This is a genomic window from Prevotella pallens, from assembly GCF_900454935.1.
In the GTDB taxonomy this organism is placed as follows: domain Bacteria; phylum Bacteroidota; class Bacteroidia; order Bacteroidales; family Bacteroidaceae; genus Prevotella; species Prevotella pallens.
In genome coordinates, this window is record NZ_UGTP01000001.1 from 2,191,512 (window position 1) to 2,236,044 (window position 44,533).

The window sequence follows — 44,533 nt, forward strand, 5'->3', positions numbered from 1 at the left end:
AATAAATCTTTTAAAAATAGCAGTTGCAATATAAAGGCAACTGCTATTTTTTTATATCCATTTGTAAAAAACTTATTTCGTTCGCAAAAGAAATATAGTCTTGCGAAGTCAAAAAATAGCGTTTCAATCATACATTTCAATGTTCAGCCCAAATAATTCATTTGGCAATAACATCGTCATAATGTGTTAATACTATATTGGAACTTCTTTATAGCTCTCATATTTATACCAATCATATTGCTTACCATTCTCATTTGCTATAGTCTGCTACACCTCGTTATTATTTCAATCCATCTACTCAACAACAAAACAGAACTTTGTGGAATACTGGCTTAATTGTTTCTCCATTTATTACGTGTACAGCCAATTTCCAGCCAATAGAATAATATAAGTGGAGCTGATATTTGCTATTCATTTCATAACAACAAAAGAACTACAAACACTCTATTACCAAATTATTTGCAAACTCTCTATAGATGTAAAGATTGACTATTCCCTATATAGCGGATTGTTTTCTTTGATTAATATCAATTATTACTGAATTATATAACATCTTATTATTCTAATTTTTCTATTTAAATAATATTTATTAATTTTAAACCCAATCAATAAAGCAATTAATTTATATAGGGCGAAAAGAGAACTTAATATAACCCTATTATACATATATTGCATAAATAATGCGCACTTTGCTTCGATGGTTTTTAATGGAGATAATAAGAAAAGAACTTTCTGAAAAGAATTTTAGAGCAATAGCAAATTTAATAATGGACTCAAAAAATTATATACTTCCGCAAATGCAGATAATAAATACTTTTATTCATTCTGTTCGTATCACCACAATATTGTTTGTACGAACTCTTTTTGGCAACGTGTCTTTAAATTAGACTTTTTTGCTATATTTCCATATATACTAAAAAAGGTGTAAAGGAAAAGTAATATAAACATAGTAGAGCATAACAAATAAAAAAATAGATAACCAGGATATTACAACTACGTATCCATAAAAATAGATTATATGAAAGTAATAAAAAGAATGTCGTACAAAGAACCTCAGTGTAGTGTAATATGTATAAAGACAGAATCTTTATTAAACAAAGCGAGTGGTAATGCTGGCTCTATTCAGCCAGGTCAATCTGCAGGAGATGCAAAGCAAAATAACATTTGGGACGATATGGAAGAAAATTCATAAATAAATTTTTCAGAAGGTAAACAAAGGGATAACAAATAAAAAATGAATATGTCTATGAAAAGAACAGCTCTAAGTATAGTGTTACAAACAATAAGTTGCAGTTTTTTAGTTTTACTTCTTACTACCAGTTGTACGAATGACGAAACAGAACAGGTAGAAAAACAAGCAGAAAACAACATATCTACCAATGGAATTGTATTCGCTGGTTTTTCACAATCAGATACAACTACGCGTACAGCTATCTTTGATCACACCAAAAATGCAGGTGCTTCGGTGAATTGGAGTAATGATGATAAGATTTGGGTAAAGGATAATACAAACAATTGGCAACAAAGTGGACAAGTAACTTTTCCATCTACAACGAATAAATCAGAAGGAATGTTTGCACTTTCGGGGGCATATACAAAAGCATCACATAGTGTAGTTTATACCAATAAACCTATTTCAGGTACAAATATACAAGTAGAAATTAAAGCAGAACAAAAACAATCGGCACCAAATAACTTTGATCATGCAGGAGTTTCTGGCGATTGTGGTGTTGCTATCGCTCAAAAAAGTAGCAACGGTTATAGATTTACACTTAGCCATAAGGCTTCTTATCTTTGTTTTATTCCTCGTTCGCATAATTCTTACGTAAACAAAAGTAAGTTGATTAAGATAGAAATTATGTCAGATAACAATATTGCAGGAACTTACAAAATGACAGAAAATGGAAATCTAACTTTCGATTCAGATGGTTCAAAAACAATTACAGTTACCACAGAGTCTGGTTTTGACATAAATGATGCTACAGAAAATATGAATAAAAATGCTGTCTATGCTGTAGTTGCTCCTGGTATACATAGTTTTCGTATTAGATATTGGCTTCGCAATACAGAAGATTGCCCATCAGGACCAATAGAGGGGACCGTTTCTAAATATGTTACACTTAATTGTGTTGCTGGTGCAATGAATGATATTACTGCAAATCTCAATCCCACTGATTACGATGGCGACCATTATTATATGTGGGACGCAAAACAACAATATTGGTATGGCTACGAATGGACAAAGAAATTGGCAGAAGGCACTGGACAGACAACAACTTCACTACAAAATCCTGCCACTACTTTCCCTGTCAGCGGAGATCAACGCTATTATAACGAAACTTTCCCAGGCTTCCATATAAGTAATTCTGCTATTCAAGATTCCACTAAAAACCTTCCAAACGTAAACGAAATGACCTGGTATGCAATGAAAGGAGACCCTCGTTGGGATGATGATGAACTATGGTCGGCTATGGGACATTTATATAAAGGCGGTATGTGGTTCTATAAAAAAGATAATATAGCTAATTATAGTAAAACTAAAGCATACGACAACGTAAACTATTGCAATATAAGTAAAGAATGTACCAATGATAAATTGGAAACTGGTCTCCCATCAATAGCTAAAGCAAAACAATATTTCTTTCTCCCAGCTTTAGGAAATTACCTTTCTGGTAGATTAAACGCTATTGCCTATTATGGTTTTTATTGGTCTTCAAGTGGCAATCCAGAAGATAATGGCTATGGTGCTTATGCGTTGTACTTCAATTCTACAAAAGCTTTTATAAAAATTGCCAGCCGTGGTTATGGATATAGAGTACATAAGTTTGAGTAAGTTTCACTATAATAACATAAAAAAGCCCTCTTTACCTTTAGGTAGAGAGGGCTTTTTTGTTCTATTTAGCCATTAAATCTAAATCAGCCATAAAATTCGAATAGGCTGTTGCATTAGTTTCACCTAAAACAGGTAAGACATTTTATAACCAGAAAACACAATTAGCGCACAATATGTATACTTGTCAATTGTTTTCCATTTTGGTTATAGGCTATAACAATGTAATGTCCAGATGGAATGTTGTGTAACGATACTCGTTCCTGAATATTTTTATATTGTTCTACGCACCGTCCGTCTGTTGAATATAAAACTATTTTAGCTACAAATGCCGATTTATAGATAGTAGTTTCGGCACTGTTATAATATAAATAGTTGTTTACAGCATTTTGTATTTCATTAATTTTTGTAGTAGAATTTGCTATAACTTTCCACCCATTTTCAGTTGCTTTTATTGTATTTGCATTCAATGTTCCTGGATTTTCGCTAATATCAACCACACCCCATTTCAAAGAATCTTGTTCTTCGGGCGAAACTTCTGGTGCTTTGGGGAGCGAATCGAGTAAACGAGTAAGCAAATCGCCTGAAAATTTATTTCCCACAATACTTAACGAATAGAGTTTATTTAGTGTGGTCCAACTAATATCGCCTAACAAATTGTGGTCGAGCTGAAGCATTTTTAGTTTCGTATTCTTTGTAAGGTCCAAGTTTGTAAGTTTATTGTTTCTGCAATAAAGTTCTTTTAACCGCACATTGGCAGAAAGGTTCAGGGTTTCTATAGCATTGTTGCTACATGCAATACCCATTAGCATTGTGTTTGGCAATGTTTCCAATGTTTTTATTTTATTGTTTTCTATGTCTAAAATGCGTAAACCAGTGTTTTCTTTTATGTTTATTGCAGTTAGATTATTTTTAGCGCAATAAAGTTCTGCCAAAATACTATTATTTGTAACATTAAGTGTTGCCAAATTGTTCTCACTAACATCTAATGTTACAAGTTGTTTGTTAGCTTGCAAATCAATAGAATTTAAATTATTGTTTGCACATCGCAATGACGATAAGGCAGAATTTTTGGTAAGGTCTAAACTATTTAGTTGGTTGTTGCTACAATCTAAAATAGATAGTTTTTCAAGATTACTTAAATCTAAATTAGTTAATTGGTTTTGTTTACACTTCAGCTGTGTAATTTGTGGATTAGCATTTAAATTAAGCTCCGATATTTTGTTATTTCCCATTGATAAGCGTTGCAATGCACTATTATGCGAAATGTCTAAAGCAGTAAGTTCATTTTCGTAGACAAATAAAGTCTCTAATTCTGGGTTATTGCTTACATCTATTTTATTAAGCATATTGTTGTTGCAACCCAATGTTTTTAGCACTCTATTGTGCGAAACATCAAGATTTTCTATTTTGTTTTCGCCACACGATAGTTGTGTTAGTGCTGCATTGTTGCTAACATCAATTGTGTGTAGTTTGTTTTGGTGGCAAATTAAAACGTGCAATTCTGTGTTTTTACTAACATTTAGCGCAGATATAGAGTTGTTTGCACAATACAACTGTGTAAGTGCCGTGTTTGTTTCCACTTGCAAGCTCGTTAGTTTGTTGTTGTGGCAATATAGTTCTGAAAGTTGTTTCAAATTGGCTGTATTTAATGTAGCCAAATTGTTATCGTTGCATGCCAACCATTGCAGCGAATAAACAGAAGAAACATCTAAAGTAGTGAGTTTGTTGCCACGACAATCTAATTTTTTCAGTTGGTGGCAATCGGATAAATCTATTTGAACAATGCTATTTTTATAGCAAGTCATCGACTCTATGTTACCTTTTACCACAATAGTTTGCGATTTTACCGTATATCCATCTTCATCGTTTCCGTTTAGTCCCTCAATAGTAAACGCACTATTGTTTGCAGTTTCAATATCTATATTAAATTCTTCGCCAATGTTTTTGTCGGTTTTTAACCGAATAACATCAGTCGTGGTCTGCCCCACTGCATTTTCTGTTCCAATAAATAATAGAATTACAAGCAACAGGCGGCTAAATATAGCCGAACGAAATAAATTAGTAATTGTTTTCATATATTATTTGTTAAATTATTATGCGATTATCTCGCAAAGGTAAATATAATTTATTAAACACAAATGGTTATTCTGTTTCTAATTTTATTATTGGTTTGCAAACAAAGTTTTTTTTCGCTGTTCACTATTTTCTCACACACAGTTACAATATAAGGTAGTTTGCTTTATACATTGCGTTTATACTTTTTGTAGCACTTTCAACTTTCGAGTGCAAAATAGCTTTTTGTTCTTTGTTCTCTTACTTTGCAAAACTGCATATATAATGTGTAAAAATATGTACTTTTATGGCACTTGTTATTATAACCACAAAAAAAACATTATTTTTTTGCAGAAAAATTTGGTAGATAAAAAAAAACGTCGTACTTTTGCACACGCTTAAGAGGAAATAATAATTCTGCTTCAGTAGCTCAGTTGGTTAGAGCACCTGACTGTTAATCAGGGGGTCGTTGGTTCAAGCCCATCCTGGAGCGCAAAACGAGGATAGTTTTTAACTATTCTCGTTTTTTTATACCATTTATTTATAGCAGAAAGCTAAAATTTTATGTTGTAAGGAGCCACATTCAACCATTTGTAAATCAGTTTGTTGTTCTAACCAAGAAAAAAAATAATATGAAAAATATTTTTTTTAATTAGAAAATAAAAAAATATAATAATAAATCAGAGAGATATTAATAAGAAAATTAGAGATAGCCGTAATGAGCCGTGGAAGAAACAGTTAAAATAGACAAAGTTATACATCTTCATTTCGTAAAAATATAACTCTGTCCATCTTAAAACATTCTAAATTTTGACTTTAAAAGCACACTTGCATACAACCATCTATATGCTTATTTCCGTTAATTGTAATATCCGTTAGATGTTTTTTCATTTTTTTTCTTGCATAATACTTTTATTTACCTTATCTTTGCCTTCTGTAAAAAGAATATACATTCTTTCTTTCGTCTAACTATAAGCAATAATACAAGAAACAATTTAAATTATGAAAAAAACAATTCTATCATTATTAGTATTACTTACTTGTGCTATTGGCACAGTAAGCGCACAATTACCATCGGTAACACTTAAAGACATTAACGGTAAGGCTGTTCGTACAGATACTTTATCAAATAACGGCAAGCCATTTATCATAGATTTCTTTGCAACTTGGTGTAAACCTTGCAATCGCGAATTGAAAGCTATTAGCGAAGTATATAACGATTGGCGCGAAGAAACAGGAGTAAAAATATTTGCAATATCCATAGACCAAGCACAGAATGCAAACAAAGTGAAACCACTTGTTGATGAAAATGGCTGGGAATACGATGTATTGCTCGACCCAAATAGCGAATTTAAACGTGCTTTAGGTGTACAAATGATTCCATACGTTCTTATTTGCGATGGAAAAGGAAACATTGTGTACAAACATAATGGCTATACAGAAGGGGCAGAAAACGAGTTAATAGAGAAAGTTCGCGAACTTGTTAAATAAGCAGATAGTATGAAAAAAAATATTTGCTTACTATGCCTGCTTGCCCTTAGTGCAGTAAATGCAAACGCACAAGGGCAAGACGATAACAACGATAATAAAGTTTCGGTTACTGGTAGTATACAGAGCGATATTCTTGTACCACAAGAAGATTTAAAAATAGGTTCGCCCAAATATAAAGACAAGGTACTTACAAACACTTTTCTCGATTTAAACCTGATTAGTAAGAATGTTGATGCGGGAGCACGATTTGAATTTCTAAAATATCCATTACCAGGTTTCGAACCAGACTATAAAGGCTATGGCGTACCATACTTTTATTTGAAAGGCAAATTTGAAAAGCTCGAAATTACATTAGGAAACTACTACGAACAATTTGGTTCGGGCTTTATATTACGCACTTACGAAGAACGTAGCTTAGGAATAGACAATTCTTTATTAGGTGCACGCGTGGTTTACAAACCTTATAAAGGAATTGTGCTGAAAGCTGTAACAGGCGAACAGCGCAGATATTGGGCACATAACGATTCGTGGATAAATGGTGCTGATTTAGAATTAAATCTTGGCGAATGGTTTGCTGGATTGCAAAAGAGCGATACAAGAATTATGTTAGGTGGTTCGTTCGTAAATAAATACGAAGACAACAAAACAGATAATATAATGGTAGACCGTACGCACAAATTAAACCTTCCACAAAATGTAAATGCGTGGGACGCTCGTGTACAATTGCAAAAAGGTGGCTTTAATATTCTTGCCGAATATGCACAAAAAACACAAGACCCATCGTTTACAAATGGTTATATTTACCGTACAGGAAACGTAGCTATGCTTTCTGCTTCTTATTCTCAACGTGGAATGAGTGTACTTTTACAGGCAAAACGTTCTAACGATATGGCTTTTAAGAGCAACAGAAATAGCATAGGTGTGTCTTCTTATATAAACCATTTACCAGCTTTTACACAAGACCAAACTTATGCTCTTGCTGCTTTTTATCCGTATGCAACTCGTCCAGACGGAGAATGGGCATATCAAGCACAGTTAGGTTATAAGTTTAAACGCAAAACTTTTATTGGAGGTCCTTATGGTATGAATGTAAAAGTGAATTTCTCTCACGTGCATGCCATCGACAAACATATAAATCTTACAGGTTCTATTGATAATGTAACCGCAAAAGGTTCAAAAGGTTACGGTTCTGCTTTCTTTAAATGGGGCGACCAAACCTATTATCAAGACTTAAATATACAGGTTGAACGCAAAATATCTAAGGCATTCAAGCTAAATTTAATGTATATGAACCAATTCTACAACAAAACAGTGGTAGAAGGCGAAGGAGGAATGATACATTCCGACATATTTGTTGCCGATGGTAAATATACATTCTCTCCAAAGATGAACCTTCGTGGCGAGGTGCAATACCTTTCTACAAAGGGCGACCAAGGCAATTGGTGGTTTGGATTATTAGAATTAGCAGTTGTTCCTCACTGGATGTTTACTGTAAGCGATATGTATAATTCAGGCGAAACTAAGTTGCATTACTATCAAGGGTTAGTAACTTTCAATGCTGGTGCACATAGATTGCAGGTAGGTTATGGCCGTACACGTGCCGGATTTAACTGCTCTGGTGGTGTATGTCGTTATATTCCAGCAAGCAAAGGCTTTACTGTTTCGTACAATTATAATTTCTAAACAGAACATAATATGAAGAAAATATTTCCATTAATAGTAGCAAGTGTAGCAATGTTTCTTTCGTCGTGTGCAAATGTAGACGAAGGTGACAGATATATAAAGGTAGAATCTTCTGATGCTAAACGTGCAGTACTTGTAGAAGAATTTACAGGACAGAAATGTATAAATTGCCCTGAAGCGCACGAAGAATTAACAAAAATACAAAAGGAATATGGCGAAGACAATGTTATAAGTGTTTGTATACATGCTTCTGCGTTGGCTGTTGCTCCATTAAAAACAAGTGTTGGCGAAGAATATTTTAAACATTGGAATGGCGATAAACTTCCATGTGCTGTAATAAATAGAAATACTAGCGCATTGGGTGTTTCGGCGTGGGCTGGTGTTATAAATAGTGAACTTCAGAAGACCACCACAGTTAAACTCTCTATGGCTAATAGCTATAATGCAGCAAACCGACAATTGTCTATAGATGTAAATGTGTTAAGTTCAGAAAAGCTAAATGGAAAGTTACAAGTATGGATTGTTGAAGATGGTATAGTTGCCGTACAATTGCTAAAAGGCAATAAGAAAGATAACCAATATGTCCATAATCATGTATTTCGTGCAGCTGTAAATGGCACATGGGGAACCGATATTGCTTTACAAGAAAATGTAGAAGCAAAGAACAATTTCTCTATTCAGTTAGATTCAAAATGGAACGAAAAGAACATATCTATTGTTGCTTTTGTTTATAACGATTCTGGCGTTCAGCAAGTAATTAAACAGCATTTGAATAGTTAATAGATATTTTAATTAAAAAACTAGTAAACAATGAAAAAAATATTACTCGTAGCAGCCGTATTGTTCTCTATTAGTATGGGAGCAATGGCTCAAAGTGCAAAATCGGCACTCCAGTTTGTAGACGATAAGGGGAAAGTTATACCCGACGGTTCTGTATTTGAAGTTACAGAATTAGTAACACAGGAAGGAATTGAAGAAGGTAGTATAGAGTACCTTCTTAAACCAAATTTATCGGTAAAAAATCTAAAAGGAAAAAATACTGTTGGATTGAAACTTGATTTAAAAAATATGCCTTTTGGTAAATTTGGTTGTTGCTTTGGGACTTGTATTATGCCGTTCGAAAATCCAGATATTCATATGTCAGCTGTGAAAGATATGAAAGCAAATGATGTTGAAGGTTTAGAATCTGAGTGGATTCTTGAGAAAGCTGATGCTCCTGTTACCTGGGAAGCAACAATTACAGCTGGATTTTGTAAACTAGTAGAAACATCTCCAGGTGTACAAGAAACAAAAATGACCGAGGCTGGACCTTCAGTTAAAGTTAAGTTCATTTATACTCCGACAGGTATTGCCTCTGTTAAGGACGGTAATGCAACAGTAACAGAAGTAGAACGCTACAATGTTCAAGGACAGAAAATTTCAAAGCCTTGCAAAGGAATTAATATCATTAAGCTATCTAACGGCAAAACCGTTAAAAAGTTGATTCCTTAATATGCAACGAAAAGCAGAGAAATCTGTCGTTTTATAAATTAGTCTATATATAGACAGGCATTAAAAGCCATATCTTTTTTCGATTGAAAGATTAAAGATATGGCTTTTATTTTATCTATTCCCGCGAATAAAGAATCCTTAATTTATATTTTTCAGAAATACTTCCTTTTCTTACCTGAAAATAAAGATGTGCATTTAGTTTTAATTAATTGTATCTATGGAAGAAACTTATTATATCCATAGATTTACCAGTTGAGATATATTGATAGAATGGTGCATTATATAAGTAAGCTCTTTATATATATTCACTATAAGCATATTTTTAGAGAATAAAGAAGCCGAATAAACGAAAAATATGCATTGTTCTGAAAATTATAATGTATTTTCTTGCATAATGTTTTTCTTTTTTTTACTTTTGTGGCAAGAAGAAAACAATACCTTGATAAAATCTATATAAAAGAAAACTTTATAATAAACAATTTAAAAACAAATCAGAATTATGAAAAAAATTTTACGTTTACGAGTTTTGGTAGCAGTTCTTTTTACTGCTTTTGGAGTGTCTAACAGTTTTGCGCAAAGCGATATTGACGAACAACTTGTTTTTCTTGGCATAACTATGACAAAAGATAATGGAAACAGTCTTGATTCTGAGCGCAAGTGGGTTAAATCTGGCTCTGTAAAATACGATGCCGACACACGAACCATTACATTAGACAATGCCGAAATTGTTGTTACTGCCGAGAATTGTCCTCAATACCAATCAGAAAGTGGAACATGGTACCCTGTAATTGGTACATTCCGTTTTTATTGTCCAACAGATAATATTACAGTGAAGTTAATAGGTAAGAACTCTATAACAACAACTCAAACTGGTTTTGTTATGCTTACATACCAAGAAGCAGAATCTGTGAATATTGATATGATAGGTGGAGGTAGTCTTTATATTAATGCAGGCTTAAATGGTATTGACGACAGACATAACGGTACATTTACGATAAAAGATGTTGATTCATTAGATGTTAAAGCAGCTCGATGTGGTATTTCAGGTGGATATACAAGTCGTTTAATAGTAGACAATTCAAATGTTAAGTCGGAAGCTCCATACGGAGCAATATGTTCTTTCAAGAAGTTTTCTATGAAAGGTGTAAAATGTGTTTCTCCAGTTTCTGATCCAACTGCAACAGATGAAGATAAAGAAGACCCAAACAGCACAAAAACAGTATCGTTTGAAAAAGGTGGTGTAACAAATGCTTATGGAACTCCATGGGATATTGCTATTTTGCAGCGCGAGTCTACAGCAGGCATTGAATCTAAAACAACAGTAAAAGATAATGCAAAGATAGTTGCTGTTTACGATGTATCTGGTAGATTACTTAAAGATTTACAGAAAGGCATAAATATTGTTCGTTACAGCGATGGTAGCATAAAGAAAATTATTAAGTAATGCAAAAAAGAGTTGGCATTAGAAGCAACATAATTGTTTAAGAATAATGCTAATTCGTTAAGAAGATATAAGGAAACTCATAATCTTTTTATAGTGTGTGAGTTTCCTTTTCCCAAAAAAATTTATTACCAATAAAAGATATTTGCAACTTATTAAAATGGAGTTGGAAAAGGTTTGTTGGTACTAAACAATTTATCACTATACATTTATTTTATGAAGAAAATTTTGCTTTTATTTGTGCTTTTCTCATTGGGAAATATTGTGCGAGGAAATCCCATAGGTGTAGAGAAAGCACGACAAATAGCTTTAGAATATATAAAAAATAATGGTGCATACGCTCCCAGCAAGTATGCGCAAGTGGAAAAGGTAATAAAGAAAGTGCCACTTTCTACCAATGCTTACTACATATTTAATGTAGGACAGAACAATGGATTTGTAATAGTATCTGCCGATGATAATATGCAAACGGTTTTGGGACATTCTAAAAACGGAACATTCAATGAGAAGAATATCCCAGACGGAATGAAATGGTGGCTAGAATGTTGTCAGCGTTACATAAAGTTTGTTGCTAATAATAAGCAGCAAGCTGTATTGGCTACAAACGAAAAGCTGAAAGATTTGCCCGAATTAGTAGAAACAAAATGGAATCAAACAAATCCTTATAATCTTGAATGTCCAAAATTCGATGAAGGATATGCTGCAACGGGGTGTGTTGCTACTGCAGCAGCACAAATTCTGAAGTATTATGAATGGCCACAAAACGAAACTCCAGTAATTCCAGGTTACGAATCGAAAATACAAAACTACAGCCAGATACTTGAAAACCTGCAACCACGAAAGTTTAATTGGAGTGCTATGAAAAATAGCTATAAATATCAAGAAAATGCAGACGAAGTAGCTTGGCTTATGCGTTATGTTGGTCAGGCTATGAAGATGCAATATTCGCCTAAAGAATCTGGTGCAAATGTTTTGGTAAAAGCATTCAAAGATTATTTTGATTATGCTACTACAACACAAGAAATAGAACGTTCTTCGTATACAGAAGCAGAATGGCAACAAAGAATTTACGATGAAATAAAAGAAAAACGTCCAGTACTTTACACTGGTGGTAAGTTTGATGTTAATTCTGGAATTATAGGCTATCACGCTTTTGTTTGCCACGGATATAAAAACGGTAAGTTTATTATAAATTGGGGTTGGGGCGGAATGTCTGACGGTGAATACGATTTATCGGTACTTAACCCATCAATGCAAGGAACAGGTTCATTTGCTGGAGGTAGTGGTTACACTATTAAACAAGCTGTTATTGTAGGATTAAAGCCTAACAAAACAGGACAGCAGGCAGAAACTACGAATACAATATTTGTGCAAGATATAAAAGATGTACAAGATAAGTATCAGCGCACAGATAAAACAACAGACTTCGTTATAAATAAACTTACTTTGAAAGTGTTAGCTAACAATTACACACAGCAGAATATTACTTTTGGCTGGCAACTTCGCAATGCAGAAAACAAACCTGTAGAAGGTGTTGCAATTCTTGGTAAAACGAATGTTATGGATATTGAGCCAAACAATAATACATACGAATGTGTAAATAAATCGTTAGCATTTGGTAAGAATATATCTAATGGAACTTACTATCTTGTTCCTATGTTCGCTACGAATGCAGACGGCAGCAATAACTGGAATGCTTGTGCAAACTCGAGTATGTATATAAAACTTAATATTAGCGACAAAGAAATGCTTACTACAGTTTTTGCCAATAGAAGCGATATAGAATGTAAAATGCTGAAACACGAGGGACAAGCAGAAGAAAATATTGAAACTAAACTTACAGCAACAATTGCAAATAACGGCATATCTAACGCTGTAACAGTTTATATTTATGACAAAACTTCAGCGCGTAATGCAAATGCTGTTGGGGTAATGATAGATGCTAATAGAGAGAAAACTGTAGAACTACCATATACACCGCGAACAGCTGGTAAGCATTTAATAGAACTTTATGCCGACAATGCACGGAAAATAAAAATTGGGGAGATTGAAATTAACGTGAAAGGAAGCATAGAAACATCATTAACGCAAAGTGGTTTTAAAATTAAAAATGCACAAGGTAATGTTGTTATGGATAAGTTTGAATGCGAAGTTACGATAGAAAATTGGGGTAATGATACTTATCAAAATAAGATTGTTGCCATTCTCTCAGACCGTAATTCGGCAAATGTAGAAACATTAGAACAAAACGTTGAGATAAAAGACGATGAGAAGAAGACACTTACATTTGCTTTTACTAAAATGCAAGATGGTAACGAATATTGCGTGAAGCTCTATTACATTAATAAGAACTTGCAAACACGCTTGTCTTTAGCTACGCCTAAATATTACGTATTCCGTTTGAGCAATGGAATTGAGGTGATTGAGAATGGTAATTCTGATAATAGCATTGTTACTATCTATCGCATTAATGGTAGTATAGCAACACGTGTGCAACAAAACATGTTGGAACAAACTCTGAAAACAATGCCTCGTGGTGTTTATATTGTAAATGGTAATAAATATCTGAACAATTAAAAACAAAGATAGACTTTCCTATTAGTCGTGAAAGTCTATCTACAATAAAATTTAAAATAATAGACTATGAAACATATATTAATGTCGTTAATGTTTGCTTCTGCTTCTATTTCGGCAGTGGCACAAGACATACAAATACAGAATTTGCCTACTCTTTCTGAAACAGTAGCAAAGGCTAAAACACAGATAGAAACGAACCAACGTATAATAAGCGACTATCTTGAAACTGCGGGACATGGGGCAACTCCTTTTAATAATGGCGAAACAATGATAGGTTCGTTCTATTCGCAAGAAATGTTGAAACCTTTCGTTGGGTGCAGAATTAAATCAATAAGAGTGCTTTCAACAGATGCAAGTCGCATTAAAAGTATCTTTATTAGAGAAGGTAGCACTATATACGATGCAACAGAAGTAAAAACCGAAGAGCCACTTGGTAATTCTATTGACAACAATTGGTACGAAACTAAACTGAATAAGGATATAGAAATTACACCAGAAACGAAAGGATTGGCTATAGGTTATAACCTGAATAATGAAAAGCAAGGTAAAATAACAATAGGAAAGAATGGTGTAGACTCCTATAAAGGCAATATTTACACTTTCTTTGACGAAACGAACGAATGGGTAAATCGTTCTGCAAACCAACAATTCACATTGCCTGTACAATTAGTAGTTGAACCTGCTGCCGGAACTACTATGAGCGAAATTGTGGTTAGCCATATAGAAGTGCCAAACTATACTGAAGTGGGAAAACCAATAAACATTGATTACTGGATAACCAACGCAAGTGCAACGCCCATAAATAACTTTGAACTTGAAGTTAAGGTAGACAATAAGACTGTAAAGACCATAACTGTGGACCAAGAAATTAAGGTTGGCGAAACAAACAAGAAGTTCAGCATAGAAGAGATACAACCCAATATCTCTGTTGTGGGTAAACACGACCTTGCTTTGGTATTGACGAAAATAAACGGAACAGTACTTACAAACGTAAAAGGTGTAGAAAACAACCACAAAGTGCTTTATTATAAAGATGTAGTTGCACGCCAAAATACATTAGTTGAAGAATTTACTTCTGAACGTTGCTTAAATTGCTACAGAGGTGTTCGAAATATTAAAGCCTTAAAACAACGTCAGCCTGATATGGTTATGGTGGCAGTGCACTTAGACGAAACTGCATATCCCGACGATGTAGCTGCAACCGAAAGTCAGTTTCTTAAACGAATTGCAAATGTTAGCGGAATACCATCGTTTGCTTGCAACAGAGTTGCATTTAGCATAAACAAGAAAGAGACAATTGCAAATCCTAGTATTGCTGCCGAAACGTCTCCAGATGCAACTGCTATGATTGATAAGTTCTACAATTATTCAAAAGCTAACACTTGTGTATTCTCTACACTGGCTATTGCGAACAAATACGATAAGGACAACAAGAAAATTAATATAACAGTAACTGGCACTGGCGTGAACAAAGCGAAAGAACTTTTGGAAGACTATGCGCTATTTGTTCTTATTACCGAAAATAATGTAGACGGACATCAAGGCAACGAAAGTGGAATGACAGAAGAAACAAAACACCAGAATGTGTTGCGTGCATACGTCTCAGATGTAAAAGGCGATAACAACCTTATGTGGGAAGGCAATAACTTTACAAAAACTTACGACTTTGCAATACAAAACAGTTGGAAGCCTGTAGATTTAGAAGTTGTAGCATTCATTGCGCCCAAAATAAAAGAAATAGGGGCTAATCTCGAAACGTTAGCTGTGCAAAACTGCGTAAGCCAACCGCTTGTCAACGACCCTAACGCAATAGAAAACATAACTACTGTTCAGCCTATAAAGGTGGTAGAACGCTACAACATTAAGGGACAACGCATAGCTATGCCACAGAAAGGCATCAACATAGTGAAACTCTCTAATGGTAAAGTTGTGAAAGAAATAGTGAAATAATATTCTTCTACAACTGCAAATACCGTTTTGTAGAACTTCACTAACAATAAATAAAAAGTTCGCAAGCTATTTGAAAGAAGCTTGCGAACTTTTTTCTGTTTATCCGTAAACAAATTGCCTAAAGCTAGCAATCGGTCTTATCTTCTTTCTCTTTCTAAGAATGTAGACAGTGCGTGACGAATGGAGCGCAAGCCAAATTCTTCGGTGTGAATATCTTCAAGGTTTATCCACAATGCTTCTTCTGCATCATCGTCCGATTGTAGTTCTGCTTCGTTGCTAACCTTGCAAACAAAAAATGTATCGAGCGTAGGCACAATAAACCCGCTGTATTCGTATCGGTTGGGAAGAGTGGTGAAGAAATTAAACTCGCTAACTATTAATCCTGTCTCTTCTTTTACTTCGCGCATTAAAGCCTCGTTTATGTTTTCGCCAATATCCACAAAACCACCAGGCAGATCGAGTGTGCCTTTTGCAGGAGCTTTACTACGACGCAGAGTTAGCAATTGCCCTCTACTGTTAAGAATGAAAGCTGCAACAGCGGCACTCGGATTTAAATAGTATTCAAAGCCGCAACGTTTGCATCGCTTACTTTTTTCGTCTTGTTCTTCAAAACCACTACTACCACACGCTGGGCAGTATTTGAACTTATCTAATACGTGCATTGTTTCTGTTTGTTTCTAAACTTGTTAATATAAGGTCTATATTATTAAAAATAGTTTAAGCACATCTCTATTTGTATGCTGCACTTGCAAATGTACTAAAAACTCTAAAAACAAGCAGCTTTATTCCACTGTTTTTTAGTACTTTTGCGTGCAAACTTGATTTGAGCCATAGCTTGGATTGTGAACAGATTACTTTTCAGAAACAAGAATAATGAATTTTAAGAAACTCTTTTTAATAGTTGGTTTATTAGCCAATGTTGCATTTGTTGCTGCACAAAGCAGTTTTGAGGTGAAACTTTATAACAGTCGTCCGCCGTATAGCAATGGCGACGATAGAGACACTGCCAAAGTGCGTGTATATCTACCTGCCGACAGAGAGGCTACCGGCAGAGCTATTATTATTTGTCCGGGCGGTGGCTACAGTTCTCTTTCAATGACTACTGAAGGCTACGATTGGGCAGAATTCTTCCAAAACCAAGGCATTGCTGCCATTGTTTTAAAATATCGTTTGCCAAATGGTAAACCAGAAGTGCCTATTTCTGATGCCGAACAAGCTATAAAACTTACACGTATGAATGCTGCTTCGTGGAAAATAGACCGCAACAATGTGGGTATTATGGGATTTTCGGCAGGTGGACATTTAGCTGCTATGGTGGCTACAACATCGAAGGGCGATGCTAAGCCTAATTTCCAAATATTGTTCTATCCGGTTATTTCTATGATGGAAGGTTACGGACACGAAGGAAGCTTTCGCAACTTCTTAGGGAAACACCCAAGCAAAAGCGACCAGAAAAAGTATAGTGCCGATATGAACGTAACGCGTATTACGCCGCGTGCTTTTATAGCGCTTAGCGACGACGACGATACGGTGCCACCAGCTAATGGTGTAAACTACTATAGCGAACTTTATAGAAACGATATTCGTGCTTCTATCCATGTATATCCTGGTGGTGGACACGGCTGGGGCAGCAAAATTGGTTTCAGATATCACGAGGAACTAATGATGGATTTAAAAGCTTGGCTTCGTAGCTTCTAATTGCAGTTAGAAGTATAAATATAAACACTTTTTAGCAGAAATATTGTCTAAAAGTAGTATCTTTGCAGCTGTTAATAGCTTATTTCATAATAAAACCTGATGAATATGAAAAGAAAAACAATTGCATTGCTACTACTTTTGCTATGCGTACTAAATGTGAATGCACAAGACGACAATGTGCGTACAAAGAGTGTTTATGTAGAGGCGTTCGGTCCTTCGAATACTATTGGAATAACTTACGATGCTCGTTTCAACGAAAATTCTCGTTGGGGATATCGTGTTGGATTTGGTTTCGGATACACAAGCAGCACGTCTATTTTCTATGGCAAAACGTCTACACGTGGATATACTGTACCTTTAGGGCTGAACTATTTAGTGGGCGGAAAGAAGCACAACTTGGAACTTGGTGTGGGTTTGAACGCCGGATTTTACAATATTCACGACATCGCATTCGAGCCTTGGTACATAGAAAAAACTCCTGGTAATACAGAACAGATTGGTTGGACTGCTAAACCTATAAAGGAAAACAAGTTCGGAACGTTTGCTTATGGCACTGTTGGCTATCGCTACACTGCCAAAAAAGGTTTCCAGTTTCGCATAGGCATAACGCCTGCAGTGGCTTTTTCGTTTAAGGGCATTTATAGCCACAGAGTTGCGTTTGCACCATACATTAGTTTTGGTAAGGCGTTCTGATATTAGTTTTCAATTAATAGGCGTTATTCTATAACCATATTTGTAGAGTTCTTAATATTCTATTTCCATAAAACTTTTACTGTATTACATACCAAAAGCGCTTGTTCTCTATTGAGGACAGGTGCTTTTGCTTTGGCTCTTGCCACCATTCTGCAATGCTTTTTGCACGGTGTTTAAAAGGCTACACTCTGTTTAAATGGTGTTTATATGTATATTAAACAGTGTTTTTAGTAGGGTGTAACCATATTTCTACACGCATTGTGTTGTTTTATTTACACGTAAGTAGAGTTTTATTTACGTGTAAGTAAAACTTTATTTACGTGTAAGTAAAACTCTACTTACGTGTAAATAAAACTACAGAACACCTATATAAACATTGCGAAAGCATAAAGATAATGTTGCAGAAGGCTGTTGCCGATGTTGCAGAAGCCTATTTGTGCATTTCGTTTTTGGCTTAGAACACATAGCAATATACAACAAAAACCCCTTGTTCGAAGGTACGAACAAGGGGTAAAATGAAAAAAAAAAATTCAGAAATTCGGAAGTATATGGTGTAAACTCCCTATGGCTCTGCAATGCAGAGTGTGCTATTTGTCTTCTTGGAACAATGGGTCGTCTGGCATCACCATAATAGGTTGCTGCTGTTCTGCCTTTAAAATGTTTTCGGGAACATACTTTTTGTCTACCACCAGACGGAAGCTGTATTCGTTGAACCAGGGATTAGTCATAATTAAACACCCGTTATATCCATTTGTTGGACCCCAACTGTTCTCCACCATCCACTTCTTTGGCTGTCCGTTTTCGTCAAGGTCTACCGCACTAAGTGTCATTGCGTGTGTAGAACCACTATCGAATGTTGAAATGCGTTCGGCTTTATTCATTGGGAACGATGTGCCAAAGAGCGTTGCATAGTCGAAGTTATCTAAGTCTAAGAAACCATTTTTACGGTCTAATTGTTTGCCCACATCGTAGCTCGAATACATTTTAGTGTTGTCTTTTAACGATGCTATAGCCATCTTTGCAATGTCTTCCATTGGCAGGTTTATGTACTTCCAGTTGTGCCCATCGTATGTATGGCGGTCGTATTGCACCTCGTAGGTTTTGTAGTATTCGCGTCGTGGGTCGTTCATAGCCATAATAAAAGTGCCATTAAGCTTGCGTCCTACCACTTCGTCGCGGAACGTTTGTGGTGTGTAGGTCTTTGGTTTGCCAACGCTATTGCCATTCTTATCCTTAAAAGCATACTCAAATGTTTTCACAGGTTCGCCCAATGCGAGGGTAAGAATGTGGTAAATGTCGCCCAACATTTCGGTTTTGCGTGCCTTAATAGCAGCAGCTGGTTTCTTGTTGGCTACCATTTTGCGGAGTTCCAAACCATATTCGCGGAGTTTAGAAGATATGATAGATGCCATGCGAGAGGTGTTTTCAGCCGAATAGCTCTCTGGCATTACCTCCATAGGCACCAGTCCGTATTTGTCTACAAGGTCGGCAACACCACAGAAAGTACCACCATCGCCAATGGGACTCTTAAAGAAGAATTGCACCATAGGGTCGTCCATAGGTTTGTTTGCATTGTCTATAACTCCCTGCAACATAAGGTTGGCTTTCTCCAATTGGTCGTGGAAACTAAGATAAACGTGCGAAAGCTCTACGCGCAACGTATCTTTGTGGTTGCGTGCAAAGTTAGAACGCAGCACATTTAAGCCCGAAAAGAGCCAGCAGCGTCCCGAACTCTTTTGGTTGTGAATGTTCTGTTTGGTAGTTTCAACGCTGAAATGGGTATCAAAGCTACCCACTTTCTTAAAGTTACGGGCAAGGTCGTCGATGGCATTCGTCTTAATAGCGTTTGCTAAAGCACGATTTGCAGTAGACGAACTTCCTGCAGTAATCTTGTCCATCATTTGCTTGTCAATTCCCCCAGCCTTTGTTTGTGCTTGCATAGACACGGCAAAAGCAAGCAATCCACAGGCAATAAACGTTTTTTTGTCCATAGAATTTGTTTGTACTTTTATAGATTATTTCTGTATTTATAGTATTCTGTTAGTTGTTTTCTCCACCCATTTCCATTCTCTCTTTGCGTGGAACACCATCTATTGCGATGGTTTTGCAAAGATAGATAAAAAACTTTAATTCCACAACCTTTATAGTAATAATAGCGGAGCACGCCTTAATGTATACCCCGCAGAAGGCGTTTCCTTTATAGTTGGTAAATGGTTTCGTCTCCACAGATGTTTCTAATCTTCAGGCGGAGCGGCTTTCTTTCACTTTCTATAGTGCCGTTCCACAACTCTTTGGTGTCCTTACCATTCTTGCGTACATAGCCAAGACGGTCTATAAGTACCTCTGAATCGCTGTGCCAAGGAGAAGCAGTGTCGGCAGAAGCGCAATCTAAACTGAGAAACTCTATTGTTTCCAGGCCTTCTTCGCTTAGTGTTATGGGGTTAAAGGGCTTCTTGCTTTTTTCAGATTGTAGCTGCCCTTTGCTGTTAAAGTCTTTAATTTTGCTGTTTACACGGTCGCTAAAGAAACGATTTATGCATACTTGCCATACTTTAAAAACTTTGCTTTCTGGTTGTATCTGCTGTAAATCAAAGTCGGCATCGTCTTCTACAACAACATCATCAAGCACATTCTTTAAGTCTCTTAGTTCAACTTCTATCAAAGTGTTGTTCTGTTCTTTAATAAATTGTTCTATCTCTTTGCGGTCAATTATGTCAATATAATAAACAACAACCCTTTTAGTTCCGTCAGGCAGGTCGGGCATTGCTTCCTTCAGAATACGGTTCATTAGCACAGTGTCTAACAAACGAGTACTACTATCCATTAAGTTTGGAAGATAAACAGGCAGCATACCATCTTTCGTATCATAAATACTTCCTTCCCAGAACTTATCGAGTGCATCTTCATTGCGAAGTCCAGGTATTAAGCTCTTTAGCTTGTCCATTGTCTGCACAGGGTTGCGATAGAGCGAAACGCCATCTTTTATCTCCATCACCTCAAACTCTGCCCCAGCCTTATGCAATCGGTCGCGTGTAGTCTCAATGCTGTTAATGCCAATATCGCAATGAATAAACTTGCGCCCTAATCTATTGGCAACAGCAGCAGTTACACCACTACCACCAAAGAAGTCTGCTACAAGCATACCCTCGTTGCTGCTCGCTTTGATGATACGCTCTAATAAAGCTTCGGGCTTTTGGGTGGCGTAGCCTACATCTTGAGTATGTACTTTTCCTAAATCAGCAATATCAATCCACCAATCTTCTACAATCTTTCCTTTCTTATCTAATTCTTCTAAAACTGAATCATTTTGTTTACCAGCTAAAGAAGTTTTACCACCTGTTTTAGTACTCTTTTTAAATCCAATGCGCACACTATCACTATTGAAAACATATTGTTCACTCTTATCATATAAAAAGATTAAATCGTGCTTACGTGGGAAATTATTCTTTTGGTTTGTAGGTCCAGTATAACACCACACGATCTCATTAATAAACTTATCTTCACCAAATATCTCGTCCATAAGAATCTTCACATAGTGTCCTATGTGCCAATCCAAATGCACATAAATAGATGCGGTATCACTCATTACGGACTTTATTGCAACAAGGTTTTCATACATCCAATTGAGATAGCGTTCTTTGTCCCATACATCGCCATACATCTTTTCTTCGAAGTTGCGCAACTCTTCACTATCAATCTCTGTCTCGGCTTGCTTAATAGCCTCTGCCACTTTTGGATTACGACGAATATAAACCTTCTTGGCATAATCGGCACCACTTGCAAAAGGTGGGTCAATATAAACAAGGTCTACTTTCACACCTTTATCTTTAAGATAAGCACAAGCAGAAAGACATTCGCCACGTAGCACGAGGTTATGATTAGAATTCTTGCCCACCACTTCTTGGCTTTCTACTTCGTAGAGTGGCATACCACGCTTAATACGTTCAAACACCTTGTCGTTATCACGGTAGCGAAGAATGCGCTGCGTGCGCACAAAGTTATCAAGTATAGCTTGTCCCTCGAGGACATTGGGGTCATAAGAAATATATTTGATTGCCATAATTTGTCTTTATTTGAAAAATTGATTGATAGCGTTGATAGTCTTCTCATCTTGTTCAGTTGGTGTCATTGTATCTTCGATATACAAGAAACTGAAACGATTGTAACCGAAACGCTCGTTATTAAGTTTCACAAACTCTTCTTCCATAAACTGTCTACGTTCGGCAAACTTAGCTGCGAAGCCTTCGCCTTTCGTCTCAATAATAAGTATTTGTTTGATTGCGTCCTGTTCATCTCTGCTAATCACTAAGAAGTCGGGCGTGTAATTGCCAAGTGGGCTCCAGTACTTACCATGCTTCTTATAGCAACGTATTTTGAATTCGGTAAGATTTTTATCGCCATTGAAATAAAACTCGAGTTGCTTATTACGTATGATGGTTTGAAGCGAATCTGAGAAATAGTCCTTCTCAAAACTGCTATCGAACCTGTAAGGTAGATAATGATAAGTCTTATTATTGATATTGCTTTCTGTTGACTCGTAATTATCGGGATTCTCTAATAAGACTCGTATGGGTTGCTCTTGATTGCCTAATGTTTTGAGTTTATCAATGATTGCTTGTATTTCTGCCTTTAGTTGTTTCTTTCCTTTATCTGCATCAACAATCTTTAATACTTGCTCTTGGTTTGGGAAATATTTAGAAGTATCATTCACTTCTATTGCTGATTTGAAGTTCTTAATTTGAAGAAGTTCAGCAGTCTCTGGGATTACTTCCTCTTTCACATCGATGGAACGACGAGGAATAAAGGCTTTGCGCACGTTGGAGCGGACAGCCATTTGGTTGTACTCTCCTTTAAGAAAGTATATACCATTACGTGTCTCTGTTATTGTATCGAAGATAGTTTGCAGAGCTGTGGCATATTTTTTTAGCTGTGCCATAAATAACGTGCCAAAACTTTCTTTACAGATAAGATACAGCCAACTATTAAATGTAATTGGTATATCATGCTCATCATCTTGCAACTGTTCTACTGTTTTGCTTTCTATTTCTCCTTTTAAGTTCTGTTGACTGATGAGTTGTAAATCACTGGTAGAAAGAATATCGTCCCTTTGCAGTTCTTTCGGTGTGTTTAGTTCCTCTTCTAAAACTAATGTCAGGTAAGATACCTTTAGTTGAAAGAAATCAATAGGCGGTACACGCAGTTTTTTCATACGAGAAAAACGTTGCAAAGTGTGAAGTTTGGTACTCCCCCCTCTGTTAAGTTCCTCAATAGATGTATGCTGCTGCTTGTCCAATTCCTTGTTAAGTGTCTTGGCATTATCTTCATTAAGCCAAATAAGGGCAGTTTCTTTAGCCTTCTTTTCCACTTGTCGCAAACAACGGCAAGAGGTCTGTAATACCATATTTTGTGGGCATGCTCCTTTCTGGGGCAAAATAATACTGGTTAGGCTCTTACAATCCCACCCCTCTTTGCCTATCTGTGCTAATAGAATTATCTTTATCTTTGATATTTTGGTATCTAACGAAGCGAATTCCGTGGCAACACCCTCTGAGACGGAGTATTGTTTATTTCCTCCGTGATATTTAAGAATTGTATCAGTTGGTATTAACCCATACTTGCTGACGAGCTCTGCTGCAATAGGATAAATGTTCTCTTCCAAGGCATCTATTCGGCCGCAATAAATGGCTAACTTAGCACAAGTACCATTGGCATATATCAAATTTCCGTAGGTATCGAGAAAATCAGTTATTCCTTTGCGAACGATAGCATCATATCCTCCGTTGGAAATCTTTATTGTTGGACGTTTCAGGAAATTACCCACGCCTTCTATCAATGGGTAATAATAAACAACGTTTGCAAGATTCTTGTTTTGCAACGATAGGTCTGGACTAATACTTACAGAGTCGGCAGAAGATAGATAAGGAGTTCCTGAGAAGCCTAATACACAATTGAAAGTTTTGCCTTTCGTCCATCTGCTAACCACTTGTCTAAGTTTTATATCGCTGTCTGAAGCATGATGCACCTCATCAATGAAAACAGAAAGATGAGGAACTTTTCCAACGATGGAGCGAAGTTCGTTAGATATTTCAAGTTCCTTTAACTCCTTTTTACTTAGAAAAGATAGCTCATTGTTCTTATCGTATTTATCAAGAATAACCTTTTCAGCATTTGTTACAGCAACCAAACCACGAACATAGTCTGACGTTAAATGACTATTTATCTTTTGTGCATTTGGATTTTTAACAAGATTACTCTTTTGTGCAGTTTTCTGTGCATCAAGTATTTCAAACTGAATTTCGTTTTTTATTTGGGAAGCTGCTGGGTCTGGCAATATCCACGTAGGATCAAAGTCTTGTATATTCTTTATACTTGGAATAATAGACGACTTTAAACCAGACGGAGCCAATATTATAAAATTGTGTGCAAAGGCAGGATTATCGGGTTCGTTCAGAGAGAAATACAAGTCAAGATAGATAAATGCAGCCATCAAATAGGTTTTGCCAGCTCCCATTGGCAAGCTAAAAATGTAGTCGGGATAATCCACATCGTAGAAAATTTTCTTAAAAACTCCAACATAATCAATCTTGTCTGGGAAGTCTTCTATGTATCTTCTCAATGCAGGTGCAATCGTCTTACCTTTATCATCGTGTAGACATGCATATTCATATAATGTTGCTGCTGCCTTATTTTTTTCGAGGATTGTTCTTGCTTTTACAGTCAGACTTACCGTATCAAGATCTATTGTAAGGAAATCGCCCTCGGTGAATAATCTCCAAAGAGGTTTGTTTTTACATTCTATTTTTAAGAATAAATAAGTCTTAATTGCATCAATTTGGGCATCGCGCATCATACCCCTACACTCTATATATGATAATAAAGTTTCTATAGGGCAATCAGAACGTCTTAACCATTCATTCCTCTTTTTCTGTAATATTTTGTAGAACATTGCCTGTTACTTGTCATTTACTTTACTATTGATATTGTTCTTTCTCTTTGTATTGTCTTATCATAAATATTGATAAGACTTCATCTTTACATATAAACAATTTCATTGTATTTACAATAAAATGTATTGTAGTCTGCAAAGTTAGTAAATATCCTCGTATAAATACGCTTCACGAGAGAAAACTCTGATTTTAAAATTGAGTGATACATTATTACAGATATAATAGTTTTCATATTTTTATCTTGGTATTTCTCTATAAAAGGTTTACCTTTGCACGCATAAATCACACTTTTATGCAATGAAAAATATATTGAACATAATTGTAGCAAGTACTTTCTTCGTAGGATTGGCTGCACTAATGAGTAGTTGTGTCGGTGAGAAGTTCCATGTTGAAGGAACAATAAGCAATGCAAACGATTCTATTCTCTACTTTGAGCACAACGGATTGACGGGCTTTACTACCGTAGATTCTGTAAAACTTGATGCAAAAGGTACATTTTCGTTTGCAAGCGATAAGGTAAACAATCCAGAGTTCTACAGATTGCGTATTGCCGGACAGATTATTAATGTTGCGATAGACTCTACAGAGACGGTTAAAATAGATGCAAAATATCCGCAAATGGCTACTGATTACAGCGTGAATGGGTCGTACGAGAACGAGAAAATAAAGGAATTAGCATTGAAACAAATAAACCTGCAAGCTCAGTGTCAGGCTCTTTATGCTCAGCAACCACAGGCTGCCGATTCGCTTGTAGACCAACTTATTCAGGCTTATAAGCAAGATGTGTCGCGCAACTACATATTTAAAGAACCAATGAAAGCATATAGCTACTTTGCACTTTTCCAATATATAGTGTTGAACAACGAAGCTCGCCTTATATTTAATCCTGCCTTAGACCCACAAGATAATAAGGTGTTTGGTGCGGTTGCTACTAGTTGGGATACATATTACCCTAATTCGGAACGTGGAAAGAACCTTCATAATATAACAATAAAGGGTATGCGCGATAATAGAATAGCAGATGCCAACAAGAAAAATATTCAGATTAATGCAGAAGAAACAGGCGTGATAGACTTGCCTTTGCGCGATAATGAGGGGAGAATGCACCATTTAACCGACTTAAAGGGTAAAGTTGTGCTACTAAACTTCCATGCTTTTTCGCTACCAAATTCGCCAGAATATATTATGCAAATGCGCGAATTGTATGACAAATACCATACGAAAGGATTAGAAATATATATGGTGTCGCTAGACGATAACGAACATTTTTGGAAAGAAAGCGTAGCTAATCTGCCTTGGATTAACGTTTACGACAATACTGGAATTAGCGAAGCATATACCAGTACTGCAACAACAACTCCTATTATCTATCTTATCGATCGTAATAATACGGTTGTTAGAAATCCAGCACAGATAAAGAATTTACCTAAAGAGATAGAAGCACTGCTCTAAAGCAGACTTACATTACCCATAAACAACGAGCCGCTATTTCCACTTTGTATAGAAATAGCGGCTCGTTGCTGTATGAATAGACTTTATAGCATAATACTTCCTTTATAGTTTATGTTGCTTTAAAACATTTCCTTCCATATCGTAAGCAGTAAAAGTTCCACCTTCGTACACCATAAATGTAGCCACATTGCCACCCTTTGGAAAGGTTATTGAACCCGTGTTGCAGATGAGTGTTCCTGCTTTTGGGGTTATTTCCCACAAATGAGTATGCCCATAAACAATAGCATCGCACTCCCCTTTCGGCATATTCTCCTTATTATATATATGCCCATGTGTAAGAAACAACTTCTTGCCTTCGTCTACCAACAATACATAATCGCCAAGAAGTGGAAAATTCAACAACATTTGGTCTACTTCAGCATCGCAGTTTCCACGTACGGCAACAATATCTTTAGCACGTGCATTCAGTAGTTCAACAATGCCTTTAGGGTCTATTCCTTCCGGAATAGAGTTGCGTGGACCATAGTTTAATATATCACCTAAAATGCAGAGCATATCGCAATGATGCTCATCGTAAAACTTTAGTACCTTTTCTAAGGCAGGACGACAGCCGTGAATATCGGATACCAATAAATATTTCATACCATTCTTTTTGCAGCAAAGGTACTATCTTTAATTGGTAATAGCTGTTTTTTTATGTATGTAATTATGCAACATAAATAATATTTATTATCTTTGTGATATCTAAACAATACAAAGAAAGGAGCAATACTATGGAAGTGAAAGATATTTTTGAACTGAGAAAGCAAGGAAAGATAGAAGAAGCATACAACGCTATACGTCCTATGTACGCAGCACATAAGGGGCATTACACAACAATAGCAATGTTCTGGATAGGTGTAGATGTTATGCGGCTACGCTATAAACAACGCCGTTTGGAAGAAGCATACAAGATATTCCAAAGCCTTTTACGACTTTATCCTACTATGGACGATAGTTCGTTGAGCGGACAAGCTACGCTATTGCGTGCCGCAATGTTTGTTTTCGACCATAATACCAATTTTTCTATTCTTAATTTTGTGCTTGAATGGGATATAATAACGAAACTTACAGACAACGATTGGTTAATGTCTGAAAGCAATGGACATCCTGTTCAGTCGTTAGGAATGCGTATTGTTGGGCGAGTTTTTAAGGAAGTGGAAGGCAAACCAACAGTAGAAATGGCGTTAAAAGCAGCTCCAATACTTGCAGAAGCACTAAAACACAGCCCTTATAATCTTAATAATCAACGCTATAAAGCTATGGTTTATTCTATAATGGGGAAGCGTAATAAAGCAATAAATATATATAGACACTTGCTACGAACTCGACATAAGTCGGTTTTATATAAAGAATTATCGGTATTAGTAGTGGAACAACCGCTCAAAATAGCTCTGTTAACACGTGCCATAGCAACACAACGCGACGAAAAGTTCCGCCAACGTATGCGCTTTCAGCTTGCAAATATGCTATTTAATACCCACAAACCGTATGCAAAGTATGAAATAGAGAAATGTATTTCGGCACGTAAAGCTGCTAAATATGCTATAACGTGGGAGATGCAAAACCTCTCAAACTGTTTAAAAGAGGTGTCTGCTGCATCTGAAATAGACCATAGGGCATTCTATCAGGCACAAGCAGCCATAGTAGAAAAGTATGTAAAGGCAATAGATATACTTTAAAAGCTATGTTGTTTCAAGGTGCTTTGTTCTATTATCCTACTTCAAACTTCCAATAAATGATAGCAACCACCAGCCATAGTTCTTATTATTCCTTTCATTTCCAATTCGAAAAGCAAAGCCATAAGGCGTGCCATAGATAGGTTGGTTCGTACTGAAAGCATATTTATTTGTTGGTCGTTCTGTTGCTGAAGCGCTTCTACTACAGTTTGTTCTTCGCTGTTTAGGTTTGGAAACAGTGTGCGTTCAATGCCTTGTTGTTGTGCCTTTTCTAACTTGATATCATTATCCCAATTCATTGCTTTAACGAAATCGTAAGCCGAAGTAATTAAACTTGCACCATTATCGCGTATTAATTGGTTGCAACCCTCACTATATTCTGCCCCAATAGCTCCAGGAAAAGCAAACACTTCACGGTTATAGCTCCGCGCAATGTTGCATGTTATAAGCCCTCCACCTTTATTTGCCGACTCAACAAGTAGGGTTGCATCTGTACAACCTGCCACTATTCTGTTTCGCTGAACAAAGTTTTTAGGCACAGGTTGAGTGTTTGTGGTGTATTCTGTAATGACACCACCTCCCTTCTCACACATTTCCTTTGCAGTTCCGGTATGCATACGTGGATAGACTATATCTAATCCGTGCGCTACAACCCCCACAGTTTCCATATTGTTTGCCAAACTTTCACGATGTGCACAGATATCTATGCCGTATGCCAAGCCACTAAACACGAGCGCATCTGGACAGATTGACTTTAATTCGCGTATGAAAGCACGAATTAAATCGCGGCCATATTGTGTACAATTGCGTGTTCCTATAATGTTTAGCGTACGGTGTTTGTTTAAATTTACATTACCTTGCTTGTACAAAACTATCGGTGCATCTGGACATTCTCTAAGCCTTTGTGGATAGTTTTCATCGTTAAGGCAGAGCACCTCTATGTTGTTTTGCTCATCGTATTGTAGTTCACGTTCTGCAAAAGATATAACATTATCCCAGTTTTCCAGTGTTTCAACAAGACGTTGTGTTGCATCTGGAAGAATATCGTGTATGTTATTACGGTGTTCATAGATAGCTGTTGCCGACCCTGCTCTTTGGTAAAGTTCCATTAGTGCTGGCAAATTGAATCCGCCTAAACGAGTAAGCGCAACGGCATAGAGGTGTTCTTGTTTCACGGTTTATGCTTATTTTTATTTCTATCAGTTTATTTTTGTTCTAAGAAAGGAGCAAAAGCATCATCGTAATCTTTGCTTTCTGCCAGTCGTCCGTTAATCAAAATAACAAGTGTAACATCGGCATGGAAACACAAACGATCGTCGCTTGCTCTGTAAAGGTCGTGTGTAAATATATAGCGAATACCTTCTTTGCGTAGCGCTAACCTTGATATAAATTCATCGTCGCACGTTAATGGAGTTTTATACTCTAGATTCATACGAGCTACAACGGGGTCTACTCCTTTATCATGTAGCTTTGAAAAGCTTATGTTTAACGAACGAATAAAACGGTGTCGCGTATGTTCTGTATAGTGTAGATAGTTTGCATTGTTCACAATACCCTGTATATCACATTCATAGTCGCGTACTTCCATTCGTGTTTCGTATATGTACTTTGTTGTTTTTCTCATTGTTTTTGTTTCCTTTCTTTTAAATATTCGTATCCTATTCTGCACCGTAAGCACTCTTTACGGTCGCAATAATCTTTTTTCAGTTGTATTAATGCTTGCGAATCGCCAGCTGTTTTCACCGTTAATCCTACCTCTTTCCACATTCTAACAATATGATTGTTTTCGGCTTTCAATGTTTCTAAGAAGGCAAAAGCGCGGTTGCAAAGTTTCTCAGACATCTTATATTGACCATAAGCAAATAAGAATGGTACAATGGTATTAATAATAATGAGTTCTATTGAGGTTTTCGATAAGTATTTTTCCGACTGTTTGTTATCGTTACCACCAAATGTATAGTGTGTTTCCCAATAGGATGTTACCTGCGTTTCTAATAGTTCAGCAACTTCTTTTATGGTGGTGCAATCTATCATTTCTGCTAATCCAGCTCGTCTGTTATAGTAAAGTTGTGCGAGTTGCGCTATGCGAATATATGGAAAATTCTGAGGTCTTAACCTTAGAAAGTGCCACAAATGTCCGTCTATTGGTGTGAGCGAGAATTTGTGTGCCAAATATTTGTACTCGCGTTGCAGATGCAGAAAGTATTCGTCTGTTACAGCTTTATCGCTATGTTGCTTTGGTAACGCATTGGCTTGCAATAGTCCTGCCTGTCCCATAAAGATAGTTTCTATTTGGAATAGGTCGTCGCGATGATGATCTACTGCATGAAAAGGGATTGTTTTTGCCCATTGTTCGAACGCATCACCGTTTATTCCGAAACCGAAATTACGTGCTAACGACACAAAATAGGTAGCTTCCCAATCACCGTTGCAAGCTTTTAATCGTTCGGATATGGCGATTGTGCGTTGTTCTAACCGTTCTGCTTGTAGTGCACTCAGCCACGAATGGACCATAAAATTTGGTAATTCGGGTACTATTTTATAACAAGGTGGATAGGCATCGGCAGAAAGTAGATCTTTATAATGTTGTTTTACAGATAGTGGAACAGGCAATACAAGCTGAGGTGGAGTATCTCCATTCTGTTTCTTAACCGTAATATCAGATTGTTCTACAACGTGCAACACAACATTATTATAGTGTGCATCTTTTTCGTGTCCGTGTACATACCAATCGGAAGCTTTATCGTGTATCTCAACATTACCTACCCACACAGTATCGTTAATTCTTATTTTTGCATTAAAAAAATCGGGACCAGCATTGCTGTTAGGTAACCCTACGTCTATCACTTCTACCAATTGACCATCGGTAGTAGTGAGTTGTGCCAGTGGAAATAGTTTATGTTTCCACACGTAGTGGATAAGTTTTTCCATAGTTAGTAATGCTTTGCGAGGACAAAAATACAAAAAATAGTCCGACAAATAAAGAAGTTATATTGCTTTTTCGTGAGTAAATGGAAATTGCAGACTACTTTTTATGTTATTATTTATTTTGGGAAGCATACGCTGAAACTGTTTGTAAGATCTATATGGCTGACTATATTAGAATAGCAGTATATATAAAATAAGCCAACCCTCTTACAAATGTATTAAAAGGTTATAAGGAAGGCTGTGCCAAACGTAAGAGAATGAGCTCTTATTTGTTTGCCTTCTGTGCGGTAAGGTAATAAATCGTAGTCTACTAAAAGACGAATACCATAATGTTGGTGTGCTTTAAATGTAAGCGAAAAACCTGTACCAAGACTAAAACTATGTTGCGAATCAATAAGATAGTTTGTATTTTGTAAATCGGGATAACGTACACGTTCTACGAGAAGTTTACTTCCTACAAGCCAACGTACCGACAGAGGATAAGAAAAATAAACACCTCCACCTAATCTCCATGTATCGAAAGCATTGTTTTCTGCTCGTGTGTTGTCTACAATAATTGAAGCTCTTGTAACCGAAAAACGTCCGCCAACACCTATATATGGATTGAAAAAATATGCTCCTTCGAGTGCAGACATACAACCCGATGATACTTTGAACTTTGAATTAATGCCTATAGGATAAGAGCCTAAGGGTAAACTCATTTGGAAATTAAGGCTAAGGAATGATGGATTTTGCCATCTATTAAATATATTGTTATTATTTACATTGTTTAGTCCATGGCTTTTGAATATCAAATCGGCAAAATAATATCCTAATTCGGTAGAAAGTATACCTATTCCAGCACCCATAAGCACATCGCTCAACCAATGTTTATTATTTGCCATTCGCATTATACCCGTTGCCGAAGCCACTGTGTAGGCACCAATACCTATCCAAGGACTTCTGTCTCCATATTCTTTAGTCAGCATAGTGGCGGTCATAAAGGCTGTAGCTGTATGTCCTGAGGGGTAAGATTTATTATTTGATCCATCAGGACGTTCTACAGATGTGGTATATTTCAGCGAATTTACAATACTAGCCATAATGGCTGTTGCAAACAAATCGGAGGTTAACATTCGTTTCCAGCTACTTCTACTAGGCTCTCCGCCCAACTTTAATCCTAACAAAACGGCAGCAGGAAGATATTGTGTGTAGTCGTCTAAGTGGCGATTAAACCTTGGTAAATAGTCGTTTCTTAATCCTCGAAAGTGTTTATCTTGTCCTTTCGCAATAAAACTGTTTATTATGAGCGGCATACTAGAATACATTATTTTATGAAAACGAGTATTACTGATATGTTCAAGCACATTTCCAACCTTATGAAGCACATTACATGTATCGTTGAAAGTAGATAGACTGTCGGCTGAAATATTTTTGTGTGTATATGTTATGGTATCGTTCGGCAAAATACAAGCCTTTACAGGGTTGCAAATAAAAGTAAGAATAGCGATGAATAGAGAAATCTTGCTAAAGTAGATTGTATGTTTTTGCTTACTTTTCATTAATATTTTATTAAGTTGCAGAATAGCAACAGCAAAGTTATAACTTTTTTAAAGAAAAATAATATATAAAGTAGAAAAAAACTTTTTTGTAGCTTAAACATTTGTAGATTAAGGATAAATTGAATACCTTTGACTGTGAAAACATAAGATCTATAAGTCTATGGAAATTGCAAATAATAATAGTTACTGTGTTATACTGGCAGGAGGTAAAGGTAAAAGACTATGGCCAGTAAGTAGGGAAAAGTATCCAAAGCAGTTTATCGACTTCTTTAGTGAGGGAAGAACACAGCTTCAACAAACTTTCGATCGGTTTATTAATATTGTTCCAAAGGATAATATTTTTGTTGTTACTAGTGATATATATCACGATATAGTACGAGAACAGTTGCCAGAAGTTAGCAAAAACAACATAATTGTAGAGCCTGTTTATAGAAGTACTGCCCCTAGTGTTGCATGGGCTACCCGCTGTATTGCAAAACGAAACTGCCATGCAAATGTTATAATAACGCCATCTGATCAGAGTATTTTAAACCACAAACTGTTTACAAACGGCATTCTCGAAGGTTTGAATTTTGTTAGCACACACAATTGCCTGTTGGCTATTGGTGTGCAACCTACACGTGCAGAAACTGCGTATGGATATATTCAGAAAGGAAACGAAAGCACTGTTGGTAATATATATAAGGTGAAAGCTTTTACCGAAAAACCCGATGCTGCGTTTGCACAAATGTTTGTTGATAGCAACGAATGGCTTTGGAATACAGGAATGTATGTGGGAAATGTTCAATGCTTAAAGTCTAATTTACACCAATGTCTATCGGTTGCGCAAATAGATTTCGATGCTTCACCACAAGAAATAGATTCTGCCGACGATGAAACGTACGCTAAAACCATTTTCCCTGCGTTCCCCAATATGTCTATTGACTATGGTATTTTAGAAAAATCAGCTGATGTACACGTACTGAAATGTAACTTTGGCTGGGTAGATTTAGGAACATGGCATGGTATGTATGAGTCGAAAAGCAGAACTAAAGGCGATAATGTTGTTGCTAATGGAGATGTTTTGTTCGATGATTCGAGCAATAACATTGTAAGATTGCCTAACAATAAGTTTGCAGTTCTGAACGGACTAGATGGATATATAGTTGCAGAAGAAGGTAACGTACTGCTGGTTTGCAAGAAAGAAAACTCGTCTGCACTAATAAGGAAGTATGTTAACGAGGCGCAAATAAAGAAAGGGGAAGAGTTTATTTAACCCTAAACAGATGCAAACAAACTAACGTTCTATTGGTGTTTCACAATAAAGATGATATAAAACAAATTGCTTTGTTCTACACAAAAGCAACCTTTACATAAAAAGCCATCGGGAATGTACTAATGCTACATTCCCAATGTATTTATTTACCTTTACTCTATTTCTCGTAAATCGTCTGCAACATACCACCCAAAGAGTCCTTTATGCGTGTAAAGCAGAAAATGTTTCCCCGATTCGCCATCATAAAACGACAAGGTAGCGTAATTTAGGTATGTTTTGTTTTTAGGAAGATAGAGAACATAGCGATGAATAGCAAGCGGTCGGTAGTAATAGCGTTTTACTTTTGTTTTGGCTAAGGTTACAACTTGACTTTCTGACTGGCTCGAGCCAAAGTAAGAATTAGAGAAAAAGACAAGAAAGAAACTAAAACCCGCAAAAAACAATATGCCGAACCAAGAAGTGATAGCAATGTATAAAAAGTTACCGAGCTTATTAGAGGAGTTTTTATATTTCTTTACTATCGTAATCATACCACTACTTATGCAAATAGCAAGAATTGCTACTCCTAAAAGGTACCAAGAGAGTGGGAAGTGGAATGGTAATATTGTGTTTGCATAATAAATAAAGCCTTGATAACAAATAAAAAGCGATGCATAGAAAACAGCTACACTAAGCAAAGTTCCTATTGTTATAATTGTTAAAGGACTCCATTCGGTTCGTTTAGACAGCTTTCTGCTACATTTATTGTTTAGTAGCCAGTCGGTCCAAGTATCATCTTTTATCTCTTTCATATTTCCATATATTAACAAACGAGAATATACACTTTTCTATGTATAAACTCGTTTGTATGCTTATTTTCATATCCCTAAATATAACTTAATCTAGCTCTTGAAAAGCTTTAAAAATTTTAGCAGCTATCTCTGTTTGCTCTTCTGCCGTTAGTTCAATATGTTTATGAAAGTCTACATCGGCTTCGCTATTAATGGGTAACAAATGAATATGTGCGTGGTCTACTTCGAGTCCTAAAACTATTTGTGCAACTTTTTTACACGGAAATGCCTTTTTTATGGCACGAGCAACTTTCTTTGTAAAGAGCTGAAACGCTGCCAAATCATCGTCGTTCATATCGAAAATATAGTCGATTTCCTTACGAGGAATCACTAACGTGTGTGCTTTCCCTATTGGATTGATATCGAGGAAAGCATAAAACTTATCGTTTTCAGCACATTTATAGCTTGGTATTTCACCAGCAGCAATCTTTGAAAAAATAGTCATAACAATATTTTTCTTATGAAACTTAGAGATTAATAGAAATTTCGTCTACTCTCAGCTTTATCTTACCACGTGGAATTTCTATTTCTACTTCGTCGCCCACCTTTTTGTTGAGGAGTCCTTGTGCAATAGGTGTCTTTATAGAAATTTTTCCTTGCTTTAAATTTGCCTCAGATTCGCTTACTATCGTATATTCCATTTTGGTACCATTGCTCAAGTTCGTCATTTTCACAGTAGACATTATTTGTACTGCTTCGTTGCTTAAACGCGATGTATCTACAATCTTAGCTTGAGCAATTGTCATTTTCATTTCTGTTATTTTCGCTTCGAGATGGGCTTGTGCTTCTTTAGCCGCATCATACTCAGAATTTTCACTTAGATCGCCCTTATCAGCTGCTTCTGCAATTGCTGCTGATGCTTTTGGACGCTCTACCGATTCTAAACGTTGCAATTCAGCCACGAGTTTATCGTAGCCATCTTGTGACATGTAGGACATAATCTATATCTTTTTATTTATACGCTTTTCAAAAGAAATATAAAAAAGACAGAATCCTAACATCTCTCCGTATGTCAGAATTCCATTCTACTTTTTTTATTTCCTCTATTATGATGGTGCAAAGATACTCCTTATTTTCGATACTTCAAAACAAAGGAGGTTAAAAAATATTAGTCGCAGACATCGAAAACTATACTATTTACTTTTTGGTGCATATCTCTTGCTCATAAAAAGACTATTTACCCTAATTATTTATTGGCTTACTAACCCTTTGTTTATGGTGTAGACGCATTGCGACACATACACTTTAGCAATGCCAAATACATTATTCTGCCAAATTCAGCACCCTAAATCGCCTATTCCATTCATCAGCGTTAGTCGCAATCAGAAACTCTTTCAGTGTCTCTACAAATCAAATATGCTATACTTTGATATTTATACCACCCAAAGTAGTGTAAAAACAGCAAAAAATAGACAAAGAGGATAGCACTGCAACGGATCAATTGTTAGACAATATACTTTTAAAAAAATATGTGAGATAGGCGGAGAAAAACACAGCAAGGTGAATGCATAATAAGCTCTGCATAACATTCTTTCATCGATTATATGTATCCGTAACATTCGTATAAGTAATAAACAATATTACTTACACGTACAAAGCGGCTGTTTTGCACGGTAAAAGCGTATGTTTTGCATTGCAAAAGAGCCGCTTTCGCAGTGCCAAACCGAAACTATCGTTTTTGTTCAGAACTTTCTTTACAAAACAAGAGCAATTTTATGCCTTCGCAATAGGTAAAGGAAAGAAAACAAAAAATACTAAGCATTGGTGTTTCAGCATTTCTTGTTGGTGCTGATAAATAGTTTCTCCACTACTATTTTCTTCTTCACGAGAGAGATTATACAGCTTTATAAACTAAGAAATCAAGTAAAATGGAGAGAAAGATACTCGATTTTTTGTAACTTTGCACATACAATATAATCACTTTATACTTATGGAAAATAAAACAGAAAGTTCAGAGCCAAATACTATTAGCGCAACAGAAACAACCAACTTTCAACTAATTGCTATTAAAGTAAATAAAGATAAGACTATAGGACAACGAAAGTTAAGTGCAAACAAACCATATTTTTTCTCTGAAGGATATGAGATTACTAATAATGTCTTAACTATTAAAGAAGAGAATAAAATATCCTCAAATATTTATAATCTCTTCCTGAAAGATAAAGAAGGGCAGCAACCATCAATTTCAATAAATGCAATTGTTGGCGAAAATGGTTCTGGTAAAAGCACTATTGTTGAATATGTCATTAGACTGATTAACAATTTATCAGCTGCTATATTTGGGGAAAAGTTCTCAAATCCTGCTGCTGAACATTTACATTATATTGAGGGAATGGACGGAGAGCTATGGTACTTAGTAGATAACAAAGCCGTACGTCTTGTTGTAAATGGAAGAAAGGTAAACCTATTCTCTTATACAAAAGATACACAAGAAGAAAAGTTCTGTAATGAAACCCTTCTTCTATCAAATGAAAAAACGGATAGCCTTATTCCTATGAAACCTTTAAGCTTAGATAAATTAAAAGAATTTATCCCTTCTCTATTTTACACCTTAGTTTCTAACTACTCTATTTATGCTTATAATTCTGTCGACTACCTTGATGAAAACAATAGTATCGAATTAGAAAAAAAGATAAGAGGTAAGGTTACTAACGCTAAATACGAATGCAATTGGCTTAGTGGCATTTTTCACAAAAATGATGGGTATCAATCTCCTATTGTATTAACTCCTTATAGAGAAGAAGGCAATATTAATATCAATATAGAAAAACAACTCTCAAAAGAAAGATTAATTAGCTTACTGCTTATGGACAGTAAATACTACCGAACCATAAATGGGCACTTAGATGTCATTGGCTTAAAGATCATAAAAAATAAGAAAAGTAAGAACAGGAAAACATTAAAAGAAGAAGGACTTTACCACTTAACCGAGAATGGTTTTAAGAATATTAAGAAGAGAATAATAGAATTATGGATTGAAAAAATAGGTATTTCGAAGGAAGAGATTGAAAATAATAATTATAAAGAAGAAATTTCAACTTACATAGCATATAAAACTCTTAAAATAGCAAGTAGATATAAACAATATAGCAATATATTTTATACTAAACAACATCAGAGAATGTATAGTCGTTTTGATGAAGGGCTATTAAAAAAACTCATAGGCAAAATGTGTAATGATACTTCTCATATCACGAAAAAAATACGCCAATGCTTTTTGCATTTACTATATAATACATTTGGGTTAAAGCCTGAAGGAGAAACTGTAATAAAAATTAATAAAGCTGAAGAGAGAATAAAGGATTACTTACAAAAGAGTAAGGAGCTTAGTGATAAGCCATTCTTTAAAAATATATCAATAGACGACCTTCTACCACCTCCTATTTTTTCAATAGAAATTATACTTAAAGACAAAGATACACCTAACAGTGATAATGTCCCCTTTAATACATTAAGTTCGGGTGAACGGCAGCAAGCTTTTTCAATAAGTTCTGCTTTATACCACCTTGCTAATATAGAATCTGTTCATAATGATGAAAATAATGAAAGAGTTCGCTATTCTAATGCACTTATTATCTTTGAGGAAGTTGAATTATACTTTCACCCTCAGCTGCAAAAGCAATTAATCAAGAATTTATTAGATGGGATAAAGCAAATGCACTTTAAACATATTAAGTCCATTCAGATTATTTTTGTTACACATTCCCCATTTATACTTTCAGATATTCCCACAGAAAATATTCTCGCATTGAAGAAAGATTGTACTGAAACTAAAGAATTAAAGACTTTTAGTGCTAATATTTATGATATACTGAACACCAGCTTCTTTATGGAAGAAGGTGCGATTGGAGATTACGCACAATGGATTATCCAATTTGTTCTTGAACGCCTTGAGAACAGACAGTCAAGAGCACCAGAAGGCCTTTTAGAACTCATTTCATTAATTGACGAACCTATATATCATAAAGTTTTAATGCAGAAATATTATGAAACATATCCTAATGAAACACTTCTTAAGGAAAGAATAAAAGAACTTGAAATAGAATTGGAAGATTTAAAGAAACAACAAAATAAATAGGAGGATTATATTATGTGGTATCTTGAGAAGCCTTCAGAAAAAGACTTAAATGCCTACAAGGCATTATTTTATGATAAAATACAAAAGAAAATAGAAAAGAAAATAGAAAAAGATAGCTGTTTTAAAATTCTGCTTGAGGAAGACAATATTGAGAAGTTATTAATTTCAGAGCCAAAAGAACTTTATGAACTAAATAAAGATTTAATGAAAAAAATCACAGGATATTATCCTGATGACCCTGTGGAATATAAGGGTAACGATAAGGTTAAGAAACTTCAAGAAATATTTAATTACAATACTCTTATATCAGGCAATAAAGATAATTCTTATAAAATAGCAGAAATAAAAGGTAGAAATACATGTACATATTGCAATAGGCAATATACAATAACCTTAAAGGAAGATGGAGAATTTATTACCCGCCCTCAATTTGACCATTGGTTTCCTAAAAGTGTATTTCCTTTATTGGCATTAAGTTTCTACAATCTCATTCCAAGTTGCTCTATATGTAATAGTAGTGCTAAAGGAGAGCAAATATTTTCTTTCAAGAAGCTTATTCACCCATATAAACGAAGTAGCCCAGAAACAGATTTCAGATTTTCCTATTTACCTGATGGAAAAGGTGGTTGGAAAATAGACTTATATAATCTTAAAGGTGTAGAGAAAGATACATTTGAAGTTTTTAAACTAAGAGACATTTATAACTATCACTATAAACTTGAAGCAAAAGACCTACTTGATTTAGCAATAAAAAATAATGGAACTTATATAGAATGGTTACTCAACGATATGAAAGAAAAGAAAATAGCTCCTTCTTACGAAGAAGCTTATCGACTTTTATTTGGAACAGAATATGATATAAAAAAGGTTTTAGACAGACCCTTTAGCAAACTTAAAAGAGATTTACTAATAGCTATATCCAAGTTAAATCCTAATATAGCTATTCTTGAATCTTTGAATAAAGAAAAATAAGAAGCCAGCATTAAAGATAGAAATAATTGATAAAAGCAGACTAATAGAATAGAACGTGTATCGAACTCACGTTATCTAGAGAAAGGAATCGCTCTTACCCGACACTAGCTTTTGCTAAGACATCATGAAGACAAAAAACTATACCCGATTCGGGATAAGTTTAGTATGAACTTACCAACTTTTTGAAGGACTTTCTTAACCCGAACTCGCGTAAACATTCCCCAAGACCTTCAATCAAGAGAGGTGTATTTCTGTTATAGACAACAGCTCCTTGTCGTCTTTTCATACCATAGAAGTCCATTTTGCCTGACACCAACTTTTGCTAAAACCCATACAAACGCAAAAAGCCCCGACCACTCATCGCAGTTGGGGCTATTAAGAAAAAAGGCAGCTACCTACTCTCCCACATTGCATTGCAGTACCATCGGCGCAATCGGGCTTAACTTCTCTGTTCGGAATGGGAAGAGGTGGAACCCCGACGCAATAACCACCTAAAATAATGCTAGTGTTAATAATATATCCGATATTATAGAATAAATATAATAAATCAAATATAAAATACACTGTATAAGTGACTATGCCACAAGCAAAAACTAAATAAAGAAAAGTAAAAATACGATTCTTAAAGTATAAACACACTGAATGAAAGTTTTGGGCAATTAGTAGTGCTCGGCTTTGACATCGCTGTCTTTACACCTACACCCTATCAACGTCATAGTCTATGACGACCCTTATGAGGAGTTCTAATCTTGCGGAAGGCTTCGCACTTAGATGCTTTCAGCGCTTATCCATACCAGACTCAGATACCCAGCGGTGCACCTGGCGGCACAACTGGTAAACCGGAGGTCTGTCCACCACGGTCCTCTCGTACTAGTGGCGGCACCACGCAAAACTCCAACGCCCACGATAGATAGAGACCGAACTGTCTCACGACGTTCTGAACCCAGCTCGCGTGCCACTTTAATGGGCGAACAGCCCAACCCTTGGGACCTTCTCCAGCCCCAGGATGTGACGAGCCGACATCGAGGTGCCAAACCACCCCGTCGATATGAGCTCTTGGGGGGGATCAGCCTGTTATCCCCGGAGTACCTTTTATCCTTTGAGCGATGCAGTTTCCATACACTTGCACCGGATCACTATGCCCCAGTTTCCTGCCTGCTCGGCATGTCTGCCTCCCAGTCAAGCGCCCTTATGCCATTACACTCTATGAGGTCGGTTACCAATCGACCCGAGGGCACCTTTGGAAGCCTCCGTTACGCTTTTGGAGGCGACCACCCCAGTCAAACTACCCACCAAACAATGTCCACGAAAGTACGTGTTAGACCTCAGACAGCCAAAGGGCCGTATTTCAAGGATGGCTCCACACACACTGGCGTGCATGCTTCAAAGCCTCCGGCCTATCCTACACATCGGATGACCAAGGTCAATGCTAAGCTGTAGTAAAGGTTCACGGGGTCTTTTCGTCCCATCGCGGGTAATCGGCATCTTCACCGATACTACAATTTCACTGAGATCATGATTGAGACAGCGTCCGGATCATTACACCATTCGTGCAGGTCGGAACTTACCCGACAAGGAATTTCGCTACCTTAGGACCGTTATAGTTACGGCCGCCGTTTACTGGGGCTTCAATTCAAACCGTCGACATACATCTAAGCTCTCCTCTTAACCTTCCAGCACCGGGCAGGTGTCAGGCTGTATACATCATCTTTCGAGTTAGCACAGCCCTGTGTTTTTGTTAAACAGTTGCCTGGACCTATTCTCTGCGCCTCATTAAAAATGAGGACCCCTTATTCCGAAGTTACGGGGTCAATTTGCCTAGTTCCTTAACCATGAATCTCTCAACGCCTTAGTATGTTCTACCCGACTACGTGTGTCCGATTACGGTACGGGTTGCTCAAACATTAAGCTTAGCGGATTTTCTTGGAAGTATGATTACCTGTACTATCAAAGCTCTCCGAAGAAAACTCTGTACTATAGAAGATCAGCTCTAAATGCGGATTTGCCTACATCTATCTACACCTAACTTCTTTAACGCCCATATCCGTAAGGGCGCGACAGTGTCACTGCTCCGTCTCCACATCGCTGAATGAGCAAGTCACGGAATATTAACCGTGAACCCATCGCCTTCGCCATTCGGCTGAGACTTAGGACCCGACTAACCCCAGGCTGATTGACATCGCCTGGGAAACCTTAGTCTTACGGCGAGGGGGAATCTTACCCCCTTTATCGTTACTTATACCTACATTTGCGTTTCTATACGCTCCAGGATCAATCAATATCACCATTCAACGCATATAGAATGCTCCCCTACCGATACTTTTTATATACAATGCTATCCCGCGACTTCGGTATCTGACTTATACCCGATTATTATCCATGCCCGGACCCTCGACTAGTGAGCTGTTACGCACTCTTTGAATGAATGGCTGCTTCCAAGCCAACATCCTAGCTGTCACCGGGACCAGACTTCGTTAGACTAACTTAGACAGAATTTCGGGACCTTAGACGACGGTCAGGATTCTTCTCCTCTCGGGGACGGACCTTAGCACCCGCCCCCTTACTGCACGACTACAGTCCGTGAGCATTCGGAGTTCGTCAGGTCGCGATAGGCGGTGAAGCCCTCTTGACCTATCGGTCGCTCTACCTCTCACGGAGAACATCGCACGCGGCACCTAAATGCCTTTCGGGGAGTACGAGCTATCTCCAAGTTTGATTGGCCTTTCACTCCTACACTCAACTCATCGGGAAGCTTTTCAACGCTTATCCGTGCGGTCCTCCATTCTGTGTTACCAGAACTTCAACCTGGTCAAGTGTAGATCACTTGGTTTCGCGTCTACCCCATCCAACTATACGCCCTATTTAGGCTCGCTTTCACTACGGATACGGGGCTGAACCCCTTAACCTCGCTGGACATGGTAACTCGTAGGTTCATTATGCAAAAGGCACGCCGTCACATATATATATGCTCCGACCGCTTGTAGGCGTATGGTTTCAGGAACTATTTCACTCTCCTCATTGGAGTGCTTTTCACCTTTCCCTCACGGTACTAATTCACTATCGGTCTCACGGGAGTATTTAGCCTTACCGGATGGTCCCGGCAGATTCATGCAGAATTACTCGTGCTCCGCACTACTCAGGGATTCACTACGCCTCATCAAGCTTCGGATACAGGATTATCACCTTATATTATTGAACTTTCCAGAACATTCTCCTCACTTTCAAAGTACGATATCGTGACCCTACTACCCCTATCACGCATTACTACGTCATAGGTTTGGGCTATTCCCCGTTCGCTCGCCACTACTAGGGGAATCATTAAATTATTTTCTTTTCCTACAGGTACTAAGATGTTTCAGTTCCCTGCGTTTGCTCCCATAAAAAATATATGGGTGACTATCTTTCAGACAGTCAGGTTGTCCCATTCGGAAATCCTCGGATCAAAGATTATTTGCATCTACCCGAGGCTTATCGCAGCTTATCACGTCCTTCATCGCCTCCGTGAGCCTAGGCATCCGCCATACGCCCTTAATTACTTTCTATTCATTTTATATACTACCAAACTAATAATACTAATGGTAGCATATTCATGCTCATACTTTCAGCTGTATTTTGAAATCTAATTCTAATCCTTCTTGTATAAACAAAAAGAAATTACTTTACTTTACAGTCTTGCTTGTGTCAATATGTCAAAGAACGATATCAATGATGCAACGATAAAACGATGCAAAAATGATGAGTGAAGATAATGGACTTGAACCATAGCTGTAGGCCTTAAACCTTATCTTCTCTATATTGTAGAACAAAGATGCGAGTACAAGAAGAGAAAACTTCCTAACATCTATTATTTATATGGTGATAAACATTTAGATAATACAAAAATAAAAGTCCTATCCAGAAAGGAGGTGTTCCAGCCGCACCTTCCGGTACGGCTACCTTGTTACGACTTAGCCCCAATTACCAGTTTTGCCCTAGGTCGCTCCTTACGGTTACGAACTTCAGGCACCCCCGGCTTTCATGGCTTGACGGGCGGTGTGTACAAGGCCCGGGAACGTATTCACCGCGCCATGGCTGATGCGCGATTACTAGCGAATCCAGCTTCGTGAGGTCGGGTTGCAGACCTCAGTCCGAACTGGGACCGGCTTTTAAGATTTGATGCAATTTGCATTACACCGTCCCTCTGTACCGGCCATTGTAACACGTGTGTAGCCCCGGACGTAAGGGCCGTGCTGATTTGACGTCATCCCCACCTTCCTCACACCTTGCGGTGGCAGTGTTCCCAGAGTGCCCAGCATTACCTGATGGCAACTAAGAAAAGGGGTTGCGCTCGTTATGGCACTTAAGCCGACACCTCACGGCACGAGCTGACGACAACCATGCAGCACCTTCACAGAGACCCCGAAGGGCATATTTATCTCTAAATAATTCCTCTGCAATTCAAGCCCGGGTAAGGTTCCTCGCGTATCATCGAATTAAACCACATGTTCCTCCTGCTTGTGCGGGCCCCCGTCAATTCCTTTGAGTTTCACCGTTGCCGGCGTACTCCCCAGGTGGGATGCTTAATGCTTTCGCTTAGCCGCTAACGCCAGGCGCTAACAGCGGGCATCCATCGTTTACTGTGCGGACTACCAGGGTATCTAATCCTGTTCGATACCCGCACCTTCGAGCTTAAGCGTCAGTTACACTCCGTATGCTGCCTTCGCAATCGGAGTTCTTCATGATATCTAAGCATTTCACCGCTACACCATGAATTCCGCATACGTTGTGTGCACTCAAGTTCGCCAGTTCGCGCTGCAAGTTAAATGTTGAGCATCTAAATTTCACAACACGCTTAACAAACCGCCTACACTCCCTTTAAACCCAATAAATCCGGATAACGCCTGGACCTTCCGTATTACCGCGG

At 36.9% G+C, this 44,533-nt stretch carries 30 protein-coding genes, 1 tRNA gene and 3 rRNA genes; 18 read left to right on the forward strand and 16 right to left on the reverse strand.

Annotated features, from left to right (window positions below):
• Positions 1-1,018: 1,018 nt before the first annotated feature.
• Positions 1,019-1,192, forward strand: a complete 174-nt coding sequence (locus DX009_RS13340) for a hypothetical protein (protein ID WP_181792330.1) — start codon at positions 1,019-1,021, stop codon at positions 1,190-1,192.
• A gap of 54 nt (positions 1,193-1,246) precedes the next feature.
• Entirely contained in the window at positions 1,247-2,833 is a 1,587-nt protein-coding gene (locus DX009_RS09060; protein WP_181792331.1) for a hypothetical protein, read from the forward strand.
• 161 nt (positions 2,834-2,994) lie between these two features.
• Here DX009_RS09060 and DX009_RS09065 read toward each other — a convergent pair whose 3' ends face one another.
• Complete coding sequence (locus DX009_RS09065) at positions 2,995-4,908, reverse strand: leucine-rich repeat domain-containing protein (RefSeq protein ID WP_115083754.1); 1,914 nt, start codon at positions 4,906-4,908, stop codon at positions 2,995-2,997.
• 396 nt (positions 4,909-5,304) lie between these two features.
• Between DX009_RS09065 and DX009_RS09070 the strand changes: the two genes are divergently transcribed.
• The 8 genes from DX009_RS09070 to DX009_RS09105 all read left to right on the forward strand — a co-directional run bounded on the left by DX009_RS09070 (position 5,305) and on the right by DX009_RS09105 (position 15,518).
• Positions 5,305-5,378 (forward strand) — tRNA-Asn (locus tag DX009_RS09070).
• Positions 5,379-5,887: 509 nt separating this feature from the next.
• Positions 5,888-6,376, forward strand: coding sequence for a TlpA family protein disulfide reductase (locus DX009_RS09075; RefSeq protein WP_006044119.1), 489 nt, complete (start codon positions 5,888-5,890; stop codon positions 6,374-6,376).
• 9 nt (positions 6,377-6,385) lie between these two features.
• On the forward strand, positions 6,386-8,059 hold the full coding sequence (locus tag DX009_RS09080; RefSeq protein WP_115083755.1) for a DUF6029 family protein: 1,674 nt from the start codon (positions 6,386-6,388) through the stop codon (positions 8,057-8,059).
• Between the two features lie 12 nt (positions 8,060-8,071).
• Positions 8,072-8,839: an Omp28 family outer membrane lipoprotein gene (locus DX009_RS09085; RefSeq protein ID WP_115083756.1), complete on the forward strand. Its 768-nt coding sequence runs from the start codon at positions 8,072-8,074 to the stop codon at positions 8,837-8,839.
• Between the two features lie 30 nt (positions 8,840-8,869).
• Positions 8,870-9,550: a hypothetical protein gene (locus DX009_RS09090; RefSeq protein ID WP_115083757.1), complete on the forward strand. Its 681-nt coding sequence runs from the start codon at positions 8,870-8,872 to the stop codon at positions 9,548-9,550.
• A gap of 499 nt (positions 9,551-10,049) precedes the next feature.
• Positions 10,050-10,994, forward strand: coding sequence for a hypothetical protein (locus DX009_RS09095; RefSeq protein WP_115083758.1), 945 nt, complete (start codon positions 10,050-10,052; stop codon positions 10,992-10,994).
• 213 nt (positions 10,995-11,207) lie between these two features.
• Positions 11,208-13,568, forward strand: coding sequence for a C10 family peptidase (locus DX009_RS09100; RefSeq protein WP_115083759.1), 2,361 nt, complete (start codon positions 11,208-11,210; stop codon positions 13,566-13,568).
• Between the two features lie 66 nt (positions 13,569-13,634).
• A complete protein-coding gene (locus DX009_RS09105; RefSeq protein ID WP_115083760.1) occupies positions 13,635-15,518 on the forward strand; it encodes an Omp28-related outer membrane protein in 1,884 nt (627 codons plus the stop codon).
• Positions 15,519-15,655: 137 nt separating this feature from the next.
• Here DX009_RS09105 and DX009_RS09110 read toward each other — a convergent pair whose 3' ends face one another.
• Positions 15,656-16,180, reverse strand: a complete 525-nt coding sequence (locus DX009_RS09110; protein WP_115083761.1) for an NUDIX hydrolase — start codon at positions 16,178-16,180, stop codon at positions 15,656-15,658.
• 211 nt (positions 16,181-16,391) lie between these two features.
• Here DX009_RS09110 and DX009_RS09115 point away from each other — a divergent pair, with 211 nt between their 5' ends.
• Positions 16,392-17,216: an alpha/beta hydrolase gene (locus DX009_RS09115; RefSeq protein ID WP_115083762.1), complete on the forward strand. Its 825-nt coding sequence runs from the start codon at positions 16,392-16,394 to the stop codon at positions 17,214-17,216.
• Positions 17,217-17,321: 105 nt separating this feature from the next.
• A complete protein-coding gene (locus tag DX009_RS09120; protein ID WP_245944621.1) occupies positions 17,322-17,909 on the forward strand; it encodes a hypothetical protein in 588 nt (195 codons plus the stop codon).
• A gap of 587 nt (positions 17,910-18,496) precedes the next feature.
• Here DX009_RS09120 and DX009_RS09125 read toward each other — a convergent pair.
• The 3 genes from DX009_RS09125 to DX009_RS09135 form a co-directional block, all read right to left on the reverse strand.
• On the reverse strand, positions 18,497-19,900 hold the full coding sequence (locus DX009_RS09125) for a C1 family peptidase (RefSeq protein ID WP_115083764.1): 1,404 nt from the start codon (positions 19,898-19,900) through the stop codon (positions 18,497-18,499).
• A gap of 206 nt (positions 19,901-20,106) precedes the next feature.
• Complete coding sequence (locus DX009_RS09130) at positions 20,107-21,969, reverse strand: DNA-methyltransferase (protein ID WP_115083765.1); 1,863 nt, start codon at positions 21,967-21,969, stop codon at positions 20,107-20,109.
• A 9-nt stretch (positions 21,970-21,978) separates the two neighbouring features.
• The gene (locus DX009_RS09135) at positions 21,979-24,855 is read right to left on the reverse strand and encodes a DEAD/DEAH box helicase family protein (protein WP_115083766.1); all 2,877 of its coding nucleotides are present in this window, start codon (positions 24,853-24,855) and stop codon (positions 21,979-21,981) included.
• A gap of 298 nt (positions 24,856-25,153) precedes the next feature.
• Here DX009_RS09135 and DX009_RS09140 point away from each other — a divergent pair, with 298 nt between their 5' ends.
• Entirely contained in the window at positions 25,154-26,308 is a 1,155-nt protein-coding gene (locus tag DX009_RS09140) for a TlpA disulfide reductase family protein (protein ID WP_115083767.1), read from the forward strand.
• Between the two features lie 102 nt (positions 26,309-26,410).
• Here the strand turns inward: DX009_RS09140 and yfcE are convergent, their stop codons facing one another.
• Positions 26,411-26,950, reverse strand: coding sequence for a phosphodiesterase (yfcE, locus tag DX009_RS09145; RefSeq protein ID WP_006044106.1), 540 nt, complete (start codon positions 26,948-26,950; stop codon positions 26,411-26,413).
• A gap of 131 nt (positions 26,951-27,081) precedes the next feature.
• Here yfcE and DX009_RS09150 point away from each other — a divergent pair, with 131 nt between their 5' ends.
• Complete coding sequence (locus tag DX009_RS09150) at positions 27,082-28,029, forward strand: tetratricopeptide repeat protein (RefSeq protein WP_115083768.1); 948 nt, start codon at positions 27,082-27,084, stop codon at positions 28,027-28,029.
• 41 nt (positions 28,030-28,070) lie between these two features.
• Here DX009_RS09150 and dprA read toward each other — a convergent pair whose 3' ends face one another.
• The 4 genes from dprA to DX009_RS09170 form a co-directional block, all read right to left on the reverse strand.
• Entirely contained in the window at positions 28,071-29,201 is a 1,131-nt protein-coding gene (gene dprA, locus DX009_RS09155) for a DNA-processing protein DprA (protein WP_115083769.1), read from the reverse strand.
• Between the two features lie 29 nt (positions 29,202-29,230).
• Positions 29,231-29,650, reverse strand: coding sequence for an acyl-CoA thioesterase (locus DX009_RS09160; protein ID WP_006044103.1), 420 nt, complete (start codon positions 29,648-29,650; stop codon positions 29,231-29,233).
• Positions 29,647-30,957 (reverse strand): DUF2851 family protein, encoded by a 1,311-nt coding sequence (locus tag DX009_RS09165; protein WP_115083770.1) that lies wholly within the window; start codon positions 30,955-30,957, stop codon positions 29,647-29,649. Before DX009_RS09165 ends, DX009_RS09160 begins: the two co-directional genes overlap by 4 nt.
• A gap of 215 nt (positions 30,958-31,172) precedes the next feature.
• The gene (locus DX009_RS09170) at positions 31,173-32,495 is read right to left on the reverse strand and encodes a phosphatase PAP2 family protein (protein WP_181792332.1); all 1,323 of its coding nucleotides are present in this window, start codon (positions 32,493-32,495) and stop codon (positions 31,173-31,175) included.
• Positions 32,496-32,655: 160 nt separating this feature from the next.
• Here DX009_RS09170 and DX009_RS09175 point away from each other — a divergent pair, with 160 nt between their 5' ends.
• On the forward strand, positions 32,656-33,750 hold the full coding sequence (locus DX009_RS09175) for a mannose-1-phosphate guanylyltransferase (protein ID WP_115083771.1): 1,095 nt from the start codon (positions 32,656-32,658) through the stop codon (positions 33,748-33,750).
• 152 nt (positions 33,751-33,902) lie between these two features.
• Here DX009_RS09175 and DX009_RS09180 read toward each other — a convergent pair whose 3' ends face one another.
• From DX009_RS09180 to greA, 3 genes are all read right to left on the reverse strand, one after another.
• Positions 33,903-34,541 carry a hypothetical protein gene (locus DX009_RS09180; RefSeq protein ID WP_006044099.1) on the reverse strand — a complete coding sequence of 213 codons (639 nt, stop codon included), beginning with the start codon at positions 34,539-34,541 and terminating at the stop codon, positions 33,903-33,905.
• Between the two features lie 85 nt (positions 34,542-34,626).
• Positions 34,627-35,025, reverse strand: a complete 399-nt coding sequence (locus tag DX009_RS09185) for an HIT family protein (RefSeq protein ID WP_115083772.1) — start codon at positions 35,023-35,025, stop codon at positions 34,627-34,629.
• A 22-nt stretch (positions 35,026-35,047) separates the two neighbouring features.
• Positions 35,048-35,518 (reverse strand): transcription elongation factor GreA, encoded by a 471-nt coding sequence (gene greA, locus DX009_RS09190; protein WP_040595358.1) that lies wholly within the window; start codon positions 35,516-35,518, stop codon positions 35,048-35,050.
• 313 nt (positions 35,519-35,831) lie between these two features.
• Here greA and DX009_RS13345 point away from each other — a divergent pair, with 313 nt between their 5' ends.
• The 3 genes from DX009_RS13345 (at position 35,832) to DX009_RS09200 (ending at position 39,630) form a co-directional block, all read left to right on the forward strand.
• Complete coding sequence (locus tag DX009_RS13345; protein ID WP_181792333.1) at positions 35,832-36,005, forward strand: hypothetical protein; 174 nt, start codon at positions 35,832-35,834, stop codon at positions 36,003-36,005.
• A gap of 505 nt (positions 36,006-36,510) precedes the next feature.
• Positions 36,511-38,658, forward strand: coding sequence for an AAA family ATPase (locus DX009_RS09195; protein WP_115083773.1), 2,148 nt, complete (start codon positions 36,511-36,513; stop codon positions 38,656-38,658).
• A 12-nt stretch (positions 38,659-38,670) separates the two neighbouring features.
• Positions 38,671-39,630, forward strand: coding sequence for a hypothetical protein (locus DX009_RS09200; RefSeq protein ID WP_115083774.1), 960 nt, complete (start codon positions 38,671-38,673; stop codon positions 39,628-39,630).
• 382 nt (positions 39,631-40,012) lie between these two features.
• Here DX009_RS09200 and rrf read toward each other — a convergent pair.
• The 3 genes from rrf to DX009_RS09215 all read right to left on the reverse strand — a co-directional run.
• Positions 40,013-40,125: ribosomal RNA gene (rrf, locus tag DX009_RS09205) — 5S ribosomal RNA — on the reverse strand.
• 145 nt (positions 40,126-40,270) lie between these two features.
• A 23S ribosomal RNA gene (locus tag DX009_RS09210) occupies positions 40,271-43,172 on the reverse strand.
• A 356-nt stretch (positions 43,173-43,528) separates the two neighbouring features.
• Positions 43,529-44,533: ribosomal RNA gene (locus DX009_RS09215) — 16S ribosomal RNA — on the reverse strand; the annotation flags it as partial.

Coding starts and splice junctions, on each gene's coding strand:
- DX009_RS09065 (WP_115083754.1), bottom strand. CDS start 4,908: ATGAAAACAATTACTAATTTATTTCGTTCGGCTATATTTAGCCGCCTG.
- DX009_RS09115 (WP_115083762.1), top strand. CDS start 16,392: ATGAATTTTAAGAAACTCTTTTTAATAGTTGGTTTATTAGCCAATGTT.
- DX009_RS09195 (WP_115083773.1), top strand. CDS start 36,511: ATGGAAAATAAAACAGAAAGTTCAGAGCCAAATACTATTAGCGCAACA.
- DX009_RS09125 (WP_115083764.1), bottom strand. CDS start 19,900: ATGGACAAAAAAACGTTTATTGCCTGTGGATTGCTTGCTTTTGCCGTG.
- DX009_RS09105 (WP_115083760.1), top strand. CDS start 13,635: ATGAAACATATATTAATGTCGTTAATGTTTGCTTCTGCTTCTATTTCG.
- DX009_RS09110 (WP_115083761.1), bottom strand. CDS start 16,180: ATGCACGTATTAGATAAGTTCAAATACTGCCCAGCGTGTGGTAGTAGT.
- DX009_RS13345 (WP_181792333.1), top strand. CDS start 35,832: ATGCCAAATACATTATTCTGCCAAATTCAGCACCCTAAATCGCCTATT.
- DX009_RS09090 (WP_115083757.1), top strand. CDS start 8,870: ATGAAAAAAATATTACTCGTAGCAGCCGTATTGTTCTCTATTAGTATG.
- DX009_RS09185 (WP_115083772.1), bottom strand. CDS start 35,025: ATGACTATTTTTTCAAAGATTGCTGCTGGTGAAATACCAAGCTATAAA.
- DX009_RS09150 (WP_115083768.1), top strand. CDS start 27,082: ATGGAAGTGAAAGATATTTTTGAACTGAGAAAGCAAGGAAAGATAGAA.
- DX009_RS09135 (WP_115083766.1), bottom strand. CDS start 24,855: ATGTTCTACAAAATATTACAGAAAAAGAGGAATGAATGGTTAAGACGT.
- DX009_RS09180 (WP_006044099.1), bottom strand. CDS start 34,541: ATGAAAGAGATAAAAGATGATACTTGGACCGACTGGCTACTAAACAAT.
- DX009_RS09200 (WP_115083774.1), top strand. CDS start 38,671: ATGTGGTATCTTGAGAAGCCTTCAGAAAAAGACTTAAATGCCTACAAG.
- yfcE (WP_006044106.1), bottom strand. CDS start 26,950: ATGAAATATTTATTGGTATCCGATATTCACGGCTGTCGTCCTGCCTTA.
- DX009_RS09130 (WP_115083765.1), bottom strand. CDS start 21,969: ATGGCAATCAAATATATTTCTTATGACCCCAATGTCCTCGAGGGACAA.
- DX009_RS09170 (WP_181792332.1), bottom strand. CDS start 32,495: ATGAAAAGTAAGCAAAAACATACAATCTACTTTAGCAAGATTTCTCTA.
- DX009_RS13340 (WP_181792330.1), top strand. CDS start 1,019: ATGAAAGTAATAAAAAGAATGTCGTACAAAGAACCTCAGTGTAGTGTA.
- DX009_RS09100 (WP_115083759.1), top strand. CDS start 11,208: ATGAAGAAAATTTTGCTTTTATTTGTGCTTTTCTCATTGGGAAATATT.
- DX009_RS09160 (WP_006044103.1), bottom strand. CDS start 29,650: ATGAGAAAAACAACAAAGTACATATACGAAACACGAATGGAAGTACGC.
- DX009_RS09085 (WP_115083756.1), top strand. CDS start 8,072: ATGAAGAAAATATTTCCATTAATAGTAGCAAGTGTAGCAATGTTTCTT.
- DX009_RS09140 (WP_115083767.1), top strand. CDS start 25,154: ATGAAAAATATATTGAACATAATTGTAGCAAGTACTTTCTTCGTAGGA.
- greA (WP_040595358.1), bottom strand. CDS start 35,518: ATGTCCTACATGTCACAAGATGGCTACGATAAACTCGTGGCTGAATTG.
- DX009_RS09095 (WP_115083758.1), top strand. CDS start 10,050: ATGAAAAAAATTTTACGTTTACGAGTTTTGGTAGCAGTTCTTTTTACT.
- DX009_RS09120 (WP_245944621.1), top strand. CDS start 17,322: ATGAAAAGAAAAACAATTGCATTGCTACTACTTTTGCTATGCGTACTA.
- DX009_RS09080 (WP_115083755.1), top strand. CDS start 6,386: ATGAAAAAAAATATTTGCTTACTATGCCTGCTTGCCCTTAGTGCAGTA.
- DX009_RS09075 (WP_006044119.1), top strand. CDS start 5,888: ATGAAAAAAACAATTCTATCATTATTAGTATTACTTACTTGTGCTATT.
- DX009_RS09165 (WP_115083770.1), bottom strand. CDS start 30,957: ATGGAAAAACTTATCCACTACGTGTGGAAACATAAACTATTTCCACTG.
- DX009_RS09175 (WP_115083771.1), top strand. CDS start 32,656: ATGGAAATTGCAAATAATAATAGTTACTGTGTTATACTGGCAGGAGGT.
- DX009_RS09060 (WP_181792331.1), top strand. CDS start 1,247: ATGAAAAGAACAGCTCTAAGTATAGTGTTACAAACAATAAGTTGCAGT.